General features: G+C 67.0%; 49 protein-coding genes and 1 other RNA gene. 21 read left to right on the top strand and 29 right to left on the bottom strand.

From position 1 onward, the window contains the following. From FFS09_RS21265 to FFS09_RS21255, 3 genes are all read left to right on the top strand, one after another. On the top strand, positions 1-1,664 hold a 1,664-nt coding region (locus tag FFS09_RS21265; RefSeq protein WP_137920907.1), incomplete at its 5' end, for an MBL fold metallo-hydrolase. A 20-nt stretch (positions 1,665-1,684) separates the two neighbouring features. Next, a complete protein-coding gene (locus tag FFS09_RS21260) occupies positions 1,685-2,098 on the top strand; it encodes a low affinity iron permease family protein (RefSeq protein WP_137920906.1) in 414 nt (137 codons plus the stop codon). 93 nt (positions 2,099-2,191) lie between these two features. Further along, positions 2,192-2,653, top strand: a complete 462-nt coding sequence (locus FFS09_RS21255) for a GAF domain-containing protein (protein ID WP_137920905.1) — start codon at positions 2,192-2,194, stop codon at positions 2,651-2,653. Between the two features lie 31 nt (positions 2,654-2,684). On the opposite strand, the gene FFS09_RS21250 is transcribed toward FFS09_RS21255, so the two are convergent. The 4 genes from FFS09_RS21250 to FFS09_RS21235 are packed head-to-tail and all read right to left on the bottom strand — an operon-like array spanning position 2,685 to position 6,775. Next, entirely contained in the window at positions 2,685-3,533 is an 849-nt protein-coding gene (locus tag FFS09_RS21250; protein ID WP_137920904.1) for an HpcH/HpaI aldolase/citrate lyase family protein, read from the bottom strand. A gap of 1 nt (position 3,534) precedes the next feature. Beyond that, complete coding sequence (locus tag FFS09_RS21245) at positions 3,535-4,716, bottom strand: CaiB/BaiF CoA transferase family protein (protein WP_137920903.1); 1,182 nt, start codon at positions 4,714-4,716, stop codon at positions 3,535-3,537. 1 nt (position 4,717) lies between these two features. After that, positions 4,718-5,887, bottom strand: a complete 1,170-nt coding sequence (locus FFS09_RS21240) for an acyl-CoA dehydrogenase family protein (RefSeq protein WP_137920902.1) — start codon at positions 5,885-5,887, stop codon at positions 4,718-4,720. A 9-nt stretch (positions 5,888-5,896) separates the two neighbouring features. Then, positions 5,897-6,775 (bottom strand): HTD2 family dehydratase, encoded by an 879-nt coding sequence (locus FFS09_RS21235; RefSeq protein ID WP_137920901.1) that lies wholly within the window; start codon positions 6,773-6,775, stop codon positions 5,897-5,899. A gap of 93 nt (positions 6,776-6,868) precedes the next feature. Here FFS09_RS21235 and FFS09_RS21230 point away from each other — a divergent pair, with 93 nt between their 5' ends. Together FFS09_RS21230 and FFS09_RS21225 are read left to right on the top strand one after the other, a co-directional pair. Next, entirely contained in the window at positions 6,869-7,783 is a 915-nt protein-coding gene (locus FFS09_RS21230) for a LysR family transcriptional regulator (protein ID WP_137920900.1), read from the top strand. Between the two features lie 118 nt (positions 7,784-7,901). Beyond that, the gene (locus tag FFS09_RS21225) at positions 7,902-8,543 is read left to right on the top strand and encodes a Crp/Fnr family transcriptional regulator (protein ID WP_252374463.1); all 642 of its coding nucleotides are present in this window, start codon (positions 7,902-7,904) and stop codon (positions 8,541-8,543) included. Positions 8,544-8,558: 15 nt separating this feature from the next. Here FFS09_RS21225 and FFS09_RS21220 read toward each other — a convergent pair whose 3' ends face one another. Both FFS09_RS21220 and FFS09_RS21215 read right to left on the bottom strand, forming a co-directional pair. Next, positions 8,559-10,226 (bottom strand): acyl-CoA synthetase, encoded by a 1,668-nt coding sequence (locus FFS09_RS21220; RefSeq protein ID WP_137920898.1) that lies wholly within the window; start codon positions 10,224-10,226, stop codon positions 8,559-8,561. A gap of 21 nt (positions 10,227-10,247) precedes the next feature. Beyond that, positions 10,248-10,970 (bottom strand): nitroreductase, encoded by a 723-nt coding sequence (locus FFS09_RS21215; protein WP_137920897.1) that lies wholly within the window; start codon positions 10,968-10,970, stop codon positions 10,248-10,250. 119 nt (positions 10,971-11,089) lie between these two features. Between FFS09_RS21215 and FFS09_RS21210 the strand changes: the two genes are divergently transcribed. Continuing rightward, positions 11,090-11,797, top strand: coding sequence for a Crp/Fnr family transcriptional regulator (locus tag FFS09_RS21210; protein ID WP_137920896.1), 708 nt, complete (start codon positions 11,090-11,092; stop codon positions 11,795-11,797). On the opposite strand, the gene FFS09_RS21205 is transcribed toward FFS09_RS21210, so the two are convergent. The 6 genes from FFS09_RS21205 to FFS09_RS21180 all read right to left on the bottom strand — a co-directional run bounded on the left by FFS09_RS21205 (position 11,794) and on the right by FFS09_RS21180 (position 16,387). Next, a complete protein-coding gene (locus FFS09_RS21205; protein ID WP_137920895.1) occupies positions 11,794-12,423 on the bottom strand; it encodes a DsbA family protein in 630 nt (209 codons plus the stop codon). The two genes, FFS09_RS21210 and FFS09_RS21205, sit on opposite strands and share 4 nt — an antisense overlap. 5 nt (positions 12,424-12,428) lie before the next feature. After that, complete coding sequence (locus FFS09_RS21200) at positions 12,429-13,109, bottom strand: glutathione S-transferase N-terminal domain-containing protein (protein WP_137920894.1); 681 nt, start codon at positions 13,107-13,109, stop codon at positions 12,429-12,431. Beyond that, positions 13,106-13,888 (bottom strand): enoyl-CoA hydratase/isomerase family protein, encoded by a 783-nt coding sequence (locus FFS09_RS21195; RefSeq protein WP_137920893.1) that lies wholly within the window; start codon positions 13,886-13,888, stop codon positions 13,106-13,108. The genes FFS09_RS21200 and FFS09_RS21195 overlap by 4 nt, the downstream gene beginning before the upstream one ends. A 113-nt stretch (positions 13,889-14,001) precedes the next feature. Next, positions 14,002-14,393: RNase P RNA component class A (gene rnpB / locus FFS09_RS21190), an RNA gene on the bottom strand. A gap of 23 nt (positions 14,394-14,416) precedes the next feature. Then, positions 14,417-15,772: an MATE family efflux transporter gene (locus tag FFS09_RS21185; protein WP_137920892.1), complete on the bottom strand. Its 1,356-nt coding sequence runs from the start codon at positions 15,770-15,772 to the stop codon at positions 14,417-14,419. A gap of 30 nt (positions 15,773-15,802) precedes the next feature. Further along, positions 15,803-16,387, bottom strand: a complete 585-nt coding sequence (locus FFS09_RS21180; RefSeq protein WP_137920891.1) for a DUF2239 family protein — start codon at positions 16,385-16,387, stop codon at positions 15,803-15,805. A 120-nt stretch (positions 16,388-16,507) separates the two neighbouring features. Here FFS09_RS21180 and FFS09_RS21175 point away from each other — a divergent pair, with 120 nt between their 5' ends. Further along, positions 16,508-18,334, top strand: coding sequence for an NAD(P)/FAD-dependent oxidoreductase (locus FFS09_RS21175; protein ID WP_137920890.1), 1,827 nt, complete (start codon positions 16,508-16,510; stop codon positions 18,332-18,334). A gap of 24 nt (positions 18,335-18,358) precedes the next feature. On the opposite strand, the gene FFS09_RS21170 is transcribed toward FFS09_RS21175, so the two are convergent. Then, entirely contained in the window at positions 18,359-19,702 is a 1,344-nt protein-coding gene (locus FFS09_RS21170) for an amidohydrolase (protein ID WP_137920889.1), read from the bottom strand. A 100-nt stretch (positions 19,703-19,802) separates the two neighbouring features. Between FFS09_RS21170 and FFS09_RS21165 the strand changes: the two genes are divergently transcribed. Further along, positions 19,803-20,756, top strand: a complete 954-nt coding sequence (locus FFS09_RS21165) for a LysR substrate-binding domain-containing protein (protein ID WP_137920888.1) — start codon at positions 19,803-19,805, stop codon at positions 20,754-20,756. Between the two features lie 99 nt (positions 20,757-20,855). After that, positions 20,856-21,575, top strand: a complete 720-nt coding sequence (locus tag FFS09_RS21160; RefSeq protein ID WP_212745138.1) for a glycine zipper 2TM domain-containing protein — start codon at positions 20,856-20,858, stop codon at positions 21,573-21,575. A 152-nt stretch (positions 21,576-21,727) separates the two neighbouring features. On the opposite strand, the gene htpX is transcribed toward FFS09_RS21160, so the two are convergent. The 10 genes from htpX to FFS09_RS21110 form a co-directional block, all read right to left on the bottom strand. Continuing rightward, positions 21,728-22,594 (bottom strand): protease HtpX, encoded by an 867-nt coding sequence (gene htpX, locus FFS09_RS21155; RefSeq protein WP_137920887.1) that lies wholly within the window; start codon positions 22,592-22,594, stop codon positions 21,728-21,730. A 76-nt stretch (positions 22,595-22,670) separates the two neighbouring features. After that, complete coding sequence (locus FFS09_RS21150; protein WP_212745137.1) at positions 22,671-24,056, bottom strand: glutamine synthetase family protein; 1,386 nt, start codon at positions 24,054-24,056, stop codon at positions 22,671-22,673. Further along, entirely contained in the window at positions 24,053-24,835 is a 783-nt protein-coding gene (locus FFS09_RS21145; RefSeq protein ID WP_252374462.1) for a DUF3025 domain-containing protein, read from the bottom strand. The genes FFS09_RS21150 and FFS09_RS21145 overlap by 4 nt, the downstream gene beginning before the upstream one ends. Next, positions 24,817-25,863: a dihydroorotase gene (gene pyrC / locus FFS09_RS21140; protein WP_137920885.1), complete on the bottom strand. Its 1,047-nt coding sequence runs from the start codon at positions 25,861-25,863 to the stop codon at positions 24,817-24,819. Before pyrC ends, FFS09_RS21145 begins: the two co-directional genes overlap by 19 nt. 175 nt (positions 25,864-26,038) lie before the next feature. Continuing rightward, positions 26,039-26,776, bottom strand: coding sequence for an amino acid ABC transporter ATP-binding protein (locus FFS09_RS21135; RefSeq protein ID WP_137920884.1), 738 nt, complete (start codon positions 26,774-26,776; stop codon positions 26,039-26,041). 32 nt (positions 26,777-26,808) lie between these two features. After that, positions 26,809-27,480 (bottom strand): amino acid ABC transporter permease, encoded by a 672-nt coding sequence (locus FFS09_RS21130; RefSeq protein WP_137920883.1) that lies wholly within the window; start codon positions 27,478-27,480, stop codon positions 26,809-26,811. A 1-nt stretch (position 27,481) separates the two neighbouring features. Further along, positions 27,482-28,237 carry an amino acid ABC transporter permease gene (locus FFS09_RS21125; protein ID WP_137920882.1) on the bottom strand — a complete coding sequence of 252 codons (756 nt, stop codon included), beginning with the start codon at positions 28,235-28,237 and terminating at the stop codon, positions 27,482-27,484. 110 nt (positions 28,238-28,347) lie between these two features. Next, positions 28,348-29,247 (bottom strand): transporter substrate-binding domain-containing protein, encoded by a 900-nt coding sequence (locus FFS09_RS21120; RefSeq protein WP_137920881.1) that lies wholly within the window; start codon positions 29,245-29,247, stop codon positions 28,348-28,350. A 291-nt stretch (positions 29,248-29,538) separates the two neighbouring features. Continuing rightward, the gene (locus FFS09_RS21115) at positions 29,539-30,456 is read right to left on the bottom strand and encodes a LysR substrate-binding domain-containing protein (protein ID WP_137920880.1); all 918 of its coding nucleotides are present in this window, start codon (positions 30,454-30,456) and stop codon (positions 29,539-29,541) included. 33 nt (positions 30,457-30,489) lie between these two features. After that, positions 30,490-32,340, bottom strand: coding sequence for an ABCB family ABC transporter ATP-binding protein/permease (locus tag FFS09_RS21110; protein WP_137920879.1), 1,851 nt, complete (start codon positions 32,338-32,340; stop codon positions 30,490-30,492). 37 nt (positions 32,341-32,377) lie between these two features. Here FFS09_RS21110 and FFS09_RS21105 point away from each other — a divergent pair, with 37 nt between their 5' ends. After that, positions 32,378-32,788 carry an acyl-CoA thioesterase gene (locus tag FFS09_RS21105; RefSeq protein ID WP_137920878.1) on the top strand — a complete coding sequence of 137 codons (411 nt, stop codon included), beginning with the start codon at positions 32,378-32,380 and terminating at the stop codon, positions 32,786-32,788. On the opposite strand, the gene FFS09_RS21100 is transcribed toward FFS09_RS21105, so the two are convergent. Then, positions 32,785-33,531 carry a type 1 glutamine amidotransferase gene (locus tag FFS09_RS21100; protein WP_137920877.1) on the bottom strand — a complete coding sequence of 249 codons (747 nt, stop codon included), beginning with the start codon at positions 33,529-33,531 and terminating at the stop codon, positions 32,785-32,787. The genes FFS09_RS21105 and FFS09_RS21100 overlap by 4 nt on opposite strands. Before the next feature lie 140 nt (positions 33,532-33,671). On the opposite strand from FFS09_RS21100, the gene FFS09_RS21095 reads away from it, so the two are divergent. The 3 genes from FFS09_RS21095 to FFS09_RS21085 are packed head-to-tail and all read left to right on the top strand — an operon-like array spanning position 33,672 to position 38,452. Then, complete coding sequence (locus FFS09_RS21095) at positions 33,672-35,234, top strand: integrin (protein WP_171020126.1); 1,563 nt, start codon at positions 33,672-33,674, stop codon at positions 35,232-35,234. Next, on the top strand, positions 35,207-36,895 hold the full coding sequence (locus tag FFS09_RS21090) for an FG-GAP repeat protein (protein ID WP_212745136.1): 1,689 nt from the start codon (positions 35,207-35,209) through the stop codon (positions 36,893-36,895). Before FFS09_RS21095 ends, FFS09_RS21090 begins: the two co-directional genes overlap by 28 nt. A gap of 3 nt (positions 36,896-36,898) precedes the next feature. Further along, on the top strand, positions 36,899-38,452 hold the full coding sequence (locus tag FFS09_RS21085) for an integrin (RefSeq protein WP_137920874.1): 1,554 nt from the start codon (positions 36,899-36,901) through the stop codon (positions 38,450-38,452). Between the two features lie 95 nt (positions 38,453-38,547). On the opposite strand, the gene FFS09_RS21080 is transcribed toward FFS09_RS21085, so the two are convergent. Further along, positions 38,548-39,345: a crotonase/enoyl-CoA hydratase family protein gene (locus FFS09_RS21080; RefSeq protein WP_137920873.1), complete on the bottom strand. Its 798-nt coding sequence runs from the start codon at positions 39,343-39,345 to the stop codon at positions 38,548-38,550. 154 nt (positions 39,346-39,499) lie between these two features. Here FFS09_RS21080 and FFS09_RS21075 point away from each other — a divergent pair, with 154 nt between their 5' ends. Genes FFS09_RS21075 through FFS09_RS21040 form a run of 8 tightly spaced genes read left to right on the top strand, consistent with a single transcriptional unit; the run spans position 39,500 to position 47,176 of the window. Continuing rightward, complete coding sequence (locus FFS09_RS21075; protein WP_137920872.1) at positions 39,500-40,375, top strand: branched-chain amino acid ABC transporter permease; 876 nt, start codon at positions 39,500-39,502, stop codon at positions 40,373-40,375. Position 40,376: 1 nt separating this feature from the next. Then, entirely contained in the window at positions 40,377-41,453 is a 1,077-nt protein-coding gene (locus FFS09_RS21070) for a branched-chain amino acid ABC transporter permease (protein WP_137920871.1), read from the top strand. Further along, positions 41,450-42,286, top strand: coding sequence for an ABC transporter ATP-binding protein (locus FFS09_RS21065; RefSeq protein ID WP_137920870.1), 837 nt, complete (start codon positions 41,450-41,452; stop codon positions 42,284-42,286). The genes FFS09_RS21070 and FFS09_RS21065 overlap by 4 nt, the downstream gene beginning before the upstream one ends. Beyond that, positions 42,283-43,071: an ABC transporter ATP-binding protein gene (locus tag FFS09_RS21060; protein ID WP_137920869.1), complete on the top strand. Its 789-nt coding sequence runs from the start codon at positions 42,283-42,285 to the stop codon at positions 43,069-43,071. The genes FFS09_RS21065 and FFS09_RS21060 overlap by 4 nt, the downstream gene beginning before the upstream one ends. A 3-nt stretch (positions 43,072-43,074) precedes the next feature. Continuing rightward, positions 43,075-44,931: an AMP-dependent synthetase/ligase gene (locus FFS09_RS21055; protein ID WP_137920868.1), complete on the top strand. Its 1,857-nt coding sequence runs from the start codon at positions 43,075-43,077 to the stop codon at positions 44,929-44,931. Between the two features lie 39 nt (positions 44,932-44,970). Continuing rightward, complete coding sequence (locus tag FFS09_RS21050; protein WP_137920867.1) at positions 44,971-46,140, top strand: ABC transporter substrate-binding protein; 1,170 nt, start codon at positions 44,971-44,973, stop codon at positions 46,138-46,140. 35 nt (positions 46,141-46,175) lie between these two features. Further along, complete coding sequence (locus tag FFS09_RS21045) at positions 46,176-46,733, top strand: GSU2403 family nucleotidyltransferase fold protein (protein WP_137920866.1); 558 nt, start codon at positions 46,176-46,178, stop codon at positions 46,731-46,733. Positions 46,734-46,771: 38 nt separating this feature from the next. After that, positions 46,772-47,176 (top strand): DUF2784 domain-containing protein, encoded by a 405-nt coding sequence (locus FFS09_RS21040; protein WP_137920865.1) that lies wholly within the window; start codon positions 46,772-46,774, stop codon positions 47,174-47,176. Between the two features lie 12 nt (positions 47,177-47,188). Here the strand turns inward: FFS09_RS21040 and FFS09_RS21035 are convergent, their stop codons facing one another. From FFS09_RS21035 to FFS09_RS21020, 4 genes are all read right to left on the bottom strand, one after another. After that, positions 47,189-48,589 (bottom strand): efflux transporter outer membrane subunit, encoded by a 1,401-nt coding sequence (locus FFS09_RS21035; protein WP_137920864.1) that lies wholly within the window; start codon positions 48,587-48,589, stop codon positions 47,189-47,191. A gap of 3 nt (positions 48,590-48,592) precedes the next feature. Next, positions 48,593-51,715 carry an efflux RND transporter permease subunit gene (locus FFS09_RS21030; protein ID WP_137920863.1) on the bottom strand — a complete coding sequence of 1,041 codons (3,123 nt, stop codon included), beginning with the start codon at positions 51,713-51,715 and terminating at the stop codon, positions 48,593-48,595. Beyond that, positions 51,712-54,843, bottom strand: coding sequence for an efflux RND transporter permease subunit (locus tag FFS09_RS21025; protein WP_137920862.1), 3,132 nt, complete (start codon positions 54,841-54,843; stop codon positions 51,712-51,714). The genes FFS09_RS21030 and FFS09_RS21025 overlap by 4 nt, the downstream gene beginning before the upstream one ends. Before the next feature lie 11 nt (positions 54,844-54,854). Next, positions 54,855-55,960 (bottom strand): efflux RND transporter periplasmic adaptor subunit (locus tag FFS09_RS21020; protein ID WP_137920861.1); only part of this gene is annotated, 1,106 nt, incomplete at its 5' end.

The raw sequence follows: 55,960 nt of genomic DNA, 5'->3' as shown, positions 1-55,960 counted from the left end.
CCGCCACCGTGCTGCTGCTGCGCGACAGCACCGACCCCGCCAAGCCCGGCATCGAGGTGCTGATGACGCGCCGTTCCATGACGGCGAGCTTCGCGCCCGGCGCCTATGTGTTCCCCGGCGGGGGCATCGACGCCGCCGACGCGCAGTCCCACGGCATTTCCACGCGGCGCGACACGCAAAGCGACCTGCACCTCACGCAGGCGATCGCCGCCATCCGCGAGAGCTATGAAGAACTCGGTGTGCTGCTCGCGCACCGGGCCGACGGCTCGCCGGTGGACGACAGCGACATCGCCACGCTCGACCGCAAGGCCCCGTTCACCGCGCAATGCCAGGCCAAGGGCCTCAAGCTCGATGGCGCGGGCGTGTTCGTGCTCGCGCACTGGATCACCGACCGCGACCTGCCGCGCCGCTTCGACGTGCCCTTCCTCGTCGCGCGCATGCCCGAAGGCCAGCAACCGGTGGCCGACGAGGCCGAGCAGTTCGAGCCCTGCTGGGTGCGCCCGGCCGATGCGCTGGAACGCCACAAGGCCGGTGGCTTCTTCATCATCTTCCCCACCATCCGCACGCTCGAACGCCTGCAGGCGTACCCCGACGTGCAAGCCGTGCTCGACGCCTGTGCGGCCAACGACGAACCGCTGTGGACGAGTTGCCCGCGCGCCGGTCTCACGCACGGCGCCGAATCGCGCCACATGGAGCACGAGCCGCCGTTCGGCGAACTCGCCATGGTCTGCCCCGACGGCCAGATCGCGCACAGCCTGGACTGGCAGCACGAGCAGCCGGTGCAGTTGCTCAAGAACGTGCAACGCCTGACCGCGCCCAACCCTGGCTTCATGACCGGCCCCGGCACCAACAGCTATGTGGTGGGTGACCCGGCCAGCGGCCACATCGTGATCGACCCGGGGCCGGACGAGCCCGCGCACATCGAGCGCCTGTGGCGCGCGGCCGGCGGCCGCATCCAGGCCATCGTCTGCACCCACTCGCACCCCGACCACTCGCCCGGCGCGCCGCGCCTGCAGGCGATGTGTGTCGCGGCAGGGCTGGAGAAGCCGCCCATCCTCGGTCTGCCCAGCGCGAGCACCTCGCGCGAGAACAGCCGCTTCACACCCGAGCGCGTGCTGGCCGATGGCGAACAACTGGTGCTGCTGGGCCAGGCCGGCGACGCCACCGTGTCGCACACGCTCGAAGTGGTGCACACGCCGGGCCACGCCGCCAACCACCTGTGCCTGGCGCTGGTGGAAGACGGCCTGCTGTTCACGGGCGACCACATCCTCAATGGCAGCACCACCGTGATCGACCCGCCCGACGGCAACATGGGCGCCTACCTCGACTCACTGGACAAGCTCGACGCGCTGTGCGAGCGCCACGGCATCGAGTTCCTGCTGCCGGCGCATGGCTACGTGCTGGGCGATCTGCGGCGCGCGGCCGACAACCCGAGCGCGCCGGAACATGGCGGCGCGCGCGCGGCCATTGCCCACCTCAAGTCACACCGGCTGGCGCGCGAGGCCAAGGTGGCGCGCGCCATGCAGGCCGCGCCCGACGGCTCGCCCGACGACTGGGTGAAGCTCGCTTATGACGACGTGCCCGACCGTTTGTGGCCCGTCGCCAAGCGCTCGCTGATGGCGCACGTGGAGCGCATCCAGAGCCTGGGTGGTTTCAACCTTTGATGAAAAGAACGGAGATCGCGATGGCCAAATCCAGCACCTGGTATTCGCGATTCGCCAAAGCCGCGTCCCATTTCTGCGGCCGCCCGCGCGTGTTCACCCTGGCGGTCGCGATGATCGTGGTGTGGGTGGTCACGGGGCCGCTGTTCGGCTTCAGCGACACCTGGCAACTGGTGATCAACACCGGCACGACCATCATCACCTTTCTGATGGTGTTCCTGATCCAGAACACGCAGAACCGCGACACCGAGGCCATGCAGGTGAAGCTGGACGAGCTCATCCGCGCGACCAAGGGCGCGCACACCGCCTTGCTGGACCTGGAGGAACTGGAAGAAGAGGAACTCGACGCGTTCCGTGCGAAGTACGAAGCGCTGGCCACACAGGCGCGGGCGCGGCTGAAGCGCGGGGAGGTCGATACGGACAGCCCGGAGGCTTGAAGTATGCCGGCGCACCACCGGAATTGAAAACCGGTGCCTCGGCCGAATTTCCGATTTAATGGACCATCCTTCCCACCTCTACAGAATCCGTTCATGACAAACGTCGGCCTGGAACAACTGCATGCCGCTCTTGAAGAAGATGGCCTTGACGGCGCGCTCAAGCTGCTCAACCAGTCCACCGAACACCGCTACACGGCGGTGTACCTCCTGCGCGACTCTTTGCTCAAGAATGTGGCGCTTTACGACAAGGCGGGAGAGGTCAAGCCGGAATACCTGGCCGAGGTCCCGCTGGGGGTGAGCTTCTGTCAGTTCGTCCTGCGCGAGGGCCAGTTCCTCACGAGCAACTCCGGCACCGATGACCGCCTGAACGGGCACCCTTACCAGGGCGTGATGGTGTCTTACAGCGGCGTCCCGGTGACAGACACACAGGGCAAGCTCTGCGGCACCCTGTGCCACTTTGACGTGGTGCAGAGAACCCTTTCCGACCAGAACTACGAGCTCCTCCAGCAGGCGGCAAAGGTGTTCAGCAACTTTCTGGCCCAGACGACCGGCTGAGTGCGGCGGCGCGTGCACGCGCCGCCTTTGGTCATTCGCCGGCGGCAGAGGCTTGCGCCAGTGTCTGTTGCGCCAACCGGATGACGGGCAGATCCACCATCTTGCCGTCCACCTGGATCACGGCCCCGCCGCTGGCCTGCGCCGCCTGCACGACGCGGCGCGCCCAGTCGACCTCCGCGGCAGCGGGTGTGAACGCCGCGTTCACGGCGTCGGCCTGCGAGGGATGGATGCACAGCTTGGCGCCAAAGCCCATGGCGCGCGCGCGCAAGGCATCGTGCCGCAGACGCGCCGAATCCGAGACATTCACCGTGACGCCATCGATCGGCGCGGCCAGCGCCGCGCGCCGCGACGCGGCCACGAACTGGAAGCGCACCGCCGCGAGTTCGGGTTCGTCGGGCGTGCACCGCATGCCGAGATCCAGCTGGAAATCGATGTGCCCGAACGCGAGGCGGCGAACCTGCGGGGCCCGAGCGATCTCGCGCAGGGCATCCAGTCCGGCGAGCGACTCCACCAGCGGCACGAGCGAGGCCGAGGGACCTAGCGCGGATGCCACCGCCCTCAAGGTTTCGACCGACTCCGCCTTCGGGGCCATCACACCGCACAAGCCACTGGCACACCCTGCGGCAATGGCCTGCAAATCCGCGGCGTGCCATTCGGTCTCGGCCGCGTTGATGCGGACCAGGGTTCGGCCGAGCCGAGACGCGTCGAACGCCTGCAGCGCATCGGCCAGCAAGGCGCGCGCGCGGTCTTTGTCGGACGGCACGACCGCGTCTTCCAGGTCGATGACCACGCAGTCCGCCCCGCTCCCCAGCGCCTTGGCAAACCGCTCCGGGCGTGACGCGGGCACGAACAGAAAGCTGCGCGCGGATGTGAGGCTCATTTCAGACCGCTCCCGCCATGCGCAGCGCGGCGATGTCGCCGTCCGTGCGGCCCAGGCCGCGCAGGATCGCCTCGCTGTGTTCGCCGATGCCGGGCACCGCGTCCATCCGGTAGTCGAAGCTGTCGTTCACCCCGGGCGGCAGGAACGCCTGCAGCTCGCCCACGGGCGAACCCACGGCGCGCAGGCGCTGGCGTGCTTTCAACTGCGGGTGCGCCCAGAGATCGCCCACGCGGTTCACGTAGGCATTGGCGATCTGCGCGCTGTCGAGCCGCTGGACGACCTGATCGGCGGACAAGGCCGAAAACGCCGCTTCGATGATGGCGCGCAGCTCGTCGCGCCGTTCGCTGCGCTTGGGGTTCAGGTCGAAGCGCGGGTCGGTGGCCAACTGCGGTTGTTGCAATACCTTGTCGCAGAACGCCTTCCATTCGCGCTCGTTCTGCAGGCCCAGCATCACGTCCTTGCCATCGCCCGCGCGGAACGGGCCATAGGGGTAGATGGTGGCGTGCGAAGCCCCGTTGCGCGTGGGCGCGGGCTGGTCTTCGTAGGCGTAGTACATCGGGAAGCCCATCCACTCGCCCAGCGCCTCCAGCATGGACACGTCGATGTGCGAGCCCACGCCCGTGCGTTGGCGCAGCATGAGCGCCGCGAGCACGTTGGTGTACGCGTACATACCGGCGGCGATGTCGGCGACCGAATTGCCGGCCTTGCAAGGTTCTTCCGGCGTGCCGGTGACGTCCAGAAAACCGGCTTCGCTCTGGATCAGCAGGTCGTAGGCCTTGCGGTCGCGGTAGGGCCCGTCCTCGCCGTAGCCCGAGATGTCGCAGCACACCAGCCGCGGGTTCAGCGCCTGCAGCGCGGTGTGGCCCAGGCCCATGCGCGCGGCGGCGCCGGGCGCGAGGTTCTGCACGAAGACGTCCGCGTCCTTCAGCAAGTCCATCAACACCGCGAAGGCGCCGGGCTGCTTGAGGTCGAGCGTCAGGCTTTCCTTGGAGCGGTTCACCCACACGAAATGCGAGGACAGGCCTTTCACGCGGTGGTCGTAGTCGCGCGCAAAATCCCCGCCGCCCGGGCGCTCCACCTTGATCACCCGTGCGCCGAGGTCGGCCAGTTGCCGTGTGCAAAACGGTGCGGCAATCGCGTGCTCGAGCGAGACCACGGTGATGCCATCGAGAGGACGGGGCATGTCAGAAGCTCCTTGGCAGGCCCAGCAGGTGCTCGGCCACGTACGAATAGATGAGGTTGGTGGAGATCGGCGCCACCTGGTAGAGGCGGGTCTCGCGGAATTTGCGCTCCACGTCGTATTCGTGCGCGAAACCAAAGCCGCCGTGCGTCTGCAGGCAGGTGTTGGCCGCCTCCCACGAGGCCTTGGCGGCCAGGTACTTGGCCATGTTCGCCTCCCCGCCGCAAGGCTTTCCCGCGTCGAACAGCGCGCAGGCCTTCCAGCGCATCAGGTTCGCGGCTTCGGTTTCGATGAAGGCATCGGCGATCGGAAACTGCACACCCTGGTTCTGCCCGATCGGGCGGTTGAACACGATGCGCTCGTTGGCGTAGGCCCGCGCCTTGTTCACGAACCAGTAGGCGTCGCCGATGCACTCGGCCGCGATGAGCGTGCGCTCGGCGTTGAGTCCGTCGAGGATGTACTTGAACCCCATCCCTTCGGTGCCGATCAGGTTCTTCGCCGGGATCTCGAGGTTGTCGAAGAACACCTCGTTGGTCTCGTGGTTCACCATGTTCGGGATCGGGCGTACCGTCATGCCGCTTCCGATGGCCTTGTGCAGGTCGACGATGAAGATGCTCATGCCCTCGCTCTTCTTCTTCACCTCGGCCAAGGGCGTGGTGCGCGCGAGCAGGATCATCAGGTCGGAATGCTGGATGCGCGAGATCCACACCTTCTGGCCGTTGACCACGTAGCGGTCGCCCTTGCGCACCGCCGTGGTCTTGAGTTGTGTCGTGTCGGTGCCGGTGGTGGGCTCGGTCACCGCCATGGTCTGCAGCCGCAACTGGCCGCTGGCGATGCCGGGCAGGTACTGCTGCTTCTGCTCGGGCGAGCCGTGGCGCAACAGCGTGCCCATGTTGTACATCTGCCCATGCACCGAGCCCGCGTTGCCCCCCGAGAGGTTCACCTCTTCCATCACCACGGAGGCTTCGGCCAGCCCGAGCCCCGAGCCGCCGTATTCCTGCGGGATCATGGCGGCCAGCCACCCGGCGGCCGTGAGCGCGTCGACAAAGGCTTCGGGGTAACCGCGCGCGGCATCGACGCCCTGCCAGTACGCGGCGTCATAGCGTCCGCAGAGGTCGCGCATCGCCTCGCGGATGTCCTGGTAGGCGTCGGGTGCGGGAATTTGATTTTTCATGGATGGGTTTCAAGCGAACTGAGCATCGGCCTGCATGGTGAGCGCGCCTTCGTGGTCCTGCGCCCAGAGCTGCGCGCCCTGGCCATCGGCCGACGGCTTGCCGCACACGCGAAAAGGGTGGGTATCCAACGTGGGACGCAAGGCCTTGAACGCGAAGCGGCGCACATGGGCGTCGGGCCGTTGCTGCACCGCCAGCTCGCTCAGCAGCGTGGCGATCAGGGGGCCGTGCACGACCAGGCCCGAATAGCCTTCCACGCCCGTCACGTAACTGCGGTCGTAGTGGATGCGGTGGCCGTTGAAGGTGAGCGCGGAGTAGCGAAACAGCAGCACCGGGTCCGGCTGGATGTCGCGCGACCACACCGCGTCGGTGGGTGCCGGTTGTGGCGCGGGCACCGGGTCGCTCGGCTGCGCGGCCGCGCGGTAGACGATGTCGTGCTCTTCGGTCAGTGCCACGGCGCCATCGCGCGAGACCTCGTGGCGCACCGTGACGAACACGAGGTCGCCAGAACGGCCCGCCTTGTGCGCCACCGAGGCGATGCGCGAGGTGCGCCGCACCGCGTCGCCCACGCGCAGCGGTGCGTGCCACTCCAGGCGGCCGCCGGCCCACATGCGGCGCGGCAAAGGCACCGGTGGCAGAAAGCCACCAAGGCGCGGATGCCCGTCGTCACCCAGATCCGATTGCGCCGCGCGCGGCAGAAAGTAGAGCCAATGCCAGAGCGGCCGAAGCGCGTCGCCGCGCTCGCCTGGTACGTTCGCGAGATCGAGGGTCGCGGCCAGACCGCGCACCGGGGCGGCGCTCAGGTCGTCGTCGAAGGTCTCTTCGCGGCCGATCCAGCCGCGCAGGTCTTGCAATGCCGCAGGCGTGATGCGGTGGTTGGTGGTGTCCATGGCGGGATCGTGCGCCCGCGGGCGCCTTCGCACAATGCGCCATTTCCCGACCGAGGCTTCGGAATTACCGAAGCCTCGTGGACAATGCCGCCCATGAACTTCAATGCCGTTGACCTGCGCCTGTTCATCGCGATCGCACAAAAATCCAGCATCACGCATGGTGCCGAAGCACGCCACCTGTCCCTGGCAGCGGCCAGCGCGCGCGTGAAAGCGCTCGAAGACGCGGCGGGTGTGCCTTTGCTGATTCGAAAGGCTCGGGGTGTGAAGCTCACCCCAGCGGGCGAGGCCTTCCTGCACCACGCGCGCGCGATCCTGCGCCAGACGGAGGCCTTGCGCGCGGAGTTGAACGAGTACTCGCGCGGCCTGCGCGGCCATGTGCGGGTGCACGCCAACACCACCGCCTTCACCGACATCCTGCCGCAGGTGCTGCCGGGTTTTCTCAAGACGCACCCGCGCGTCAACGTGGAGTTGCAGGAGCGCCAGAACGCCGAGATCCTGATCGACGTGCTCGATTGCAGCGCCGATCTCGGCATCGTCTCAGCCCGGGTGGATGCACCTGGCATCAGGAGCATCCACTTCAGCACCGACCGCCTGGTGCTGGTCGTGCCGCGCAGCCACCGCTTTGCGCGCCGCAAGCAGATCGCCTTTGCCGACACGCTGGACGAAGACTTCGTCGGCATGCACCCCAGCAGCACACTCACCGAGTTTCTCGCGTCGATCACGGCTGGCACCGGCAAGCCCATGCGCATCCGCGTGCAGCTCTCCAACTTCGACGCGGTCTGCCGCATGATCGGCACCGGTGTGGGCATTGGCATCGTCCCCGCCAGCAGTGCCCGGCGCAATCTGGTGGACATGCCGCTCGTGCAGGTCGAACTCAAGGACGCCTGGCGGGTGCGGGAGCGTTTCGTGATCTCGCGCGAAGGCGAGCCACTGCCGGCGTTCGCGCAGGCGCTGGTCGACGCGCTGATTGCGTTTCACGCCGACCGAAGTCTTGAAATAAAAGTGTGAAGCGCACCGGGGTTATTGGCATGGGTGACGATCCCCATGAGAATCATGGTCTCTCTTGCCTTGCCCGCCCGCCATGCCCGAAGACCCGTTGGAGCGCCTTCTTTCTCACTCGTCCTGGATGACCTGTCTGACGGACGTGCAGGCCAGTCGGGTGCGCCAAGAGATCTCCATCGTGTCCTTTGCCGCAGGCACCACGGTGTGCGCGCGGCACACACCCTCGGCGCATTGGCTCGGTGTGGTCGGCGGCATGCTCAAGCTGGAGAACATTTCGGAGGGCGGCAAGAGCAGCAGCTTTGCGAGCGTGCCGGCCGGCGCCTGGTTCGGCGAGGGCGCTGTGCTCAAGGGTGAGCTGAGGCCCTACGAGGTCGTGGCCTTGCGCGACAGCCGGGTGGCCTTCCTGCCGCGTGACACCTTTCTGCGGCTGCTGGAAGAAAGCCACCCGTTTGCGCTCTGGTTGATCGCGCACCTGAATGCACGGCTGGGGCACTACGTGGCGCTGGTTCAGAACTTCCGCTTGGGGGACACCACGGCGCAAGTGGCTTACAGCCTCTCCGGCCTCTTCAACCCCGCGCTGTTCCCCAGCACGGAGCGGTGCATCACGATCTCCCAGGAAGAGCTGGGGCGCCTCAGCGGCGTGTCCCGCCAGGTGGTCAACAAGGCCTTGCAGGAGTTGCAGGAACGCGGTGCCATCCGTGTCAGCTACGGATCGATCGAGGTGGTTGACCTCAAGGTGCTGCAGGACGTGGCGCGCGAGGCATGAGGCGCGGGACGCCGCTCAGACGTCCGCCGCCAGCCCGGCCAGCCGCGTGATGGCATCGCGGCTGCCCGCGATCTCCCGCAACCGGAACTTCTGGATCTTGCCCGTGGCCGTCTTGGGAAGGGCATCGAACACCACGCGGCGCGGGCACTTGAAGTGGGCCAGATGGCTGCGGCAGAACCCGATCAGTTCGCTCTCGCTGACCACATCCGCGCCGGGCTTGAGTTCAACGAAGGCGCAGGGCACTTCACCCCAGCGCTCGTCCGGCTGGGCGACCACAGCGGCATGCAGCACCGCGGGGTGCCGGTGCAGGACGTCCTCGACCTCCACCGATGAAATGTTTTCGCCGCCCGAGATGATGACGTCCTTGGAGCGGTCCGTGATCTGGAGGTAGCCATCCGGATGCACGACGGCGATGTCGCCGGTGTGGAACCAGCCGCCCGCGAAGGCTTGCGCGGTGGCTTCGGGGTTCTTCAGATAGCCCTTCATCACCGTGTTGCCACGGACCATGATCTCGCCCGCCGTGGCGCCATCGTGCGGCACTTCCCGCAGGGTCTGGGGGTCGAGGACGCGCAGGTCTTCCAGTGCCGCCGCGCGCACGCCCTGGCGCGCCTGCAGCCGCGCGCGATCGGCCGGCGGCAACGCGTCCCACTCGGGCTGGCGGACGCAGCTCACCGGCGTGCCCGAGATTTCGGTGATGCCGTAGACGTGGTCAACATCGAACCCCATGGCGGCAATGGCCTGGAGGATCGCGGCGGGCGGTGGCGACCCCGCCGTCAGGATGCGAACCCGGCGCGGCAGCGGCTTGCGCTCCTCGGGTGTCGCGTTGGCAAGCATGGCCAGCACCGTGGGCGCGGCACAGAAATGGTCCACGCCGTGTTCCACGATCGCGTCGAAGATGGTCTGTGCGCTGACCTTGCGCAAGCACACGTGGGTGCCCGCCGCCGCGGTGATCGCCCAGGTGAAGCACCAGCCGTTGGCGTGGAACATCGGCAAGGTCCACAAGTAGACGGGCGCCCGTGGAACGGCCCAGTCGGTGAGCTGAAGCAGGCTCATCAGGTAGGTGCCCCGGTGGCTCGGGACGACACCTTTCGGGTCTCCCGTGGTACCTGAGGTGTAGTTGAGCGCGATGGGGTCCCACTCGTCCTGCGGCCAGACGCCGTCGAATGCAGGGTCCCCTTCGGCCAGCAGCGTCTCGTAATCCAGCCCTTCGGTGGTTGTGCCTGCGGGTGTCGCCACATCATCGATCCGGATCAGCAAGGGCGCGTGCTCCAGCATCGCAACGGCTTGTGCCGCGAGCGCCGAGAACTCGCTGTCCACCAGCAGAACCCGCGATTCCCCATGGCGCAGGATGAAGGCGATGCCCTGCGCATCCAGCCGGCAGTTGATGGCGTTGAGCACCGCACCGGAAAGAGGGACGCCGAAATGCGCTTCCAGCATCGCAGGCGTGTTGGGCGCCAGCACGGAGACCGTATCGCCGCGCTGCACGCCGCGGCGTACCAGGGCGCTGGCCAGGCGGTAGGCCCGCTCCCGCGTTTTCGCCCAGGTCTGGCGCAGCCCTGCATGCACCAGCGCGACCCGCTGCGGATGCACCTGCGCGCTGCGGTCCAGGAACCCGAGGGGCGTGAGCGGCACATGGTTCGCCTCGACACGCTCCAGGCCATGCCGGTAGGGATTTCGATGCATGCGGTGGTCTCCAGTGTTTTCTCAGCTGTGAAATGTCGTGAACGAACCCACGCTCTCTCGGTGCGTGACCAGTGCGTTCTCGATGCGGCTCGGATCGGCATAGCCCAGGCTCATGCCACACACCACCATGTCCGTGTCGGGAATGGCGAGTTCGCGGGCAATGACCCGATGGAACTTTGTGAAAGCCACCTGCGCACAGGTATCGAGCGAACGGGCGCGCGCGGCCACCATCACGCTTTGCAGGAACATGCCGTAGTCGATCAGGCTGCCCGCCTGCATCACCCGGTCGATCGTGAAGATCAGGCCGACGGGTGCGTCAAAGAACCGGTAGTTGCGACCGTGCTGCGCGTGCATGCGGGCCTTGTCGGTCTTTGCAATGCCCAGCAAACCGTACAGGTCCCATCCGACCTTGCGACGGCGGTCCAGATAGGGCGGCACCCAGTCCCGCGGGTAGTAGGTGTAGGGCTCTTCCAGCGCCGCTGCCTGGGATGGGTCGTCGTCCACGGCAGCAATCGCCGTGCTCAGCCTGTCCTTGGCCGCACCGGTGAGCACGTGCACTTTCCATGGCTGGGTGTTCACCCCCGACGCGGCATGGCGGGCCACGTTCAGAATGGCATCGATCTCCTCTCTGTCCACGTCGGCAGGCAGGAAAGCGCGGATGCTGCGTCGCGACACGACGGCCCAATCGACGGCGCCGCGCAGCTGAGACGGCGGGATGGCGGGTGCGGGATCGAGTCGGTTCATGGCGTGGGCATCGGGCAGGACATGCCGGGATGCTATCGGCGCATGCCCGCCATGACTGTCGATCGAAAGACAGTCATGCGCGCAGACGTAAACTCGTTTGCGATGCCAGACCCACATCCATGACCACGCGCGAAACACAGCAACCGCCTGAGAACCTCCTTCAGTTTCTGGAACGGTTCTCCTGGTATCGCGCGTTGCCCGCGGAACTGCAGACCCTGGTGCTCAGGTCGACGACGGAAAAAACGGCGGCGGCTGGCGACTACCTGGCCCGCGCCGGTGAGCCCTGCCTGCACTGGTACGGCGTGGAGCGTGGATTTCTTCAGATGTATGTCGTCGGGAGCGACGGCAGCGAGACCACGCTGCTGTGCCTGCGTGAGGGGCAGTGGGGTGGCGACGGCTCACTTCTGAAAAAGGAACTGCGGCGCTATGACCTGCGTGCGTTGACGCCCGCGCACATCTTCATGGTCCCCGTCGACACCTTCCAGACCTTGCGCGGATCGTCGATCGAGTTCAACCAATACCTCTGCGACATCCTGAACGAGCGCATGGGCACTTTCGTCAGCATGTTGGCGGCCTCGCGCTTGCTGGGCCCGGAGATGCGCGTGGCGCGCGGCTTGTTGATGCTCGCCAACGACCGCGCCGGCGACGCGCAGGAAATATTGATTCCGCAACAGGAACTGGCGTTGATCTGCGGACTCTCCCGCCAGCGGGTGAACATGGCCATCAGCGATTTCAGGCGCGCCGGGTTCGTGCGAACAGAGCTGCACAAAGGCATCCTGGTCGTGGACGTCGCGCAATTGCGCGCCTACGTAATGCAGGCCGACTAAGCGTCCGCTGCTTTCGCGTTGACAAGCCCCTGTTCAAACTTCGCCTTCAGCAGATCCAGCCGGTCTCCGCCCCAGAAAAGCTCGCCTTCGCAGACGAACGTGGGGGCGCCAAACACCCCGAGACTCTCTGCGTGAACCAAGGCCTCTTCCAGCGCGCGATAACCCGCACCGAGTTGGAAATCGCGCCACTCGCTCGCCTGCAGACCGGCCGCGACCAGCGCGCCCTCGAGCGCCACCGCGGATTCGAGGTCGAACTCGCGCCGCCAGAAGGCGGCCAGCATCGGATCAAGAAACGCCCACAAGCGTCCACGCGACTTGGCGAACAGAAAGGCCTGGCTGGCAAGCGATGCGTCCCACAGCTTGACCGTGGATCGGATCGTCAAACCCTGAAGCTTGGCCAGTCGGCGGCAATCCATGTACAGGTACTTCACCTTGGCGACGTCGCGGCTGGATCGCTGTTCCACCTCGCCGCCGTAGGCCGCGCGGAAGTCGGTGATGAAAGGCCACCAGTCGAAGGGAACGCCGAAACGGTGCGACAGTTCCCGCGCAGGGCCGAGGGCGAGGTAGGAGTAGGGGCTTCTCAGGTCGACGAACGCGTCGACCCCGCCCAGGTGTTGCGTGCTCATGGGCGCTACGGCTTCCTGAAAAGGTTTTCCTTCGCCTCGGCAGACGTCGTGACGTCGACCCAGCTGTCGCGCAGGAGGTCCACACCGCGACCCACGCCAGGCCGCGCGCGAACGCGCCCGTACCAGGCCTGCACCCGCGGGAACCCGTCCAGGGCAACGCCCGTGAGCTTGTGGATGCGGATCCAGGGGAAACACGCCATGTCGGCGATCGAGTAGTCGCCGCAGATGTAGTCCCGTCCCTGCAGCCGGTCGTCGAGGACCTTCAGCAGGCGCCGCGATTCGTTCTGGTAGCGCGTGATGCCGTAGGGCACCGGTTCCGGCGCATAACGAAAGAAGTGCTGCGCCTGCCCCATCATCGGGCCCAGGCCCCCGACCTGCCAGAACAGCCACTGCAGCACCTCACTGCGGGCCCGGGTCTCGGCGGGAAGAAACCGCCCCTCTTTCTCGGCCAGGTACACCATGATCGCGCCGGTCTCGAACACGCTCAGTGGCGCACCGCCATCGGCCGGCGCGTGATCGACGATCGCGGGAATCTTTCCATTGGGGTTGATGGCCAGGTAGTCGGCGCCGTGCTGGTCGCCCTTCGTGATGTTGACGGGAACGATCCGGTAGGGAATCTCCAGCTCCTCGACGAGGATCTGCAGCTTGTGGCCATTCGGCGCGGGCCAGCTGTACAGGTCGATCATCGGGGGCCCTTGCGCATGATCTCCTGCCTGCGCCGGTCCTGGGCGCGGCGGTTGCCCGGATCGCTCATGCCGACGGCGATGTGTTCGTCCAGCGCCACCGTCCGTTCGTGGATCTGCCGCAGCACGCTGTCCTGCAAGGCCTTCTTGGACATGGCATAGGCCGTGTTGCAGTCCGGCGTGATGCACTTCGCGTAGCCGATGGCGGTGGCGAGCAACTGGTCGGGCTCGACGACCTCGTGGAAGAAGCCCAACTGGGCGGCCTCGTCGAAGGGGTACAGCTTGCCCCGCAGGGTGGTCAAGGCGCCGACCTGGTCCCCCAGGGTGTACTTGATGATTTCCACGTAGGCAGCCGGCATGGGAATGCCGATGGGCACTTCGTTCAATCCGAATTTTGTCGCGGGCTTGCGCGCGGCCACGCGGAAGTCGCAGTCCAGGGCCGTGATCAGCCCACCGGCGATGGCATGCCCGTTCACGGCGGCCACCGTCGGCCGCGGGTAGGTGAAGATGCGCAAATTGGTTTCGCGGTACGCGCTGTACCACTGCCGGACCTTGTCGTCGCTCCCGCTTCCAAAGATGTCGAAGCTGTACTGGAAGTCGATGCCGGCGGAGAACACGTCACCCTCGCCGGTCAACACCACTGGCAGCTCGTGGAATTCTGTCTCCAGGCGGTCGAACGCGCCATGCAGGTCGGCGAAGAACTGGTCGTTCTGCACGTTGACCTTGTTGGTGTTCATGCGCACCACCGCGCAGTCCTCGATCACCTCAATCGTCCAAGCCATGTTGTCTCCTTCGTACCGCGCTCAAACCAGCGCGCGTTGAAGGTAGCAAGCTCATGGCGTTCGCGTTGTCTTTGCAACGACAAGGCCGACCAGGTGCCCAGGGGGCAAATAAAGTGTGAAGCGCACCTTTACGCCGGATTCTGTGCATCCAGGTTGCCCCGGATGTGACCGCCATTCATCTGGGCCGGGGGTTGCCCACCCGGCTCGGTGCTACCTACCCGCCAGCTCCGCGGAACCACGTCAACGCTGGCCTATTTGGTATTGCTGCGCGTAGAGATTGCCCGTTTCACCCACCTTGGTTGCTCGTACCTTCGGCTTTCGCCTACGGTGCGGCACCCAAGGTGACTCGTCTCTGTTGCTCTGATCCTCACCTTAGGACCTTTCGGGCGAACCCGTCGGGCTTGTCGGTGGAGAGGTGTTACCTCCTACGCTGTCCTGTGCAGTCCGGACGTTCCTCCAGCACTCCCTTTCGGGGTATCGTGCCAGCGACGGCCTGGTGCGCTTCACGGGTGGATTATCCCCTGTGTCTCAAACCAACCGTTCGATCTTGCGGTGGCGCCACACGAAGCGGTAGTAGCAGGTCTGCAGCACCAGCATGGCCACGTACGCCACCGGGAACGCGACCCACACACCCGCCAGGCCCATCTGGCCATTGAGCAAATACGCCGCGGGCAGCTGGACACCCAGAATGCAGAAGACCGAGATCGCCATCGGCACCATCACGTCGCCACTGGCGCGCATGAGACCGCCCACGATGGCCTGGAAGCCGAACACCAGAATGCTCCACAACATGATGTGCAACAGGTGCGCGGCCTGCGCGCGCGCAGCGGGCTCGGGCAGGAACAGGCCCATCAGCTTGTGCGAGAGCACATAGCCCACCAGCACCAGCGTGCCGGTGAGCGCCAGGTTGAGCCACAGGCCGGTGCGCAGGATCGCGCTCAGGCGGTCGACGCGGCCCGCGCCAATGGACTGCGCGGCGAGGATGGACGCGGTGATCGCGATCGACAGCGCCGGGAACTGCACGTAGTTCACCACCTGCGTGACCGCACCGTACGCGGCCGTGGCCTGCGAGCCGTGGCTGTTCACCAGCGCGAGGATGATCAGCTCGGACAGCGAGATCACCACCATCTGCAGGCCCGTGGGCAGGCCGATGCGCATCACCTTGCCGAGGATGTCGCGGTCCAGCCGCAGGGCGCCGAGCAGTTCGCGGTCGAAGGCCAGCACGTGGTGCCGGCGCCCGAGCCGCCACACCAGGAAGCCCAGCGCCGCCGCGTACGACACCAGCCCCGCGTACGCCGCGCTTTGAATGCCCAGACGCGGCAGGCCGAGCCAGCCTTGGATGAGTGCGGGCGTCAGCAGCAGCCCCAGCGCGGTCGACAGCAACAGCGCGATCAGGGGCGACACGGTGTCGCTCACGCCGCGCAGCAACTGCGTGAACAGAATGAACACCAGCAGCAGCGGCATGATGAGCAGCATCACCCGCGCATAGGCCACCGCGTCGTCGATCACGTCCAGCGGCGTGCCCAGCGCCTGCATGGCCGGGCGCGCGAACGCCACGCCCACGACCGCGGCCACCACGCCGATCAACGCGCCCAGCACCAGGGCCGTGCCCGCGATGGTCTTGACCTTGTGCGGCTGCCGCGCGCCCCAGGCCTGGCCGATCAGCACCGACGCGCCCGCGCCAATGCCGATCACCAGCGAGATGAAGAAGAACACGATCGGGAACATGCCCGAGACCGCCGCCAGCGCGTGCGTGCCGAGCATCTGGCCGATGAAGATGCCATTGAGCGTGCCCGACAGCCCTTGCAGGATGTTGGACAGCACCATGGGCACCAGAAAAACGAGATAGACGCGCCAGAGCGGGCCTTTGGGGGCGTTGGGCATGGAAATTCCGTGAAGTAAGAATGCGTGCGATCAGGTGGACGGCGGGGAAGCGGCCTCGGGCGCGAAGGCATCGCGCGCCAACCAGGCCAGGTGCGACTGCACGTCGGGTGGCCATTCGGCGATGCTGCGGGCGAAAGCCTCGGCATCTTGCCCGAACAACGCGCGCGACGCTTCCTCGAAGCCCGCGAAGCCACCGGCGATGGCGCTCATGAAACGGTAGGCGCGTTCCTTGGCCTGTCGCCAGCCATCGCGGTCGGCGTGGCTGCGGCGCGCCTCTTCCACCAGACGCCGCAAGGCCGCCGATGCGCCGCCCGGTTGCTGCGCGAGCCACTCCCAGTGGCGCGGCAGCAGCGTGACTTCGCGCGCCACCACCCCCATACGGGGTCGCCCCACCTGCGGGGCCGCGGCGGCCTTGGCCGCCGCCGCGGGTGCCGATGGATAGCCCGGCGGCCAGGGATGGTCGACCTGCGCGCCCGTGGTGTCGTCGAACACCAGCAGCCCGCCGGCCGACAGGTCGAGCACGGCAAGGGCCTGCGCCACGGCGTCGTAAGGGCCAAAAGCAACACGGCGTGCGCCGAGAAAGGCGGTGCAACTGGGGATGGTGGATTCGTTCATGTGGCGCATTGTACCCGGGTTTAATGATTTCATCCGGGTTATTTAAAGGGGCCGCATTGACGACAATAGGCGGCTTCGTTTTCCTGTCCTCTGCTTGATCAACACAAGCCCCACGACAACATGATCCGCCTCTCCGAACTCAAACTCCCGCTGGCCGCCGTGCCGGCCGAGCACCGCCGCGCGGCCGACGCGCCCACCGAAACCGACGACGATCGCCTGCCCCCGCCACACCCGGTGGACGCGCTGACCGCGATGGCCGCCACCGCGCTGGGCATCGAAATGGCTCAGATCGCCGATGTGCGGGTCTTCAAGCGCAGCTTCGATGCGCGCAAGGCCGACCTGCTCGCGGTCTACATCGTCGACGTCGCGCTGATCGACCCGGCGCGGGAAGCCGCCCTGCTCACCACCCACGCGGGCCACCCGCACATCCAGCCCACGCCCGACATGGCCTGGCAGCCGCCCGGCCACGCACCCGCGCACTGGCCTGCCGACGAGCGCGACCGCCCGGTGGTGGTGGGCCTGGGGCCCTGCGGCCTGTTCACCGCACTGGCGCTGGCGCAGATGGGGTTCCGGCCCATCGTGCTCGAACGCGGCAAGCCGGTGCGCGAACGCACCAAAGACACCTGGGGCCTGTGGCGCAAACACGTGCTCAACCCCGAGAGCAACGTGCAGTACGGCGAAGGCGGCGCGGGCCTGTTCTCCGACGGCAAGCTCTACAGCCAGATCAAGGACCCGCGCTTCCTCGGCCGCAAGGTCATGCACGAGTTCGTGGACGCGGGCGCGCCGCCCGAAATCCTCTACACGGCGCACCCGCACATCGGCACCTTCAAGCTGGTGCGCGTGGTCGAGGCCATGCGCGAAAAAATCGTCGCGCTCGGCGGCGAGATCCGCTTCCAGCACCAGGTCTGCGGCATCGGCCTGGCGCGCGACGGCGATGCACAGCGCATCGACACGCTGCAGGTGCGCCGGCTCGACACGGACGAGGCCTTCACCATGCCGGTGAACCGCGTGGTGCTCGCGCTGGGCCACAGCTCGCGCGACACGTTTGCGCGGCTCTGGGACGCCGGCGTGTTCCTGGAAGCCAAGCCGTTCTCCATCGGCTTTCGCATCGAGCACCCGCAAGGCGTGATCGACCGCGCGCGCTGGGGCCGCCACGCCGGCCACCCGCTGCTGGGCGCGGCCAACTACAAGCTGGTGCACCACGCGAAGAACGGCCGCGCGGTCTACAGCTTCTGCATGTGCCCGGGCGGCATGGTGGTGGCGGCCACCTCCGAGCCGGGCCGTGTGGTCACCAACGGCATGAGCCAGTACTCGCGCAACGAGCGCAACGCGAATGCCGGCATCGTCGTCGGCATCGAACCGGTCGATTTCCCGCAAACGTTCCCGCAGGACGCACCGCTGTGGAGCGCCGCCTTCGGCGAGGCCGACGGCGCGCGTTACGCCGAACAAGCCCGAGCGCTCGTCCAGGAAGGCAAGAGCCATCCGTTGGCTGGCGTGGTGCTGCAGCGCCAGCTGGAGGCGCGCGCCTACCAGCTCGGTGGCCACAACTACGACGCACCGGCGCAACTGGTGGGCGACTTCCTGAAGCAACAGGCGTCCAGCGCGCTCGGTGAGGTGGAGCCGTCGTACCAACCGGGCGTGAAGCTCGGCGACCTCGCCCCTGCCCTGCCCGCCTACGCCATCGAGGCCATGCGCGAGGCGCTGCCGGTGTTCGGCCGCAAGATCAAGGGTTACGACATGGCCGACGCGGTGCTCACCGGCGTGGAAACGCGCACCTCGTCGCCGCTGCGCATCACGCGCGGCACGGACGACTGCCAGAGCCTGAACACGCGCGGCCTGTACCCGGCTGGCGAAGGCGCGGGTTATGCAGGCGGCATCCTGTCGGCCGGCGTGGATGGCCTGAAAGTGGCCGAGGCGCTGGTGCGCGACCTGCTCAAAGCCGTTTGAGGCCGCCCACCGCCAACCGTTGGCTTACTTGCGCGCCATCGCCATGTAGTCCACCGTGAGGTGCGACAACGTGCGCACGCCGACCAGCAGGCTGGCCTCGTCCATGAGGAAGCGCGGCGAGTGGTTGGGCTCGGCCTTGGAGGCATCCTGACCCACCGGCGTGGCGCCGACGAACACGAACATGCCCGGCGCGGCCTGCGCGAAGAACGAGAAGTCTTCGCCGCCGGTGCTTTTCTGGATCACCTCGGGCTTCGCGCCCGGCACGCGCCGCAGGCTCGGCGCCATCTTCTCGGTCAGGACCGGGTCGTTCACGGTCGCGGCATAACCGTCGGCCTCGAAGTGCACGTGCGCCGAACCGCCGCCGCTTTGCGCGATCAGCGACGCGGTCTCACCCATGCGCTTCATGATGAACTGGCGCATGCCTTCGTCGTAGGTGCGCAGCGTGCCGCTCATCTTCACCTCGTCGGGAATGATGTTGTAGCGGGTGCCGGCGTTGAACGTGCCCACGCTCAGCACCGACGGCTCCCGGGTCACGTTGACCTGCCGGCTCTCGATGGTCTGGAAGCCCAGCACGATCTGCGAGGCCAGCACGATCGGGTCCACGCCGGACCAGGGCTGCGAGCCGTGGGTCTGGCGGCCCTTGACGTCGACCTTGAAGGCGTCCGAACCGGCCGTGATGGGGCCGGCCTTGTAGCCGATCGTGCCGGTGTTGGCGCCCGAACTCAGGTGCAGGCCGAACACGACATCGGGCTTGGGTGCGTCGAACGCACCCTCGGTCAGCATGCGGCGCGAGCCGCCAATCTCGCCGTTCGGCAGCTTTTCTTCGGCCGGCTGGAACAGCAGCTTGACGGTGCCGGGCAGGCGGTCCTTCATCGAGGCCAACACCTCGGCCACGCCCATCAGGATGGCGACGTGGCCATCGTGGCCGCAGGCGTGCATCACGTCGACTTCCTTGCCATCCCAGACGGCCCGGACTTTGGAGGCGAAGGGCACGTCGACCTGTTCCTTCACCGGCAGCGCGTCCATGTCGGCGCGCAACGCCACCACGGGGCCGGGCTTGCCGCCCTTGAGCGTGGCGACCACGCCGGTCACGGCGACGCCTTCGCGCACCTCGAAGCCCAGCTTCTTCAGGTGCGCCGCCACCAGGGCCGCGGTGCGCTTTTCCTGGTTGCCCAGCTCCGGATGCTGGTGGATGTCGCGGCGCCAGTCGATCACCTTCTGTTCGATGGACTTGGAGCTTTGCGCGATCAGCGGGTACAGCGCCTGTGCGGCCGCGGGCGGCGGTGGGGCGGATGCGGTCTGTGCCGCGGCGCAGAAGGAGAGAACGGCGAACGAAACGGGCAGCAGCAGGCGGGAGCGGTGGGTCATGGAGGTCCTTGAAGGGGCGGGTGGAGGCGACGGGGAGCGTAGGCCGCGGTACGATTTGCGTCCAATCAAATATGCATCTTGCGATAAGCAATCCTGATCAATGGCCATCCTCCCACCCACGCCCCCCGCCGTGCTGCACGAGCGCCTGCTCGCGCGCCTGCGCCTGCGCCACCTGCGGCTGGTCGATGCGTTGGCGGCGCACTCGAACCTGCGCCGCGCGGCCGAGGCGGTGCACATCAGCCAGCCGGCCGCCACGCAGCTGCTGCGCGAGCTGGAGGAGCTGCTGGGCCAGCCGCTGTTCGAACGGCATGCGCGCGGCATGCGCATCACCGACGCCGGGCGCCTGCTGGCCCGCGACGCGCGCATTGCGATCGACGCGCTGCGCGGCACCGCCGACGCCCTGGGCGCGTTGGGCGAACAAGAAGCGCGGCCGCTGCGCGTGGGCGCCATCGTGGCCGCGATGGCCAGCGTGCTGCGCCCGGCGCTGCCCGGGCTGCGCGCGCAACATCCACGCCTGCGGCTGGCCATCGAAGAAGGCAGCATCGACCAGTTGACCGCCGGGCTGCACGGCGGCGCATTGGACCTGGTGCTGCTGCGCCGGCCGGCCCAGGTGGCGCAGGGTTACCTGTTCCAGCCGCTGCGCAGCGACCGCATGGTGGTCATTGCCGGCCGGCTGCACCCGGCCGCCGGGCGCAAGCGGCTGCGGCTGCGCGACCTGGCCGATTCGCTGTGGGTGCTGCCACCGCCGCACTACGCGGTGCGCCAGGCGCTGGATGCCGCCTGGGCGCAGGAGGGGGCGGCGCCGCGCGCGCACGCGGTGCAGGTGCTGTCGGCGCAGCTGCTGCCGGTGGTCCTGGCCGAGCCGGGGGTGGTCGCGCCCGTGCCGCAGACCGTGCTGGACCGCATTGAGCGCAGCGCCGACCTGGTCGAGCTGGCGCTGGACCTGCACGCACCGATTGAACCGCTGGGCATGCTGTACCGCGCCGACGATGCCACGGGCACGCTGGCGCAACTGATCGACTTCCTGTCCGCCGCGGCGCGCGTTGGCGAATAATCCGGGAACCCTGCAACACCACACGAATCTTTACAACGTGGGCATGCGAACTTGACACGCGCAGCGCATGCTTCAGGCTACCCCCACAAGGAGTTCTCCATGAAAACCCCCGTTCTTGTCCCCGTGATGACCGGCCTGCTCGCCCTGGCCGGCAGTGGCGTGGCGCACGCGCAGGAAGAACAAGGCCGCGTGATCAGCAGCACCCCCATCGTCCAGCAAGTGGCCGTGCCGCGCGAGGTCTGCAGCGACCAGCAAGTGACCTACGAAGGCCAGAAATCCGGCGCGGGCGCGTTGATGGGCGGCATCGCCGGCGGTGCGGTGGGCAACGCCATCGGTGACGGCAGCGGCCGCGCCGCGGCCACCGTGATCGGCCTGATCGGCGGCGCGATGCTGGGCAACCGCATCGAAGGCCCCGGCCAGCCGTACACCGAAACCTACCGCCAGTGCGGCACGCAGACCTACTACGACAACCGCACCGTGGCCTACGACGTGGTGTACGAATACGCCGGTCGCCAGTACCGCACGCAGATGGCGCAAGACCCCGGCCGCTATGTGCGGCTCAACGTCAGCCCCGCCGACGCCATGCCACCACCGCCCGTGCAGTACCAGTCGTACCCCTCATACCCGCCCCAGTCGCAGTACGTCGAGCCGAGCACGCGCATCACCATCGGCACGACCTTCTACCCGCATCCCGGCAGCGTGATGCCGATCAACGGTTACCGCTACGGCCCAGGCTACATGCCGCCCCAGCGGTATGTGGCACCGCCCCCGCGCTGGAGCCGCGACCGCGACCATGACCGCTGGGAACGCAACCGGTAAGGACGCGGTCTTGCCAAAAAAGAAAGGCGACCCGAGGGTCGCCTTTCTTGTGGCCGGAGCGCGTGACTCAAAACAAGTGCAGCCGCGGAACCGGCTTCGCCGGGCCGCCAGCTGCGCCCCCTGGGGGGTGACGCCGCGGGCGGCGCGGGGGGTTACTTTTGAAGCGCCGCGATGCGCTCTTCGATTGGCGGGTGCGTCGAGAACAGCTTGCCCAGGCCACCGGTGATGCCCAGCGCCTGCATGGTCTTGGGCAGTTCGCCCGGGGTCAGGCCACCGAGGCGGGCCAGCGCATTGATCATGGGCTGCTTGCGGCCCATGAGGTTGGCGGCGCCCGCGTCGGCGCGGAACTCACGCTGGCGGCTGAACCAGGCCACGATGATGGCGGCCAGGAAACCGAGCACGATGTCCATCACGATGGTGGTGACCATGTAACCGATGCCGGGGCCCGAGTTGTTGTCGCTGCCACGGCGCAGGAAGGCGTCCACCGCGTAGCCGATCACGCGGCTCAGGAACACCACGAAGGTGTTCATCACGCCCTGGATCAGCGTCATGGTGACCATGTCGCCGTTGGCCACGTGCGCGACCTCGTGGCCGATCACGGCCTCGACCTCTTCCTTGGTCATGTTCTGCAGCAGGCCGGTGGACACCGCGACCAGCGCCGAGTTCTTGAACGCACCGGTGGCGAACGCGTTGGGCGCGCCTTCGAAGACGCCAACCTCGGGCATGCCGATGCCGGCCTTGTCGGCGAAGCGGCGCACGGTTTCCACGATCCAGGCTTCGTCGGCCGTCTGCGGCTGGTTGATCACGCGCACACCGGTGCTGAACTTGGCCATCGGCTTGCTGATGAGCAGCGAGATGATCGCGCCGCCAAAGCCGATGACCAGCGAGAACCCGGCCAACGCCGTCATGTTCAGGCCGTTGGCGGTGAGGAAGCGGTCCACACCCAGGATGCGGGTGGTGACCAGCAACACCGCCATCACGGCGAAGTTGGTCAGAACGAACAGCAGGATGCGTTTCATGGGGACTCCGGTGGTTGTTTTTGGATCAAAACGTAAGGATACGTGGGGCTGCGGCGTGGTTCTTCAAGTTTTTGTCTCACACCTGAGGCAACAGGAAGCGGCGTTCCCAGGGGCTGATCTCGTTCAGAAAACTGTCGTGCTCCAGCGCCTTGACCGCCAGGTAGGCGCGCACGAAACGCTCGCCCAGCAACCGCGGCGCATGCGCGCTCTGGGCCATTTGTTCGTGGGCGGTGGAAAAAGTTCGCGGCAGGCCGCGCGGCAGGTCGTAGCCGTTGCCTTGCACCGGGTCGCCCGGCAGGTGCTTCTCTTGCAGGCCGGCCAGACCCGCGGCCAGCGTGGCGGCGATCGCGAGGTAGGGGTTGGCGTCCGCACCGGCCAAACGGTTTTCCACCCGGCGCGCGGCCGGCGGACTCACCGGCACGCGCAGGCCAGCGGTGCGGTTGTCGTAGCCCCATTCCACATTGACGGGCGCCTGGCTGCCGGTGACGTAACGGCGGTATGAGTTCACCGTCGGCGCATAGACCAGCGTGAGGTCGGGCGTGTAGGCCTGCAGCCCGCCGATGTAGTGCAGGAAGGCGTCGCTGGCCGAACCGTCGGCCTGGCTGAAGATGTTGCGGCCGTCGGCGTCCACCACGCTCTGGTGCAGGTGCATCGAGCTGCCCGCCTCGCCCGCGATGGGCTTGGCCATGAAGACCGCGTTCAGGCCGTGCTGCAGCGCGATCTCGCGCGCGGCGGTCTTGAACAGGAAGGCCTGGTCGGCCACGGCCACCGGGTCGCCGTGCAGCAGGTTGATCTCGTACTGGCTCGGGCCCACCTCGTGCAGCCAGGTGTCGGCGCGAATGCCGAGCGCGTCGATGGCGGCGTGGAACGCGTCCCAGAACGGTGCCAGTTCGTTGAGCGCATTCAGGCTGAAGGCCGACTGTCCCACTTCGGGTCGGCCGCCGCGCCCGGTGGGCGCGGTCAGTGGTTGCGCCGGGTCGGTCATGGCCGCGGTCAGGTAGAACTCGATCTCGGGCGCCACCACCGGCGTGAGACCCATCGCGCTGTAACGCGCCACCACGTTCTTCAGCACCGAGCGCGGCGCGAATTCGCACAGGCTGCCGTCCAGCTCCACGCAATCGTGCACCGCCAGGTAACGCGGCACGCTGGCCCAGGGTGCGCGCTTGAGCGTGGCCATGTCGGGCACGAGGCGCACGTCCGGGTCGCTGTCGGGAAAAATCGGGTTGTAGGAGTACTCACCGGTCACGCACTGCATCGGAATCGCCTGGCAGATGCGCAGTTCGCCACCGGCCGCGAAGCTGGCCGCGGGCATGAGCTTGCCGCGCGGGTAGCCGGTGACGTCGGCGAACAGGCACTCCACATCGCGCACACCCGTGGCGCGGAAATGCGCGGTCAGCTCGGCACGGTCGGCGCCGTGCGCCAGGTTCAGGTGGGACCACGAGGGCGATGCGGGTGCGTTCATGATGCGGTGGAGTTGTCGATGCGCCGAGGGCGAAACACCTGGGCATCGGCATAGTAAGCGGGATCGTTGTTGGCCGCCCACCAGCCGGGCACGCCCAGCACCGGCAAGGGTGTGAAGGGCTTGCTGGCCAGCAGCGGCGCGTTCAAGGTCTGCGCCAGCCAGGCATCCCATGCGGTGAGGTCGTCACCGAGCGATGCGGGCACCGCCTCGCGGAACACATGGGCGGTGATCGACTTGTAGGGCACAACCAGTTTTTCCAGCAAGGCATGGCCGAACAGCACCAGCCGCGCCTGCGACCAGAGCGGGCGCAGCGTGACGAACAAGGCGGTCCAGTCGCGCTCGACCAAGGCGTTCCACACAGGCTGCGGCGCTTGCAGCAGCGCGGCGTTTTCGTCGAACAGCGTGAGCGCATCGCGCACCGGCCCGCGCACGTCGCGCACACCATCGGCGGCGATCTGCGCCGCCTGCAACCGGTTCAGGCGCTGCTTGGTGAGCGGGAAGCGCAGCCAGCACAGGCCGTTGAAGAAGTCGTGCAGGTTCTCGCGCGTGGGCACCGCGCCGGTGTCGAAGATGAACTGCTCGTAGGCCGTGCCGGCCGGCAGTTCGGTCTGGGGCACGAAGCGCACCGGGCACGCGCCCGACATGCCCAAGGCTTGCGGCACGGCGTGGCCGTGCGCGAGGTGTTGCCCCGCCGCGCGCCCTTCGGCCGCGAGCGGCGCGAACCAGGGCGCAGCCCAGTCGATCGCGGCGGTGGCCGGGTTCAGGCCTTGAGCCTCCACGGCAGCGTTTCGCCGCCGCGCAGCGGTTTGAGATCGGCTTCGCCGAAGCGGAAGCTCTCGGGCGTGGTCCAGCTCTCGCGCTGCAGCGTGATGGTGCCGCTGTTGCGCGGCAGGCCGTAGAAGGCCGGGCCGTTGAAGCTGGCGAAGGCTTCCAGTTTGTCGAGCGCGCCCGCGTTGTCGAACGCTTCGGCGTACATCTCGATCGCGGCGTGCGCGGTGTAGCAGCCGGCGCAGCCCATGGCGTGTTCCTTCAAGTGGGCCGCATGCGGCGCGCTGTCGGTACCGAGGAAGAAGCGGTCGCTGCCGCTGGTGGCCGCCGCCACCAGGGCCTGGCGGTGGACCTCGCGCTTGAGCACCGGCAGGCAGTAGTAGTGCGGGCGGATGCCGCCGGTGAAGATGGCGTTGCGGTTGAACAGCAGGTGGTGCGCGGTGATCGTGGCCGTGGTGAAGGGGCCGGCTTCGGCCACGTACTCAGCACCTTCCTTCGTGGTGATGTGCTCCATCACGATCTTCAACTCGGGAAAATCGCGCCGCAGCGGAATCAGCTGCTCGTCGATGAACACCGCCTCGCGGTCGAACAGGTCGACGTCGGGGTTCGTCACCTCACCGTGCACCAACAGCAGCACGCCGGCGCGCTGCATGGCCTCCAACGTCTTGTAGGTTTTGCGGATGTCGGTCACGCCGGCGTCGCTGTTGGTGGTGGCGCCGGCCGGGTAGAGCTTGAGGGCCACCACGCCGGCGTCCTTGGCGCGCACGATCTCGTCGGGCGGCAGGTTGTCGGTGAGGTAGAGCGTCATCAGCGGCTCGAACGACAGGCCTTGGGGCACGGCGGCGAGGATGCGTTCGCGGTAGGCCAGGGCCAGCGCCGCGGTGGTCACCGGCGGGCGCAGGTTGGGCATGATGAGCGCGCGCCCGAACTGGGCGGCGGAGTGCGGCACCGTGGTGCGCAGCGCGTCGCCATCGCGCACGTGCAGGTGCCAGTCGTCGGGTCGGGTGATGGTGAGGGTGTCGAGGGCGCGGGTGTTCATGGGGCGCTATTGTCACACTCGAGCCCCACGTTGCGCCGCTGCCCGGCGCCGGATCGTTGCGCCAGTCTCCGGCGCGACGTGCACGATTCCAGAGCACCCGAGGATCCGGCTTTGCCGGTCCCAGGGTGCGCCCCCTGGGGGGTGACGCCGCAGGCGGCGCGGGGGGGGGGAACCTCTAGTGCCCCAGGATCTTGTTGAGGAAGTCCTTGGTGCGCGGCTGGCGGTCTTCGGGTTTGTCGAAGAAGTCGTCCTTGGAGCAGTCTTCCAGGATCTTGCCACCCACGTCCATGAAGATCACGCGGTTGCTGACCTTGCGCGCGAAGCCCATTTCGTGCGTCACGCACATCATGGTCATGCCTTCGTGCGCCAGCCCGACCATCACGTCGAGCACCTCGCCGACCATCTCGGGGTCGAGCGCCGAGGTGGGTTCGTCGAACAGCATCACGATCGGGTCCATCGACAAGGCACGGGCGATCGCCACGCGCTGCTGCTGACCGCCCGAGAGCTGCCCCGGGAACTTGTCCTTGTGCAGCGACAGGCCCACGCGGTCGAGCATCTTGAGGCCGCGCTTCCTGGCATCGTCGGGCGTGCGACCCAGCACCTTGATCTGCGCGATCGTGAGGTTCTCGGTCACCGACAGGTGCGGGAACAGCTCGAAGTGCTGGAACACCATGCCCACGCGGCTGCGCAGCTTGGGCAGATTGGTCTTGGGATCGTGCACGGCGATGCCATCGACCGTGATCTCGCCCTTCTGGAAGGGCTCGAGCGCGTTGATGGTCTTGATGAGGGTCGACTTGCCCGAGCCCGACGGGCCGCAGACCACGACCACTTCACCCTTCTGGATGGTGGTGGAGCAATCGGTCAGCACCTGCACGGGGCCATACCACTTGGAGACGTTCTTGAGTTCAATCATGGCGATTCCTGATTTCTGCGTTTTCGTGTGCGTCAACGGATGATGGCGATCTTCTTGTGCAGCCGCTTGACCAGCCAGGACAGCGCGTAGCACATCACAAAATAGACCACGGCAGCGGCGAGGTAGGCCTCGATCGGGCGTCCGAAGTTCTTGCCCGCGACCTCGAAGCCCTTGAGCATGTCGTAGGCGCCGATGGCGTACACAAGCGAGGTGTCCTGGAACAGGATGATGGTCTGCGTGAGCAGCACCGGCAGCATGTTGCGGAACGCCTGCGGCAGCACCACCAGCTTCATGTTCTGTCCGTAGGTCATGCCCAGCGCCTGGCCGGCATGCACCTGGCCGCGGGCGATCGACTGGATGCCGGCTCGCATGATCTCGCTGAAGTAGGCCGCCTCGAACGCCACGAAGGTGATCACCGCCGACACCTCCGCGCCGATCGGCCGCCCGATGAGCAACGGCACGAGCAGGAAGAACCACAGGATCACCATCACCAGCGGAATGCTGCGCATGCCGTTGACGTAGATGGCGGCCGGCGTGTCCAGCCACTTCTTGCCCGACAGGCGCATGAGCGCGAGGATGGTGCCGAAGAAGATGCCGCCCAGCGTGGCCACGATGGTCAGCATCAGGCTGAAGTACAGACCATTCAGCACGAAGTTGCTGAGCAGGTCCCAGTTGTAGAACGAAAAGTCGAGATTGAGGTTCATGTCAGTGCCCCCCCGTCCCGCCGGCCACCACGAAGCCCGGTATGCGCACGCGCTTTTCGATGAAGGCCATGAGGCGGTTGATGGCGAAGGCCGAGATGATGTAGAGGCCGGTCACGGCCAGGTACACCTCGACGCCGCGCGAGGTCTCTTCCTGCGCCTGCATCGCGAACATGGTCAGCTCGGACACGGACACCGCGAACGCCACCGAGGAGTTCTTGAAGATGTTCATCGTCTCGCTGGTCAGCGGCGGGATGATGATGCGAAACGCCATGGGCAGCAGCACGTAGCGGTAGTACTGGAACGTGGTGAACCCCATGGCCATGCCGGCGTAGCGCTGGCCACGCGGCAATGCCTGAATGCCCGAGCGCACCTGCTCGGCAATGCGTGCCGAGGTGAAGAGGCCCAGCGCAAACACCACCAGCACGAAGCCCGGGATGCCCTGCAGCACCGGGAACATGGCGGGCAGCACGTGGTACCAGAGAAAGATCTGCACCAGGAGCGGGATGTTGCGGAACAGCTCGACCCAGGCATTGCCCAGGCGCACCACCATGGGCCGGTCGGGCAAGGTGCGCAGCGTGCCGATGATCAGGCCCAGCACCAGCGCCAGCAACAAGGCCAGCAGCGACACGGACACCGTCCAGCCCCAGGCGGAGAGCATCCAGTCCAGGTACGTGATGTCCCCCCCTTTGCCAAAGCAGCTTGCCACTGGCTGCCGCTCGATGGTGTCCTCGCAGAACACCTGCCAATCCCAGGCCATAGGAATCCTTTCTTGTTATCGCCTCGCACCGCATCGCGGTTCACGGGCTTCTAGGAAAACGCCCCTTCAAATGGTCCACTTGAAGGGGCGTGAAGGAAGCGCTTGCGTGCTTACTTCTTGGCGTAGTCTTCCATCGGCTTGTCGTTCGGGTTGGCCCATGCCGCCTTGGTGGCGTCGGACATGGGCAGACCCACCTTCACGTTCGCGGGCGGAATCGGCTGCATGAACCACTTGTCGTACAGCTTGGCGAGCGAGCCGTCGGCGATCTGGCGCTTGATGCTGTCGTCCACGGCCTTCTTGAAGGCGGCGTCGTCCTTGCGCAGCATGCAGGCGATCGGCTCGACCGACAGCACTTCACCGACGATCTTGAAGTCGTTGGGTGCCTTGGATTTGGAGATGTTGGCGGCCAGGATGGAGCCGTCCATCACGAAGGCGTCGGCGCGGCCCGATTCCAGCAGCAGGAAGCTGTCGGCGTGGTCCTTGCCGTAGACCTCCTTGAAGTCGATGCCACCAGCGCGCTCGTTCTTGCGCAGGGTCTGCACCGAGGTGGTGCCGGTGGTGGTGGCCACGGTCTTGCCGTTGAGGTCCTTGATGGCGTTGATGCCGGAGCTTGCCTTGACGGCGATGCGCACTTCTTCCACGTAGGTGGTCACGGCGAAGGACACGTCTTTCTGGCGCGTGGCGTTGTTCGTGGTCGAGCCGCACTCGATGTCGACCGTGCCGTTCTGCACCAGCGGAATGCGGTTCTGCGAGGTCACGGGTTGGTAGACGATGTTCAGCTTGGCCAGGCCCAGTTGCTTCTGGATGTCGGCCAGGACGCGCTCGCCCATTTCGGTGTGGAAGCCCACGTATTTGCCGTTGCCCAGGGTGTAGCCCAGGCCAGACGACTCACGCACGCCCAGGGACACACTGCCGGACGCCTTGATCTTGGCCAGCGTGTCGCCGGCTTGTGCAAAGGCGCTGCTGGCGGCCAGTGTGGTGATGGCCAACGCGAGCAGGTGCTTTTTCATATGGATCTCCTTGCTTGTGAACAAAAAACGAACTGAAGTTTGCAATGAAGTGCCCAGCCCTGAACAGGGCTGGAGGCCTCTGGATGATGCTCCTTACGCAAGCTCCGTTCCACCCGGGAATTCCCACCCTGTGGAGGGCGAAGCCAGCGACTGTAGCCAGCGCACCGAGGCCGCGCCAATGCCGATTGCGGCAGTGCCCATGCAAACCGTTCATGTCCGAATTTACCCTAATGGTCGCGATGGGCCATCCGGGTTAGCCGCGCAGGCGACAAGCCCGTGAAACGGGCTGGATCAGGGTGCTTCGATGCGTTGGCTCAAGTCGTTCCAGAACTTCTCGACCGAGCTTTTGATCTTGCGGCCCATGGGCCGTTCGCGGTAGATGCGGATGTCCAGCGCCATCTCCAGCCCATCGGCCGCCGGCACCAGCTTGCGCGAGCGCACCTCCTTGCGCACCGCGCTGGCGGGCAGGAAGGCGATGCCATGGCCTTCGAGCGCCATGGCCTTCAAGCCCTCGGCCATGTCGGTCTCGTAAATGCGGTCCAGGTGCATCGGTGTGCTGCTTTGCTTGAGCATATGGTCCACCGCCCGCCCCAGGTAGGCGCCTGGCGCATACGCCAGATAAGGGCATGGCTGCAGCTGCGTGCCGGGCAATCCGAACAGCGGGCGGCCTTCCGCGTCCGGGCGCACATAGGGTGCCAGCAACTCGGTGCCCAGGGGCAGCATTTCGTAGCGCGTGGCATCGAGCTGGATCGGTTGCGTCGCGTGGTGGTAGGCGATCAGCAGGTCGCAGCTGCCCTCCACCAGCCGCAGCACCGCGTCGTGCACGTTCAGGGCGATCAGCCGGCTCTTGATCGGGCCGCAGGTTTCGCGCAACCCCGAGAGCCAGGAGGGGAAGAACGTGAACGCCAGCGTGTGCGGCAAGGCGAACTCGATCACGTCCTGCGCGGCCGCGGTGTGTGCGCGCAGCGTGGCCCGTGTGCTTTGCAGCGCCTGCAGCATTTCCAGCGCCTGGTCGTACAGGGTCTGGCCGGCGGGCGTGAGGCGCGTGGGGTAGGACGACCGGTCCACCAGATCGGTGCCGGCCCAGGCTTCCAGCGACTGGATGCGGCGCGAGAAGGCGGGCTGGGTGACGTGGCGCAGCTGTGCCGAGCGGCTGAAGCTGCGCGTTTCAGCGAGACTGACGAAATCTTCCAGCCATTTGGTTTCCATATGGAAGGCGATTATGGCGAGTCGGGCCGGCTTTCAATCCGCCCCACTTTGCTGCAAGGCCCACATCCCCGCGTACACCCCACCCCGCGCGACCAGATCGCCGTGCGTGCCGCGCTCCACGATCTCGCCATTCACCAGCACCAGGATTTCGTGCGCATCCACCACGGTGGAAAGCCGGTGCGCGATCACCAGCGTGGTCTTGTTGCGCGCCGCGCTCTTGAGTTCGGCCTGGATCGCGCGCTCGTTGGCCGAGTCCAGCGCCGAGGTGGCTTCGTCGAAGATCACGATCGGAGGGTTCTTCAGCAGCGTGCGGGCAATCGCCACGCGCTGCTTCTCGCCACCCGACAGTTTCAGGCCACGCTCACCCACGGCCGTGGCGTAGCCCAACGGCAGACGCTCGATGAAGCTGTGGATGTGCGCCGCTTTCGCCGCCTGCACCGCCGCCTCGTGCCCGGCATCCGGGCGACCGTAGAGGATGTTGTATTCGATGGTGTCGTTGAACAGCACCGTGTCCTGCGGCACGATGCCGATCGACTGGCGCACGCTGGCCTGCGTCACGCCCTTGATGTCCTGCCCGTCGATGCAGATGCGCCCGCCCTCTTGCGCATTGCTCACGTCATAAAACCGGTAGAGCAGGCGCGCCAGCGTGCTCTTGCCCGAACCCGAGGGGCCGACCACCGCCACCGTCTTGCCCGGTGGAATCTCGAAGCTGATGCCATGCAGGATCTCGCGCGCCGGCTCGTAGGAGAAGCGCACGTGCTCGAACTTCACGGCCGGTGCGCCATGCAGCGCCAGTGGTTGCGCACCAGGCACGTCGGCGATCTCGCGCTCCTTCTCCAGCAGCACGAACATCTTCTCCAGGTCGGTCAGGCTCTGCTTGATCTCACGGTAGAGCACGCCCAGAAAACCCAGCGGGATGTAGAGCTGGATCATGAAGGCGTTGACCATGACCAGATCGCCCAGCGTGAGTTCACCACTGACCACGCCTTGTGTGGCGCGCCAGAGCATGAGCACCAGCGCCACGGCAATCACCACTTGCTGCCCCGCGTTGAGCATGGACAGCGTGGTCTGGCTCTTGATGCGCGCGCGGCGCAATTTCTCCAGCGCCGCGTCGTAGCGGTGCGCCTCGAAGGTCTCGTTGTTGAAGTACTTGACGGTTTCGTAGTTCAGCAGCGAGTCGATGGCGCGGCTCTGGCTGGTGGACTCCAGTTCGTTCATCTGGCGGCGAAACTTCGTGCGCCACTCGGTGACGGTGACCGTGAAGGACACGTACAGCACCAGCGCCACCAGGGTGATCCACACGTAGCCCATGTCGAATTTCGTGCCCAGCAAGGTGAGCACCATCACCACCTCGATCAACGTGGGGAAGATGCTGTAGAGCGAGTACGAAATGAGCGACTGCACGCCGCGCGTGCCGCGCTCGATGTCGCGCGTCATGCCGCCGGTCTGGCGCTCCAGGTGAAAGCGCAGGCTCAGCGCGTGCAAGTGGCCGAACACCTGCAGCGCGATGCTGCGTGTGGCGCCCTCGGTGGCCTTGGCGAACACGAGTTCGCGCAGTTCGGTGAAGACGCTGGTGGACAGGCGCAGCAAGCCATACGCCAGCAGCAGGCCCAGCGGCACCACCAGCATCGATTCGATGCTGCCGGGCTTGATGGTCATCGCGTCCACCAGCTCCTTCAGCAACAGCGGCACGCCCACGTTGGCCGTTTTTGCGGCCACCATGAAGGCCAGCGCCAGCACCACGCGCACCTTGTACTGCCACAGGTAGGGCAGCAGGCGCTTGAGCGTGGCCCAGTCTGAACGGGGCGGTGCGGGTGGGGCGCCAGGTGCACCGGGGCCGGCGGGTATGGCCAGGGAGGTTCGAGAAGAGGTGTCGTGGCGCATGCGTGAGAATGGGGACCGTTGTCCAGAGATTGTGCCCATGTCCCACGAATCAAGCCCCACCGCCCTGCCCACCGACCGGGAACTGGTCCTGAAGGTCATTCCCATGCCCGGCGACTGCAACGCCAACGGCGACATCTTCGGGGGCTGGGTCATGGCGCAAGTCGATCTGGCTGGCGCGGTGTTGCCCGCACGCATCACGCGTGGCCGCCAGGCCACCGTGGCGGTGAACCAGTTCATCTTCAAGCAGCCGGTGCGCGTGGGCGACATCCTGAGCTTCTTCAGCCAGGTCACGCGCGTGGGCCGCACCTCGGTGACGGTGCAGGTGGAGGTGTACGCCGAACGCTTCTCCGAGCAGGGCCAGTACGTGAAAGTGACGGAAGCCAGCCTGACCTATGTGGCCATCGACATGGAGGGGCGCCCCCGGCCGATCCAGCCGCCCACGAACTAAGCCGCGGGCCAGCCGGATCGCCAGCGGCGGTAGATGTGGTCGGCCAACGCCTCGCTGCCCGCGAGGTGGCGCGCGGTGGCCGCGTTCATCGACGCCGGGTCCTGCACGCTGTCGCGGTGCATCAGCACGTTCACCACATAGGCTTCACCCGGCTTCTCCAGCCAGTCGGCGATCTTTTCGGGCGTGATCTCGACGTGGAACTGCATCGCCAAATGCGGCCCGAGCGCGAAGGCCTGGTGCGCGCAGACGGGTGATGACGCCAGCGACTCGGCGCCTGGCGGCAGTTCCGTGAAACCGTCCTGGTGCCACTGGTAGACGGTGGACCTCGGCTCATCCCCGAGCCAGTGCCGCGCCAACGCGCTGCCGTTGTGCGCGATCGGCCACCAGCCCACCTCGGGCTGCGGCAAACGCTCCACCCGACCGCCCAGGGCCTTCGCCATCAGTTGGGCGCCGAGGCAGTGCCCGAGCACGGGTATGCCCAGGGCAACGGCCTCGCGGATGAGTGCTTCGGCCTGGCGCAACGTGGGGCGCTCGTCGTTCGCGCTCCACGCGCCGCCGAGCACCGCCAGACCGCGGTAACCCCGAACCGAGCTGGGGTACAGGTCGCCCTCCTCGGCACAGCGCAGATGCCAGGAAAACCCTTGCGCATCGAGCCATTGGCCGAGGAAACCCGGGCCGTCTTCGACGAGGTGCTGCAGCACGAGAACGTCGGCGGGGTTGTCGTGAGGGTCGGCTGCGGTCATGTGCCCATCTTAAAAAATTCCTTTAGCGACTGGAACCCGTTTTTCCAGTGTGTTCCTCAGTAGTGCGCCACTGGGGATGTCCCCTTGGCCAACATGCACCGCGTTCTGCGCGCATGGCAACCAAGGCCCGGGCCCATCTCATGTCCTCCACCCTGTTCAAGCTTCGATTTCACTCCCTGGCCGGCCTGCTACTGGCGTTGTTGCTCGGGAGTTGCGGCGGCTCACCCGTGCCAGACGGGGAGATGGCGAACGTGGAGATGGCGATCCACTACATCAAAGCCTCGAACACGGACGCGGGTGACTGGTTCGGAGGCGTTACTGTGCTGTCGGCCGACGGAAACACGTTGGCGGTTTCGGCGCCCTTGGAAGACAGCGACGGCAACGAACTCAACAACGCGCTGGACGAATCGGGTGCGGTGTATATCTTCGTGCGCAGCGGCAACACCTGGGTTCAGCAAGCGTACCTGAAGGCCCCCAACCTGGGCCTATTCGACAACTTTGGTTGGAGCGTGGCGTTGTCGGCCGACGGCAACGTGCTGGCGGTTGGGGCACCTTCTGAAGACAGCAACGACGTCACTACCCCCGGCGACGACTCCTTTCAGGATTCTGGCGCGGTGTACGTCTTCACCCGAAGCGCCACGGTGTGGACACAACGCGATTACTTGAAGGCCGGCAACATAGGCGCAGGCGATACGTTCGGCACAAGCATCGCTTTGGCGGCCGATGGTCGCACGCTGGCCGTGGGGGCGCCTTTTGAAAACGGCGACGCCAGCAGCACCTCCACCGTTCCCAATGAAATGGCTCTGGCGGCCGGTGCGGTCTATGTCTTTGCCCGCAACCAGGCCGACATCTGGACCCAAAAGGCCTATTTGAAAGCCAGCAACGCCAAGCAGGACGCGCAATTTGGCACCAGCGTGGCGCTTTCGGGGGACGGTCACACGTTGGGGGTGGGCGCGGTTTATGAAGCCAGTGCCGATGGAAACCAGGCAAATACATCGGCTCCGGCGGCCGGCGCGGTCTACACATTCGGCCACGACGCCACGGGCACCTGGACGCAGCAGGCCTACTTGAAAGCCAGCAACATCGGGGCGGGCGATGAGTTCGGCCAAAGCGTTGCGCTGTCGACCAATGGCAGCACACTGGCCGTCGGCGCTCCGAAGGAAAGCGGGCCCGGCGATGCAATGCCACTATCGGGCGCTGTCTACGTCTTCGAGCACAGCGTCGGGGGTTGGAATCAGCAAGCTCTGGTCCGGGCCGACAACCCGCACACCCAGTACCGATACGGCTCCCGGGTGGCCCTGACCGGCGACGGCAACACGTTGGCAGTGGGGGCGCCCGTGGACAGCAGCAACGCCAAAGGCATCAATGGCACCTCGACAAACGACACGGTCTACCACTCTGGCGCTGCCCATGTATTGACGCGCCAGGGGGGAACGTGGCCTCAACAAGCCTACGTCAAAGCCAGCAACAGCCGCGTCTTGTCGCAGCTTGGCGCCGTTGCCCTCTCGGACGACGGTCTCACATGGGCGTTCGGTGCTCCAGGCGAAAGCAGCAACGCCAAGGGCATCAACGGCAACCAGGCCGACTCCTCGGCGCCCGAGGCAGGCGCGGTGTACCTCATGAATCTCAAGCCCGCGGGGTCGGACGGCTCGTGTACGCCGCACACCTTCGCATCGTGCACACCACCTCCCGGATGGCGGTGAACCTGCACGGGAACAAGTGCTCTGGTTCGCATGACCTGTCTCTCGAGCCTGTCCAACAGGCCTCGCACCTTTCTGCTTTTTCGCGATTCAACCCCCTCAACCAACCCACCATGATCACTTCGATACGCAAAGTTGGCATCCTCGTCGTTTCCGCCCTGCTGATGGCGCTCGCGCTTCCCGGTTGCGGAGGCGGCGGCGGAGACTCACCATCGTCAGGCTCCGGCGCTGATACAGGTGCGCCCGACATCACCGCTGCGCTGAACTACATCAAGACGTCGAGCGGAAACAGCGGTACCCGATTCGGCCACAGCGTGGCGCTGTCGGCCGATGGCACCACGCTGGCCATTGGCGCGCGCACGGAAGACAGCAAGTCCACGGGCATCAACGGCGACGCCAACGACCGATCGCTCGACGCGGCCGGGGCGGTGTATGTCTTCCTCCGCAGCGGCAACACCTGGGTGCAACAAGCCTATGTGAAGGCCAGCAACACCGATTTGTATGACGAGTTCGGGTTCAGCGTGGCGTTGTCCGCCGACGGGAACACGTTGGCGGTGGGCGCCATCGGAGAGAAAAGCAGTGCGAACACCATCAATGGCGATCAAGGTGACAACTCGTTCGGCGCCGCAGGCGCCGTCTATGTTTTCCACCGCAGCGCGGGCACGTGGACACAGCAGGCCTATGTCAAGGCCAGCAATGCCGACCGCGACGACCAGTTCGGCCGAAGCGTCGCATTGTCTGGCGATGGCAACACGTTGGCGGTGGGCGCGATCAACGAGGACGGTGCTGCAAACGTGGAAGACGACACGGGCGCCGTCTATGTCTTTGCGCGTGACAGCCTTGCCAGCGCCTGGAGCCAGAAGGCGTATGTGAAGGCCAGCAATGCCGGCCTGAGCGACCAGTTCGGTTACAGCGTGGCCCTTTCAAACGACGGCAAGACGATGGCCGTGGGCGCGATCCATGAAGGAGGCAACGGCACCGACCCTGGAGACGATTCGCTCTTTCAAGCGGGGGCAGCCTATGTCTTCACCCGCGATGTGACAGACACCTGGACCGAGAAGGCCTATCTGAAGGCCAGCAACGTCGGCGCTCAGGACCAATTCGGTTACAGCCTGGCCCTGTCAGGCGACGGCAAGACGCTGGCCGTGGGGGCAGCCTATGAAGACAGCAAACCCACGCATCCGGGAGACGACTCTCTCGCAGACGCAGGTGCGGTGTATGTCTTCGGCCGCGACGGCGCAGACCACTGGACCCAAAACACCCTCTTGAAGGCCAGCAACGCGGGCATGGACGACCAATTCGGCTACAGCCTCGCCTTGTCGAACGACGGCGATTTGCTGGTGGTCGGGGCACGCTGGGAGGGAAGCAATGCCACCGGCATCGGCGGCAACCCGCTTGACGATTCGTTCCCCGAAGCCGGGGCGGTCTATGGCTTTATCCGCAGCAGCGGCGCCAGTTGGGGCCCGTCGGCCTACATCAAGGCCAGCAACACCGACCAGGGCGACGGGTTCGGCTCGAGCGTGGCCCTGTCTGCGGATGGCCGCACGCTTGCCGCGGGCGCGCCCCTGGAGCGCAGCAGAGCCACGGGCGTCAATGGCGACCAGACCGACAACACGAGATCCAACGCGGGCGCCGTGTACGTGTTGAACCTCACCACCCACTGAACCATGGCGATGGGCGCGATCACCATGGCCATCTGGCAAAGCAAAGCCTCCCTCCTGTCCGCCGTCGGTGTGTTCGCGGCCTGCTTGCTCGCAGGCTGCGGAGGGTCACCCCCGCCTGATCCCACGCCTGCGCCTGAGATGGTGAGCGCGCTGCAGCACATCAAAGCCTCGAACACCGACGCCGGGGACCTGTTCGGCCTCACCGTGGCGTTGTCGTCCGACGGCAGCACGCTGGCCGTCGGAGCGCCGCAGGAAGACAGCATCGCCACTGGCGTCAACGGCGACCAGGGCAATACCACCAGCAATGCAGGCGCCGTGTATGTCTTCACCCGCAACGGCAACGCCTGGGTTCAGCAGGCCTACCTGAAGGGCCTCAACACGGAGAGCTTCGACCTGTTCGGCACCAGTGTGGCCCTTTCTGCGGACGGCAGCACCCTGGCGGTGGGGGCGATCGGAGAAGACAGCGATACCTCGGGTATCGACCCGCCCGCCAACAACGCGGCCCTGAGTTCGGGGGCGGTGTATGTCTTCAGCCGCAGCGCGGGAAACTGGAACCAACAGGCGTATGTGAAAGCCAGCAACACCGGTGCAGACGACCTGTTCGGCGGCAGCGTGACGCTGTCGGCCTCTGGCGACAGGCTGGCGGTGGGGGCGTACAGGGAAAGCAGCGACGTCACCGGTGTCGACAGTGCGCTGGCCGACAACGACGCCGCCAGCCAGGCCGGCGCTGTGTATGTGTTCCTGCGCCAGGCCGGCAGCTGGAGCCAGGAGGCGTATGTCAAGGCCAGCAACACCGGGACAGACGACGGGTTCGGCACCAGCGTGTCGCTTTCGGGCGATGGCAACACATTGGCCGTCGGGTCCATCAACGAAAACAGCGACGGCCATCAGGGCAACAACGCCGCACCCCTTTCCGGCGCGGTCTACGTCTTCCGCCACAACGGCACCGCCTGGAGCCAGCAAGCCTATGTGAAGGCCAGCACCATCGACACACCCGACCAGTTTGGCGCGAGCGTGGCGCTGTCCGCCAATGGCGATACGCTCGCGGTGGGCGCGATCAACGAAAGCAGCAACGCCATCGGCATCGGTGGCAACCAGGGCAACGATCCGGCAGGCACCAACGCCGGCGCGGCTTATGTGTTCGTCCGCACGGCAGGACTCTGGAGTCAGCAGGCCTATGTGAAAGCCAGCAACACCGGCAAGGACGACTTTTTTGGCACAGGCGTGGCCTTGTCGGCCGATGGCAATCGCCTGGCGGTGAGTGCTCTCGCGGAGGCCAGCAACGCCACCGGGCTCAACGGCAACCAGCTCGACAACTCGGCCACCGAAGCGGGGGCGGCGTATGTCTTTGCCCGCAGCGGCGTCAACTGGCGCCAGCTGGCGTATGTGAAAGCCAGCAACACCCGCTCCAACAGCTGGTTCGGTTATGCCATGAGCCTATCGGGCGATGGCCAAACCCTCGCGGTGGGGGCGCCGCGAGAAAACAGCAAAGGCGACCCGTCCGACACATCGGCCGCTGAAGCTGGCGCCGCGTACGTGGTGAGCGTGCCGAACTGACGGCCCGTCGCCGCACCACCGTCCGGAAGTCGGAAGAGGACACGCGATGAACGTGTTCGCCACTTCAACCGTTTTCGCCAACCGAACACCCCGAGTCAGAACGCCCCATGCCGCCCCTGCCCGGCGGCAAACCGCTGCGCACCTTCAAGCGCATCGGGAATGCGTGCCTTGCCACGCGCCCACTCCTGCTGGAGCGCTTCGCCCAAGGGCAAGTCCCACTGGCGCAGCGCGCTCTCGCGGTCGGCGCGCATCGTCGCTTGCGGAAACGCGGCGAGCTGGCGCGCCAGTGCAATGGCGGCGTCGCGCGCCTGGCCGGTGGGCACCACGCGGTTGGCCAGGCCCATCCGCAAGGCTTCCGCGGCCTCGACCTTGCGGCCCGTGAGGATCAGGTCCATGGCGTGGCCCATGCCGATCAGGCGCGGCAGGCGCACCGTGCCGCCGTCGATCAGGGGCACGCCGAAGCGGCGGCAGTAGACACCGAAATAGGCGTCTTCTTCCACCACGCGCATGTCGCACCACAAGGCCAACTCCATGCCGCCGGCCACGGCCGCGCCGCTCACCGCCGCGATCACGGGCTTGGTGAGTTGCAGGCGCGACGGCCCCATGGGGCCGAGGGCGTGCGGGTCGTCGGCGGCGAAGTCGAGGTCAAGGCCGGCACCGGTGTCGCCGCTGGCGGCCAGGCGGGCGCCGTACTGCAAATCCCAGCCCGCGCAGAAGTGGCCTTGCGCGCCGTGGAACACCGCGACGCGGGCCTGGGGGTCGGCTTCGAAGGCGAGGAATGCCGCGTGCAAGGCTTGTGCGGTAGGACTGTCGACGGCGTTGCGCACGTCAGGGCGGTTCAGGGTGACGACCCAGACTTCGCCCTGGTTTTCCGTGGTGATGGGTAGGGCCACTCTTTTCCTTGTGATGGTGGGGTGAGAGCAATCTTCCTTTCACCTCAGCGACCCAGGATGGGGGAGAACCCCTAGCGCCGGTCGCGGCCAAGACAGCTATAAATTGCGCACACCGTCCGGTGGCCGCGCCAAGCGAAAACACGAGGAGACATGTGTGCAACTGCTGCAGCTGCTGATCAGTGGCGTGGCCCAGGGCTGTATCTACGGGTTGATCGCGCTGGGCTTCGTGCTGATCTACAAGGCCACCGAAACCGTGAGCTTTGCCCAGGGCGACCTGATGATGGTGGGCGCCTTCTTCGGCCTGGCCACCATGACCATGCTGGGCTTTCCGTTCTGGCTCTCGGTGCCGGCCGCCATCCTGGGCATGGGCCTGTTCGGCGTGGTGCTCGAACGCGTGGTGATCCGCCCCATCCTCGGGCAACCGGCCTTCTCCATCGTGATGCTCACCATCGGCGTGGGCTACACGCTGCGCGGCCTCATCACCATGCTGCCCAACATTGGCACCGAAACGCACACCCTGCCCGTGCCGTACGCCAACGAGTTGCTGCGCTTGGGCACCCTGGTGGTGTCGGCCGAACAGATCGTGGTGATCGGCTCCACCGCGATCCTGTGCACGGGCCTGTTTGCGATGTTCCGCTACAGCAAGCTCGGCATCGCCATGCAGGCCTCCTCGCAGAACCAGCTCGCGGCCTACTACATGGGCATTCCGGTCAAGCGGCTCAACGGCCTGGTGTGGGGCCTGGCCGCGGCCGTGGCCGCCATCGCCGGCCTGCTGCTCGCGCCCATCACCTTCGTGCACGCCAACATGGGCTTCATCGGGCTCAAGGCCTTTCCGGCCGCGGTGGTGGGCGGCTTCAGCAGCCTGCCCGGCGCCATCGTGGGCGGTCTGATCATCGGCATTGTGGAAGCGCTCTCGGGCTTCTATCTGCCCGAGGGCTTCAAGGACGTGGCGCCGTATGTCGTGGTGTTGATCATGTTGGTGCTCAAGCCGAACGGTCTTTTCGGCGAAAAGCTGCGCAAGAAGGTCTGACATGCGGTTCATTTTCAAGACCGACTACAACCAGGACATCCGGCTCGCCAAACACGGCGGCCACACGTTCTGGTACGCGGTGCTGTGCGTCTTCCTGCTGATCGCGCCGTGGGCCATATCGGAATACTGGCTCGCGCAACTCACCTTCGTGCTGATCTACGCGGTGGTCGGCCTCGGCTTGATGCTGCTCGCGGGCTTCACCGGCCTGTTCTCGCTCGGCCACGCGGCCTTCCTCGGCGTGGGCGCGTACACGCAGGCCATCATGGTGAACGCCGGCCTGCCGTTTCCGTTGGCGCTGGCCTGCGCGGGTCTTCTTTCGGCTGCCGTCGGCATGGTGGTGGGCCTGCCCGCGCTGCGCGTGAAAGGCATCTACCTCGGCATGGCCACGCTGGCCTTCGGCTTCATCGTGGAAGAGGTGATCGCGCGCTGGGAGCATGTGACGGGCGGCAACAAGGGCTTGATGGTCAATGCGCCCAACCTCTTCGGCTGGGAACTGGACTCCACCAACGAGTTCTACCTGCTGTGCCTGGCGGTCACGGTGTTGGCCACGCTGGGGGTGGTCAACCTCATGCGCTCGTCCACCGGGCGCGCGTTTGTCGCCATCCGCGATTCGGAGATTTCGGCGCAGAGCATGGGCATCCACCTCGCGCGCTACAAGACGCTGAGCTTCGCCCTCTCGGCCGCGCTGGCGGGCATTGGCGGCGCGCTGTACGCGCACAAGATCCAGTTCCTCTCGCCCGAACAGTTCAGCATCATCCAGTCGATCGACCTGCTGCTCATGGTCGTCATCGGGGGGTTGGGCTCGATCCACGGCGCGTTCCTCGGCGCGATCTTTCTCATCGTCATGCCGCAGCTCATCGCGCTGGGCAAGGACTACCTGCCCGAAGCGATCGGGCAGGCCGCGGGCCTGCAGGGCACGGTCTACGGCATCGTGCTGATCGCCTTCGTGCTGTTCGAACCCATGGGCCTGTACGGGCGCTGGCTCAAGGTGCGCACCTGGTTCCAGTTGTTCCCGTTCTACCGCAAGGGGCTGTTCAAGCGGCAGAAGTCCTTCCAGAAATCGGATCGTTTGAAATGAACCCGGAAGAAGTCCTCCTCTCGGCCAGGAACCTGAGCGTGCGCTTTGGCGGCGTTCTGGCGGTCAACAACGTGAGCTTCGACGTCCGGCGCGGCGAGGTGTTCACGCTGATCGGGCCCAACGGCGCGGGCAAGACCACGGTGTTCAACCTGATCAGCCGCATCTACACGCCCACGACCGGCAGCATCGACTACGCCGCGCCGAACGGCGGTGGCATGCTGCGCCTGACCGAGCAGGCGCCGCACCAGATCGCCAGGCTGGGCATCGCGCGCACCTTCCAGAACATCGAGCTGTTCGAACACGCCACCGTGCTGCAGAACCTGCTGATCGGGCGGCACACGCACCGCCGGACCGGGTTGTGGAGCGAAATCTTCTTCACGGGCAAGACCCGCGCCGCCGAGATCGAGGCGCGCGAAAAAGTCGAGCGCGTGATCGACCTGCTCGACCTGCAGCACCACCGCGAATCGATGGTGGCCGGCCTGCCCTACGGCGTGCGCAAGGTGGTGGAGCTGGCCCGCGCGCTGTGCACCGAGCCGAAGCTGCTGCTGCTCGACGAACCGTCGTCCGGCCTCAACGTGGAGGAGACCGAAGACATGGCGTTCTGGATCGCCGACATCAAGGAAGAACTGGGCATCACGGTGCTGATGGTCGAACACGACATGAGCCTGGTCTCCAAGGTGTCCGACCGCGTGCTGGCGATGAGCATGGGCGCCGAGCTGGCCTCGGGAACACCCGCCGAGGTGCAACGCGACCCGGGTGTGATCGAAGCCTATCTGGGCTCGATGGACGATGTGTCGAACCTGCGCCGCGAAAGCCGGAAGGAGGTCGCATGAGCGTGGCCACCTCCGACGCGCCGGTGCTCAAGCTGCTCAACGTCGAGAGCGCCTACGGCCCGATCAAGGCGATTCGCGGCGTGAGCCTGCAGGTGCGCCGCAGCGAGATCGCGACCGTGCTGGGCTCCAACGGCGCGGGCAAGACCACCATCCTCAAGACCATCAGCGGCATCATCGATCCGCGCAAGGGCTCGATCGAGTTCAAGGGCGAGGACATCACCGCGCAAGACCCGGCGCTGATCGTGCAGCAGGGCTTGAGCCATGTGCCCGAAGGACGCGAGGTGTTTGCGCTGCTCTCGGTGCGCGACAACCTGCAGATGGGCGCCTACACCCGCAAGGACCGCGACGGCGTGGCGCGCGACATGGAAGCGGTGTTCGGCTATTTCCCCATCCTGCGCGAGCGTGCCACGCAGGACGCGGGCCTGCTATCGGGTGGTCAGCAGCAGATGCTCGCGATCAGCCGCGCGCTCATGGCCAACCCCGACCTGATCCTGCTCGACGAACCCAGCCTGGGTCTTTCACCGAAGCTCACCAAGGAAATCTTCGAGATCGTGGTGCGCATCAACCGCGAGCGCGGCACCACCATCCTGCTGGTGGAGCAGAACGCCAACATGGCGCTCAACGCGTCCGACTATGGCTACGTGCTGGAGAACGGCCGCATCGTCATGGAAGACACCTGCGCCCACCTGCGCGAGAAGGACGACATCAAGGAGTTCTACCTCGGCATGAAGGAGGCGGGGGAACGCGGCGAGCGGCGCTGGAAGAAGAAAAAGAACTGGAGATAGAGCATGAGCAACCTGTGGGACCTCTCCGCCATCCAGCCCAACACCACCACCGTGCTGCAGGGCGAGACCGTTCCTGCCATGTTCTGGAACGGCGTGCGCGAACGCGGGCCCAACGTGTGGATGCGCCAGAAGGAATTCGGTCTCTGGCGCGCCTGGACCTGGGACCAGACCGGTGAAGCGGTGCGCGAGATCGCCCATGGCCTGATGGCCCTGGGCTTCGAGCCGCGCGAGACCGCGTCCATCCTGTCCAACACCACCATCGAGTGGGTGCTGTGCGACCTCGCCGTGCTCAGCGCGGGTGGCGTGTCCAACGGCATCTACCCGACCGACGCGGCCGAACAGGTGCAGTACCTCTGCACCGATTCGCGCACCACGGTGCTCTTCGTCGAAGACGACGAACAGCTCGACAAGGCGCTGGAGGTGCGCGCGCACCTGCCTCTTCTGAAGAAGATCGTGGTCTGCGACATGGAAGGCCTGCGCGACCTGCACGACCCGCAGGTGATCAGCCTGCACGCGCTGCGCGAACTCGGTCGCGCGCACATGCCACAACACCCCGGCCTGCTGGAGCAGCGCGTGGCCGCCGTGCAAGCCGAAGACCTCGCGATCCTGGTCTACACCTCGGGCACCACCGGGCGCCCCAAAGGCGCGATGCACAGCCACCGCGGCCTGGTCACCACCGTGCGCGGCTACAACACGCTGATCGCGCGCAGCGAGCGCGACGAGTGCATGTGCTTCCTGCCGCTGTGCCACATCGCCGAGCGCCTGGGCGGCGAGTACTTCTCGCTCTACACCGGCGCCAGGCTCAACTTCGTGGAGAACCCGGAGACCGTGCCGGAGAACGTGCGCGAGATCGCGCCCACGGTGTTCACCGCCGTGCCACGCGTGTGGGAAAAGTTTTATTCGGGCGTGATGATCACGCTCAAGGAAGCGGGCAAATCGCAGCAGGCCGCCTACGCCTGGGCCATCTGCGTGGGCCATGAGGTGGCGGACCGGGTGATGGCCGGGCAGCCCGTTCCCGCCAGCCTGCGCATGCGCTTCAGCGTGGCGCGGCTGCTGGTGCTGGACAACGTGCGCAAGCTCATCGGCATCCACCGCGCGCGTTACCTCGTCACCGGCGCGGCGCCGATCTCGCCCGACCTGGTGCGCTGGTACCTCGCGCTGGGCGTTCCCATGCTCGAGGTGTGGGGCATGACCGAGACCTGCGGCGCCGCCACCGGCATGCTGCCCACCCGCATCAAGCCGGGCAGCATCGGCCCGGCCGCCAACTACAACGAAGTGCGGCTCGATCCGCAGAACAGCGAGATCCTGGTGCGCGGGCCCAACGTGTTCATGGGTTACCTGAACCTGCCCGAAAAAACCGCCGAGACCATCGACGCCGACGGCTGGCTGCACACCGGCGATGTGGGCACGGTGGACGAGGAAGGGTTTTTCCGCATCACCGACCGCATGAAAGACATCATCATCACCGCAGGGGGCAAGAACATCACGCCCAGCGAGCTGGAGAACGAACTGAAGTTCTCGCCCTACGTGACCGATGCGGTGGTGATCGGTGACAAGCGCCCCTATCTCACCGTCATCATCATGATCGACCAGGAGAACGTGGAGAAATATGCGCAGGACAGCGACGTGCCGTTTTCCAACTATGCCAGTCTCACGCGTGCGCCCGAGGTGCAAGCCCTCATCCAGGCCGAGATCGACCGCGTGAACAAGAAGTTCGCCCGCGTCGAACAGATCAAGCGCTTCTTCCTGCTCGACACGCAACTCAGCGCCGAAGACGAAGAGCTCACCCCCACCATGAAGCTCAAGCGCAAGCTGGTACAGACCAAGTACGAACCACAGATCGAGGCCATGTACCGCTGATTTCTTCCCGATACCCGATCCACCCACCAGGAGACCACCATGAAAACCGGATTGACTCTGACCACTGCCGCCGCGCTGGCGCTGGTCGCCGGCTCGGCCCTCGCGCAATCGCAAGGTGTGAGCAAGGACGAAATCGTCATCGGCTCGATCCAGGATCTCTCCGGCCCCATCGCCGGCTTCGGCAAGCAGGTGCGCATGGGCATGCTGCTGCGCGTGGACGAGATCAACGAACAGGGCGGCATCAACGGCCGCAAGATCAAGTTGCTGGTGGAAGACTCCAAGTACGACCCGCGCAACGCCGTGCTGGCCGCGCAGAAGCTGGTGAACCAGGACAAGATCTTCGCGATGGTGGGCCACATCGGCACCGCGCAGAACATGGCAGCCATGCCGGTGCAGTTCAGCAAGAACGTGCTGAACTTCTACCCCATCACCGCCGCGCGCGAAATGTACGAGCCCTTCCACAAGCTCAAGTACTCGTTCGCCGCCACCTACTACGAACAGATGAAGATCATGGTGCCCAAGCTGGCCAAGGAGAAAGGCGCCAAGAAGGTCTGCGCCATGTACCAGGACGACGAGTTCGGCCTCGAGGTCAAGCGCGGCGCGGAAGACGGCCTGAAGGCAGCGGGCATGACGCTCGCATCAGAGACCACCTACAAGCGCGGCGCCACCGACTTCGCCTCGCAAATGCAGAAGCTGCAGGCCGAGCAGTGCGATCTGGTGGTGATGGGCACCATCATCCGCGAGACCATCGGCGGCATCGCCACCGCCAAGCGCCTGAACTTCAACCCCACCTTCGTGGGCTCGAGCGCGTCGTACACCGACCTGATCCACAAACTCGGCGGCCCGGCCATGAACGGTTTCTACGCCGCCATGACGGTGCAGCACCCGTACCTGGACTCGGCCTCACAACCCATGCGCTTCTGGGCCAACAAGTACCAGACCAAGTTCAACGAGGAGCCGACCGTGTTCTCGGTGTATGGCTACGGCTCGATCGACGCCTTCATCCGCGCCGCCACCAAGGCCGGCCCCAACCTGAGCACCGACAGCTTCATCAAGGCCATGGATACGATGAAGATTCCACCAGACATTTTCGGCAGCGCCGAGATGACCTTCTCCCCCACCAAGCGCCTGGGCAGCAACGCCACGCGCCTGTCGCAGATCACCGACGGCCGCTGGAAGGTGCTGTCGGAGTACATGACATCGCCGTGATGCACGGACGATGACGCCGCTTGCTTCGGCAAGCCATGCGTGCAGCCGCCAGCGCCCTGTGTGCTGGCGGTTTTTTTTATGGCCAGAACCCCGGACACGGGTCCTCCATTTGCTTCGTTATACTGATTTTTATTTTTTTCACCACCTACATCAAGTCCGACGAGCAAGATCTGCAGATCGAGTTTGTGACATCGATGCACCGAGGAGGTGACACCCCGGTACTGATCAAGGCCTTGAACGCCACCATGCAACCCTTGAAGTTCATGGAATTCTCCATGGAGGCGCCGATTCAGGTGACCTTGCTGGCGCAGCGCGGCGCCATCACCGTCAATGCACCTCCTCCTGAAAAATACGCCCTTCACAAACTGTTGGTGTACGGGGAGCGACCACAGAACATGAGGACAAAGGCGACCAAGGATCTCGACCAGGCGGCCTCACTCATTGAATACCTGGCAGAGAACGACGCCGACCTGCTTCATGAGACCTGGCTGGACTTGATCAACAGAGGCCCCGGTTGGCGCCGCCGAGCCGTTGAAGGTCTGCAGGCACTGCGCAAGCGCTATCCCGGCATCGACACGAAGCCACTTGACTAAGACATGACCCTGATCCCCAGCGCGCGAGGCCTCAACACATGCCCGCCATCCTGACGCCCACCCAGGCGATGTGGCTCGCCGACGCGCTGCTCGCGTTGCACGTGGGCATCGTCGTCTTCGTGGTGGGCCTGCTGCCACTGGTGCTCATCGGTGGTGTGCTGCGCTGGCGTTGGGTGCGCCACTTTGGCTTGCGCCTGACCCACCTGGGCTTGATGGTGTTCATCGCAGCGCAGGCCTGGCTTGGCCAGTTGTGTCCGCTCACGGTATGGGAACAGGACCTGCGGCGCATCGCGGGCCAGACCCGCTATGGCGAAAGCTTCATCGGGCACTGGCTGTCGCGCCTGCTGTACTGGGACGCGCCCTGGTGGGCCTTCGTGGCGGCCTACACGGTGTTTGCCCTGTGCACGCTGCTGACGTGGTGGTGGGTCAAGCCCCGGCGCTGAAGAACGCCACTCTCAGCGCGGCGCCTGCCAGCCGCCGCCCAGCGCCGCGACCAGCGCCATGCTGGCCGCCAGGCGCTCGGCCTGCACATCGAGCGCGGCACGGCGTGCCGAGAGCGCCAGGTTCTGCGCGATCGCGACTTCGAGAAAGCTGATCTCGCCCGCCTCGTAGCGGTAGCCCACCACGCGCTCGTTCTCGTTGGCCAGGGCCACCAGTCGCTGCTGCTGCCGGTCCTGTTCGGCCAGTGTTGCGAGTTGCGCGAGCGCGTCCTCGGTCTCGCGCACCGCCGTCAGCACACCGCCGCGCCAGGCTGCGGCCTGCTCGTCGTAGGCGGCGAGGAAGGTGGCTTCATCGGCGCGCCGCGCGCCGCCATCGAACAGCGTCGCGGCGAGTTGCGGGCCGAGCGACCAGACGCGCGCGGGCGCGTCGAGCAAGCGCGCCAGACTCGTGGCTTGCAGCGTGCCGCTGGCCGACAGTGTCAGGTCCGGCAGCCAGGCGCGTTGCGCCACGCCCAGCCGCGCGTGAGCGGCGGCAAGCGCCCGTTCGGCGGCCACCAGGTCGGGGCGGCGGCGCAGCAACTCGCCGGGCAGCGCGGCCGGCACCGGCGGCACGGCGGGCAGCGCGCCTTCGCGCGCGGCGATCGGGTAGCCCGAGGGCGTGGAACCCGCGAGCAGCGCCAGCGCGTTGGCTTCGAGCGCGCGCAAGCGCTGCAGGGTGAACACCTGCGTGCGCAGCGACTGCAGTTGTGTCTCGGCCTGGATCACGTCGGCGCGCGCCACCAGTCCCGCTTCGTATTGAAGCTGGGTGATCTGCAGCGAGCGCGCATAGGCGACGTCCGTTTGCGCTTGCAGCACCAGTTGCGCGTCCAGCGCGCGCAGGCGCACATAGCCCTGCGCGGCGGCGAGTTGCAGCGCCAGGCGCGTGGCGTCCGTCAAGGCGGCCTGTGCGTCGGCGCTGGCCATGGCGGCTTCGCGCGAGCGCGCCACGCGGCCCCAGAGGTCGGGCGTCCAGGAGAAGTCCAGGCCCGCCGCGTAGAGCTGGCGCGTGCCGGCGTTGGTGCCCGCGGCCGCGTTGCCGCCGCTGCGCGTGGCAGAGGCCCCGGCGCCGAGCTGGGGCAGTGCGAGCGCGCGCGCGGCATCCACCTGCGCCAGTGCCTGCCGCCAGCGCGCCTCGGCCTGGGCGAGATCGGTGTTGGCCTCGGCCACGCGGCGCAGCAGCCGGTCGAGCTCGGCGTCCGCGTACACGGTCCACCAATCGGGCTGCAGGGCCACGGTCGTGGTGGTCGCACCGGCATGCTGGAAGCTGGCCGGCAGCGCCAGCTCGGGCGCGCGGTAGTCGGCGTCGGTGGCGCAGGCGGCGAGCAGCAGAGGCCATGCGGCGAGCGCGAAACGGCGGGAGAGAGACAGATGGGGCATGGTTCAGGTGGTCGGGGCCTTGCGCAGCACGCGGCCACGCAGGCGCTCCAGCGCGAGATAGACCACGGGTGTGGTGTAGAGCGTGAGCAACTGGCTCACCGCCAGCCCGCCGATGATGGCAATGCCCAGCGGGCGGCGCAACTCCGAGCCCTCGCCCAGGCCCAGCACCAGCGGCACCGCGCCCAGCAGCGCGGCCAGGTTGGTCATGAGGATGGGGCGCAGGCGGCGCAGCGCGGCTTCGTGGATCGCCGCTTGCGGTGCCAGACCGCGCGTGCGCTGCGCGGCGAGCGCGAAGTCGATCATCAGGATGGCGTTCTTCATCACCACGCCGATCAGCAGGAAGAGGCCGAGCAACGCGATCAGGCTGAACTCGGTGTCCGAGATGCGCAGCGCCAGCAGCGCCCCCACGCCGGCCGAGGGCAGCGTGGACAGGATGGTGAGCGGGTGCAGCAGGCTTTCGTACAGCATGCCCAGCACCAGGTACACGGCGACCAGCACCGCGAGGATCAGCCAGGGCTGGCGCTTGAGCGTGGCCTGCAGGCTGTTCGGGTCGCCCGCGCGCTCGCCGGTGGAGATGCTGGTGGGCAGCAGCAGGCCGCCCACGGCGCGGTCGATCGCCTGTTGCGCCTGCTGCAGGCTCACGCCGGGGGCGAGCGCGTAGCTGATGCCGGCCGATGCGAACTGCGCGTCGTGCTGCACGCGGTCGCGCGTGAGGCCGTAGCGCCAGGTGGCGATGGCGCTGAGCGGCACGCGCTCGCCGGCGCCGTTGAGCAACTGCAGCTGGTCGAGCGCCGAGGGCTCGCTGTTGCCGCGCGGGTCGGCCTCCATCACCACGCGGTACTGGTTCAGCGGGTCGTACAGCGTGGCCACCTGGCGTTGCGAGAAGGCGTTGTTCAGCGCAGTGGTCACGGTGTCCATGCGCACGCCCAGGCGGCGCGCGGCTTCGCGGTCCACATTCAGCACCACCTGTTGCGCGTCTTCGCCGGCACCGAAGTCCACGTCGGTCAACTCGGGCAGCGCGCGCAGCGCCTCGCCCACCGGCTTGGTCCAGCCGCGCAGGTCTTGCAACGAATCGGAGCGCATGACGAACAGGTACTCGTTGTCGCCACCGCCGCTGGAGAGGCGGATGTCCTGGTCCACGTTCACGAACAGGATGCCGCCAGCGATCTTCGGTGCGTTGGCGCGCAGGCGGGCCACCACGGCCGATGCCGGCTCGCCGCGTTCGGCCAATGGTTTCAAGCGGATGCGGAACCACGAGTTGCTGGTGCCGGTGCGGCCACCGCTCACGCCGGTCACGTCGGCCACGGCCGGGTCGGCCACGAGCAGGCTGCGGAACGCCTCCACCTTGGGCTGCATGCCCTGGAACGAGAAGCCGTCGTCGCCGCGCACGAAGCCGCCGAGCTGGCCGGTGTCCTGCTGCGGCAGCATGCCCTTGGGAATGGCGACGTAGAGCCACACGTTCAGCGCCACCGTGCCGACCAGGAGCAGCAAGGTCAGCACGCGGTGGCGCAGCGCAAAGCCCAGGCTGCGCGCATAGCCGGCGTGCACGTCGGCCAGCAGGCTGGCGATGCCGCGCGCCAGGCGCCCCGGGGGCTTGGGCTGGCCGGCGGGTAGCCCGTGGGCGCACAGCGCGGGCGTGAGCGTGACCGACACCGCCAGCGAGATCAGCATCGCCGCCACCAGCGTGATGGAGAACTCGCGGAACAGCCGCTCGATCACGCCGCCCATGAACAGGATGGAGAGGAACACGACGATGAGCGCGAGGTTCATCGCCAGCAGCGTGAAGCCGACTTCGCCCGCGCCGGTGAACGCGGCGCGCCAGACCGTGCGCCGCCCCACTTCGCGTTGACCCGCGGCGGCCTGCGCGGCGCGTGCGCGCTCGATGTGGCGCTGGATGTTCTCCAGCACCACGATGGCGTCGTCCACCACCAGGCCCGCGGCCACGATCAGCGCCATGAGCGAGAGGTTGTTCAGCGAGAAGCCCTGCCACCACATCACCGCGAACGCGCCGATCAGCGACACGGGCAAAGCCAGCGCCGGGATGAGCGCCGTGCGCCAGCTGCCCAGGAAGGCCCAGACCACCGCCATCACCAACAGGCACGACAGCACGAGCGTGAATTGGGCCTCGCGCAGCGTGGCGCGGATGCCGGGCGAGCGGTCCATCACCACGCGCAGCTCGGTGTCGGCCGGCAGCAGCGCGCGCAGTTGCGGCATTTGCGCGTGGATGGCGTCGATGGTCTGCACGATGTTGGCGCCCGCGCGGCGGCTCACCAGCAGCACCACGGCGGGGCGGTCGTTGTGGTAGCCGCTGGTGTAGCGGTTCTCCACCGAGTCGGTGACGTCGGCCACGTCGGACAGGCGCACCAGGGCCCCGCCTTCGTTGCGCACCACCAGGGGCGCGAAGTCGGCGGCCGTGCGCAGTTGCGCGGGCAGCGCGATCTGCCAGCGCTGGCCGTCCTGCTCGGTCTGGCCGAGCGGGCGCCAGGCGTTGGCCTGGGTGATGGCGTTGCGCACGTCGTCCAGCGACATGCCGCGGTGCGCCAGCGCTTCGGGTTTGGCCTGCACGCGCACGGCGGGCAGCGAGGAGCCGTCCACCGTGACCTCGCCCACGCCCACAATCTGCGCGAGCTTCTGCGCCAGCACAGTGGAGGCGTTGTCGTACAGCGCCGACGACGGCAGCCGGGGCGAAGACAGCGCCAGCGCCATGATGGGCGCCTGCGAGGGGTTCACCTTCACGTAGGTCGGGTTGCCCGTCATGCCCGAGGGCAGCTGCCCGCGCGAGGCGTTGATGGCGGCCTGCACCTCGCGCGCGGCTTCGTCGATGTCGCGGCCCAGGTCGAACTGCAGCGTCACGCCGGTGCTGCCCTGGTTGCTGCTGGACCGGATGCTGGTGACGCCGGCGATGCTGCCGAGTGCGCGCTCCAGGGGCGCGGCCACGGTGGAGGCCATGCTCTCGGGGCTGGCGCCGGGCAGGCTGGCGCGCACCTGGATCACGGGGAAGTCCACGCGCGGCAGTGGGGAGACGGGGAGCAGGCGCAACGCGAGAAGGCCGAGCAACACGATGGCGATGGCCAGCATGGTGCTGCCGATGGGGCGGCGGATGAAGAAGCGGGCGAGCGCGTTCATGGCGCCGCCGCCCTACCCCCGCGCCCCAGCCGATCAAACGCCAGATACACCACCGGCGTCGTGAACAACGTGAGCACCTGGCTCACGATCAATCCCCCCACCATCACAATCCCCAACGGCTGCCGCAGCTCAGCCCCCGAACCACTCGCCAGCATCAGCGGCACCGCGCCAAACAGCGCCGCCAACGTGGTCATCAAAATCGGCCGAAACCGCAGCATCGCCGCGCGGTGGATCGCCTCGCGCGGCGACAGCCCCAGCCGCCGCTGCGCATCCAGCGCGAAGTCCACCATCATGATCCCGTTCTTCTTCACCAGCCCGATCAGCAGCACGATGCCGATCACCGCGATCATGTCCAGCGGCCTGTCCGCCAGCAGCAACGCGGCCAGCGCACCCACCGTGGCCGACGGCAGCGTGGAGAGAATGGTGAGCGGGTGCACCGCGCTCTCGTACAGCATGCCCAGCACAAGGTACATCACCACCACGGCCGCCAGGATCAGCCACAGCGTGTTCGCCAAGGAGGTGCGGAAACCTTCGGCCGCGCCCTGGAAGGCGAGCTCCACCGCAGCGGGCAAACCCACCTCGGCTTTCACCGCCTCGATGGCGGCGACGGCCTCGCCCAGCGAATGGCCGGGCGCGAGGTTGAACGACAGCGTGACCGCCGGGAACTGACCCTGGTGCTCGATGGCCAGCGGCGCGCGCCGCTCCACCGCGCGCGCCACCGCCGAGAGCGGCACCGGCTTCGCATCCGCCGCGCCACCCGCCGGCTGCACGTACACGCCCTCCAGCGCCTGCAGACCGCCTTGCTTCGCATCGTCGCTCTCCAGCACCACTCGGTACTGGCTGGCGTGCGTGAACAGCGTGCTCACCTGCCGCTGGCCGAAGGCGCTTTGCAACGCGGAGGCGATGTCGCCCATGCGCAGGTTCAGCCGCGCGGCGGCGTCGCGGTCGATCTCCAGATACGCCTGCAGGCCTTCGCCCTGCAGGTTGCTCGCCACGTCGGCCAGCGCCGGCTGTTCCTTCAACGCGGCCAGCATGCGCGCGGTCCAGTCGCCCAGCAGCGCGCTGTCGGGCGAGCTCAAGGTGAACTGGTACTGCGTGCGGCTGATGCGGTCTTCCATGCCCAGTTCCTGCACCGGCTGGAACCAGGCCTCGATGCCGCTCACATCGCGCGCGCGCTCGCGCAGCCGCGCGATCACCTCGCTGGCCGATGACGAGCGCTGCGCGTGCGGTGCCAGCGTAAGCAGCATGCGCCCGCTGTTGAGCGTGGCGTTGCTGCCGTCCACGCCGATGAAGGACGAGATGCTGTGCACCGGCGCCTCGGCCAGCAAGGCTTTGGCCAATGCCTGCTGCCGCTCGGCCATGGCGCCGAACGACACGCTCTGCGGCGCCTGCGTCACCACCTGGATCGCGCCCGCGTCCTGCACCGGGAAGAAGCCCTTGGGCACCACCAGGTAGAGCAGCGCCGTGAGCACGAGCGTGGCAGCCAGGGCCAGCAAGGCGAGCGGCTGCCGCGCCAGCACCCAGTCCAGCCAGCGCCCATAGCGCTCGATGGTGCCGCTGAGCCAGTCGCGTCCTTCGGCGTGTGCAGGCGCCTGGGGCAGCATGCGCGCGGCCATCATCGGCGTGAGCGTGAGCGAGACCACCAGCGAGATGCCGATGGCCACCGCCAGCGTGACCGCGAACTCGTGGAACAAACGGCCCACCACATCGGCCATGAACAACAACGGAATCAGCACCGCCACCAACGAGACCGTGAGCGACACCAGCGTGAAGCCGATTTCGCTCGCGCCCTTGAGCGCGGCCTCCATCGGACCCGCGCCCTCTTCGCGGTGGCGCGCGATGTTCTCCAGCATGACGATGGCGTCGTCCACCACGAAGCCGGTGGCGATCGTGAGCGCCATCAGGCTCAGGTTGTTCAGCGAATAACCCAGCAGCAGCATGGCCGCGAAGGTGCCCACGAGCGAGAGCGGCACCGCCACGCTGGGGATGAGCGTGGCCGGCAGCGTGCGCAGGAACACGAAGGTGACCAGCACCACCAGCGCGATGGCGAACAGCAGTTCCTTCTGCACGTCGCGCACCGACGCGCGGATGCTCTCGGTGCGGTCCGACACGATCTGCACCTTCACCGTGGCCGGCAGCGTGGCCGTGAGTTGCGGCAACAAGGCGCGCACCTGGTCGGCCACCGCGATCACATTGGCGCCGGGCTGGCGCTGGATGTTCAGCAACACCGCCGGGGCGAGGCCGCAACCACTGTCCTGGCCTTCGGCACAGGCCATGCCGGCCCAGGCCGCGAGGAAGCGGTCTTCCGCGCCCTCTTCCACCTTGGCCACATCGGCCAGCCGCAGCGGCGCGCCGTCGCGCCAGGCGACGATGAGGCGCTGGTACTCGGCGGCGGAACGCAGCTGGTCGTTCGCGTCCAGCATGGTGCTGCGCAGCGCGCCGTCGAAACTGCCCTTGGGCTGGTTGTTGTTGGCCGCCGCGATCGCGGTGCGCAGTTCTTCCAGCGTGAGGCCGTTGGCCGCGAGCGCGCGGCTGTTGGCCTGCACGCGAATGGCGGGGCGCTGCCCGCCCGCGAGGCTCACCAGGCCCACGCCCGGCAGACGCGAAATCTGGCCGGCCATGCGCGTGTCCACCATGTCCACCACGCGCGGCAGCGGCAACGTTTCGGAGCCGATGGCGAGGGTGAGGATGGGCACGTCCGCCGGGTTCACCTTGCGGTAGATCGGCGGCGCAGGCAGGTCCGAGGGCAGCAGGCTGTTGGCGCTCTGCAGCGCGGCCTGCACATCCTGCTCGGCCACGCCGAGGTCCACCTCCAGCGCGAGCTTCATGGTGATCACCGACGCGCCGCCCGAGCTGGTGGACGACATCTGCGACAGCCCCGGGATCTGCCCGAGTCGGCGCTCCAGCGGCGCGGTGACGGTGCGCGCGGTCACGTCCGGGCTGGCACCGGGCTGGAAGGTGAACACCTGGATCACCGGGTAATCCACCTGCGGCAAGGCCGACACCGGCAACTGCCGCCACGCCAGCAGGCCGGCGATCAGCACGGCCAGCATCAGCAGCGAGGTCGCCACCGGCCGCAGGATGAAGGGACGCGAGAGCGAGAGGGGCGCGGCGATGGAGGAGGACATGCGCGTCCCCGTCAACGCGCCGAGGGGGTCGCGGGCGCGGGCTGATCGGCCTCTTGGGCCAGCGGCGACGACGCCGGCAGCGCGGCCGCCTGCACCACGTTCACCGCGCGGCCGTTCTCCAGCCGGTCCAGCCCTTCGAGCACCACCGGCTCACCGCTGACGAGGCCCTTGAGCACCACGGTGCGTCCGCCGCTGGCAGGGCCGAGCGCGAGGTCGCGCACCTGCGCCTTGTTGTCGGCGATCACATACACATAGCTGCCGCGCGAGCCGTGCTGCACCGCGTCGGTGGGAATCGTCACCGCGCCGGGCAACTGGCGCAGCGCGAGGCGCAGGTTCACGAACTGGTTGGGAAACAGCGCGTCGTCCGCGTTGTCGAAACGCGCCTTCAGGCGCAGCGTGCCCGTGGCCGCGTCGATCTGGTTGTCCAGCGTGTCCAGCCGGCCCACGGCCAGGCGCGCGCGGTTGTCGCGGTCCCAGGCCTCGGCCTGCGGCGGCGTCTTGCGGTCGTGCGCGGCGCGCACCTCGGCCACCTGCGGCTCGGGCACGCTGAACACCACCGACACCGGCTGCGTCTGCGTCAAGGTGAACAGGCCGTTCGCGTCGTTGGCCGAGAGCAGGTTGCCCGCGTCCACCCGGCGCAGGCCGACGCGCCCGGCGATGGGCGCGAGGATGCGGGTGTAGGAGAGTTGCAGCTTCGCGTTGTCCACCTGCGCCTCGTCGGACTTGAGCGTGCCGCGCAGCTGCTGCACCAGCGCGGCCTGGCGGTCCAGCACCTGGCGGGCGACGGCGTCGCGCTTGAAGAGCCCTTCGTACCGCGCCAGCTCGCTCTCGGCATTGCGCAGTTGCGCCAGGTTCTGTTGCTGCTGCCCCTGCGCCTGGGCCAGCGCCACGCGCAAGGGCTCGGGGTCGATCTCGGCCAGCAACTGACCCCGCGTGACCTTCTGACCTTCGCGCACCAGCACGCGCGCCAGCTGGCCATCCACGCGGCTGCGCACGGTCACCGTGTTGTAAGGGGCAACGGTGCCCACCGCGCGGGCCTGCACCGTGAAGTCCTCGGTGCGCGCGGGTTCCACGCGCACCGGCACCGGGGCGCGCCAGGCGTTGGGCGCGGTGGGGG

Origin of the sequence: Hydrogenophaga sp. 2FB, assembly GCF_005503365.1 — a bacterium.
Classification (GTDB): domain Bacteria; phylum Pseudomonadota; class Gammaproteobacteria; order Burkholderiales; family Burkholderiaceae_C; genus Hydrogenophaga.
The sequence above is the reverse complement of the archived record's forward strand: the minus strand, read 5'-3'. Positions and strand labels throughout refer to the sequence as shown.

Bases quoted from the DNA above. Each gene is read 5' to 3' on its own strand.
- FFS09_RS21135 (WP_137920884.1), bottom strand. From the start codon at position 26,776: ATGATTGAACTCAAGAACGTCTCCAAGTGGTATGGCCCCGTGCAGGTG.
- FFS09_RS21255 (WP_137920905.1), top strand. From the start codon at position 2,192: ATGACAAACGTCGGCCTGGAACAACTGCATGCCGCTCTTGAAGAAGAT.
- FFS09_RS21105 (WP_137920878.1), top strand. From the start codon at position 32,378: ATGTCCCACGAATCAAGCCCCACCGCCCTGCCCACCGACCGGGAACTG.
- FFS09_RS21205 (WP_137920895.1), bottom strand. From the start codon at position 12,423: ATGAGCACGCAACACCTGGGCGGGGTCGACGCGTTCGTCGACCTGAGA.
- FFS09_RS21245 (WP_137920903.1), bottom strand. From the start codon at position 4,716: ATGCCCCGTCCTCTCGATGGCATCACCGTGGTCTCGCTCGAGCACGCG.
- FFS09_RS21115 (WP_137920880.1), bottom strand. From the start codon at position 30,456: ATGGAAACCAAATGGCTGGAAGATTTCGTCAGTCTCGCTGAAACGCGC.
- FFS09_RS21030 (WP_137920863.1), bottom strand. From the start codon at position 51,715: ATGAACGCGCTCGCCCGCTTCTTCATCCGCCGCCCCATCGGCAGCACC.
- FFS09_RS21065 (WP_137920870.1), top strand. From the start codon at position 41,450: ATGAACCCGGAAGAAGTCCTCCTCTCGGCCAGGAACCTGAGCGTGCGC.
- FFS09_RS21125 (WP_137920882.1), bottom strand. From the start codon at position 28,237: ATGGCCTGGGATTGGCAGGTGTTCTGCGAGGACACCATCGAGCGGCAG.
- FFS09_RS21165 (WP_137920888.1), top strand. From the start codon at position 19,803: ATGGCCATCCTCCCACCCACGCCCCCCGCCGTGCTGCACGAGCGCCTG.
- FFS09_RS21195 (WP_137920893.1), bottom strand. From the start codon at position 13,888: ATGGCTTGGACGATTGAGGTGATCGAGGACTGCGCGGTGGTGCGCATG.
- FFS09_RS21150 (WP_212745137.1), bottom strand. From the start codon at position 24,056: ATGAACGCACCCGCATCGCCCTCGTGGTCCCACCTGAACCTGGCGCAC.
- FFS09_RS21240 (WP_137920902.1), bottom strand. From the start codon at position 5,887: ATGAAAAATCAAATTCCCGCACCCGACGCCTACCAGGACATCCGCGAG.
- FFS09_RS21260 (WP_137920906.1), top strand. From the start codon at position 1,685: ATGGCCAAATCCAGCACCTGGTATTCGCGATTCGCCAAAGCCGCGTCC.
- FFS09_RS21220 (WP_137920898.1), bottom strand. From the start codon at position 10,226: ATGCATCGAAATCCCTACCGGCATGGCCTGGAGCGTGTCGAGGCGAAC.
- FFS09_RS21045 (WP_137920866.1), top strand. From the start codon at position 46,176: ATGCGTGCAGCCGCCAGCGCCCTGTGTGCTGGCGGTTTTTTTTATGGC.
- FFS09_RS21200 (WP_137920894.1), bottom strand. From the start codon at position 13,109: ATGATCGACCTGTACAGCTGGCCCGCGCCGAATGGCCACAAGCTGCAG.
- htpX (WP_137920887.1), bottom strand. From the start codon at position 22,594: ATGAAACGCATCCTGCTGTTCGTTCTGACCAACTTCGCCGTGATGGCG.
- FFS09_RS21160 (WP_212745138.1), top strand. From the start codon at position 20,856: ATGAAAACCCCCGTTCTTGTCCCCGTGATGACCGGCCTGCTCGCCCTG.
- FFS09_RS21025 (WP_137920862.1), bottom strand. From the start codon at position 54,843: ATGTCCTCCTCCATCGCCGCGCCCCTCTCGCTCTCGCGTCCCTTCATC.
- FFS09_RS21070 (WP_137920871.1), top strand. From the start codon at position 40,377: ATGCGGTTCATTTTCAAGACCGACTACAACCAGGACATCCGGCTCGCC.
- FFS09_RS21215 (WP_137920897.1), bottom strand. From the start codon at position 10,970: ATGAACCGACTCGATCCCGCACCCGCCATCCCGCCGTCTCAGCTGCGC.
- FFS09_RS21085 (WP_137920874.1), top strand. From the start codon at position 36,899: ATGGCGATGGGCGCGATCACCATGGCCATCTGGCAAAGCAAAGCCTCC.
- FFS09_RS21060 (WP_137920869.1), top strand. From the start codon at position 42,283: ATGAGCGTGGCCACCTCCGACGCGCCGGTGCTCAAGCTGCTCAACGTC.
- pyrC (WP_137920885.1), bottom strand. From the start codon at position 25,863: ATGAACACCCGCGCCCTCGACACCCTCACCATCACCCGACCCGACGAC.
- FFS09_RS21175 (WP_137920890.1), top strand. From the start codon at position 16,508: ATGATCCGCCTCTCCGAACTCAAACTCCCGCTGGCCGCCGTGCCGGCC.
- FFS09_RS21130 (WP_137920883.1), bottom strand. From the start codon at position 27,480: ATGAACCTCAATCTCGACTTTTCGTTCTACAACTGGGACCTGCTCAGC.
- FFS09_RS21225 (WP_252374463.1), top strand. From the start codon at position 7,902: ATGACCTGTCTGACGGACGTGCAGGCCAGTCGGGTGCGCCAAGAGATC.
- FFS09_RS21035 (WP_137920864.1), bottom strand. From the start codon at position 48,589: ATGCCCCATCTGTCTCTCTCCCGCCGTTTCGCGCTCGCCGCATGGCCT.
- FFS09_RS21110 (WP_137920879.1), bottom strand. From the start codon at position 32,340: ATGCGCCACGACACCTCTTCTCGAACCTCCCTGGCCATACCCGCCGGC.
- FFS09_RS21100 (WP_137920877.1), bottom strand. From the start codon at position 33,531: ATGACCGCAGCCGACCCTCACGACAACCCCGCCGACGTTCTCGTGCTG.
- FFS09_RS21185 (WP_137920892.1), bottom strand. From the start codon at position 15,772: ATGCCCAACGCCCCCAAAGGCCCGCTCTGGCGCGTCTATCTCGTTTTT.
- FFS09_RS21235 (WP_137920901.1), bottom strand. From the start codon at position 6,775: ATGGACACCACCAACCACCGCATCACGCCTGCGGCATTGCAAGACCTG.
- FFS09_RS21120 (WP_137920881.1), bottom strand. From the start codon at position 29,247: ATGAAAAAGCACCTGCTCGCGTTGGCCATCACCACACTGGCCGCCAGC.
- FFS09_RS21230 (WP_137920900.1), top strand. From the start codon at position 6,869: ATGAACTTCAATGCCGTTGACCTGCGCCTGTTCATCGCGATCGCACAA.
- FFS09_RS21095 (WP_171020126.1), top strand. From the start codon at position 33,672: ATGTCCTCCACCCTGTTCAAGCTTCGATTTCACTCCCTGGCCGGCCTG.
- FFS09_RS21040 (WP_137920865.1), top strand. From the start codon at position 46,772: ATGCCCGCCATCCTGACGCCCACCCAGGCGATGTGGCTCGCCGACGCG.
- FFS09_RS21250 (WP_137920904.1), bottom strand. From the start codon at position 3,533: ATGAGCCTCACATCCGCGCGCAGCTTTCTGTTCGTGCCCGCGTCACGC.
- FFS09_RS21055 (WP_137920868.1), top strand. From the start codon at position 43,075: ATGAGCAACCTGTGGGACCTCTCCGCCATCCAGCCCAACACCACCACC.
- FFS09_RS21170 (WP_137920889.1), bottom strand. From the start codon at position 19,702: ATGACCCACCGCTCCCGCCTGCTGCTGCCCGTTTCGTTCGCCGTTCTC.
- FFS09_RS21210 (WP_137920896.1), top strand. From the start codon at position 11,090: ATGACCACGCGCGAAACACAGCAACCGCCTGAGAACCTCCTTCAGTTT.
- FFS09_RS21180 (WP_137920891.1), bottom strand. From the start codon at position 16,387: ATGAACGAATCCACCATCCCCAGTTGCACCGCCTTTCTCGGCGCACGC.
- FFS09_RS21050 (WP_137920867.1), top strand. From the start codon at position 44,971: ATGAAAACCGGATTGACTCTGACCACTGCCGCCGCGCTGGCGCTGGTC.